The sequence below is a fragment of the Streptomyces sp. NPDC047061 genome (genome assembly GCF_040643955.1).
In the GTDB taxonomy this organism is placed as follows: domain Bacteria; phylum Actinomycetota; class Actinomycetes; order Streptomycetales; family Streptomycetaceae; genus Streptomyces.
Genome location: NZ_JBEYVI010000043.1, coordinates 57,672 through 98,316, shown reverse-complemented (window position 1 = coordinate 98,316; position 40,645 = coordinate 57,672). Strand labels below are relative to the sequence as shown.

Sequence of the window (40,645 nt, the reverse complement as noted above, 5' to 3'; positions counted from 1 at the left end):
CGCCGTACCCGCTGGTCGGGGCGCTCGGCGCGATGATCGGCGAGGTGGCGGCCGACATGCAGCGCGCCCACGGGGTCGACCTGCGGTGCGGGGTCGAGGTCACCTCGCTGGAGGGCGACGCGCGGGGACGGCTGCGCCGGGCCCACTTCGATGACGGCTCCACGGTCGACGCCGACGTGGCGGTGGTGGCACTCGGAAGCATCCGCAACACCGAGTGGCTGCAGGGCTCCGGACTGGCGGCGGGCGTGTGGGGAGTCACCTGTGACACGGGCTGCCGCGCCCTCGACGTCGACGGCCGCGTCACCGACGACGTCTTCGCCGCGGGAGACGTGGCACTCTGCCCGAACCCCCACTACGGATCCCGGCTCATCTCGCTGGAGCACTGGGCCGACGCCGTGGAGCAGGCGGAGGTCGCCGCCCACAACATGGTCAGCGCCCCGGCGGACCGCCGCTCCCACGTCTGCGTCCCGCGGTTCTGGTCGATCCAGTTCGGCGTCAACATCAAGTCCGTCGGCGTGCCGACCCTCGCCGACGAGACGGCCGTCGTCCAGGGATCGCTGGGCGACCTCCGTTTCGTCACCGCGTATGGCTACCGGGGCCGCGTCACGGCCGCCGTGAGCTTCGACTACGGCAAGCGGCTGGACCACTACCGGCGGTTGATCGAGACGGCCGCGCCCTTCCCGCCGCCCTGCCCCACGCCAGACCGGCCGCCCGACGGGAAACCGGTCCCCGTCGACCTCCCCGACCCCGCCCTGCTCGCACGGGGCGCCACGGCGGTCGTCACGGGCGATGCCCCCGGTGAGCCCCGCGTCACCGCCGTACACCGGCATCGCAGGGAGCGGGAGGCGCGCCGGACGGCCACGCCCGGGACGGCCGACACGCTGCAACGGATCTTCGACCAGTCCGCCCGGGCCGACCCCTACCCGCTGTATGCCGAGTTGCGCAGGACGCCGGTGGCCCGACAGGAGGACGGCAGCTACGTCATCAGCACGTACCGCGAGATCACGGACGTGCTGAACGACCCGCACCTGAGTTCTGACGTGCGCAACCTGTCGCGCCCGATGCCCTCGGACGACGGAGAACCCCCGTCGTCGTTCATCCACATGGACTCGCCCGAGCACGACCGGCTGCGGCGGATGGCGACACGTCAGTTCGGCCCCCCGCACACCCCGGGGCTGGTGACCGGGCTCGAAGGCTTCCTGACCGCCACCGTCGGCGACCTGATCGACGACCTGGCGGGCAAGGAGCGGATCGACGTCGTCGACGACTTCGCCGTCCCGCTCCCCGTGACCGTGACCTGCCACCTGCTCGGCGTGCCCCGGGAGGACGAGCCGAGGTTCCACCTCTGGGTGAACGACATCATGAGCTCGATCGACTACGACCCGGCGACCGACCCGAAGGAGAGACTGGACAAGGGAGTGCAGGCCCGCGAGGACCTGTACCAGTGCCTCGGCGGGCTGGTGGAGCGGAGTCACGGCCGACCGGGAGACGGCCTGCTCGCACGGCTGGCCAACGACGACGGACCGGACGGGCGGATGACCGACGCCGATGTCGTCGCGACTGCGAGGCTGCTCCTCATCGCCGGCCACGAGACCACGGCCAACCTCATCACCAACGGAATGCTGACGCTGCTGCGCCACCCGCAGATCCTGGAACGGCTGCGCGGCGAACCGGACCTGGTGGTGCCGCTGGTCGAGGAACTGCTGCGCTACGAGCCGCCGGTGCACATCATTCCCTGGCGGGCCGCGTACAGCGACGTCACCGTCGCCGACACCGTCATCCCCGGGGGCTCGCAGGTCATGCTGATGCTGGCCTCGGGCAGCCGCGACCCGGACCGCTTCCACGATCCGGACCGTTTCGACCCCGACCGGCGCGACAACCAGCACCTGGGCTTCGGCAGCGGCATCCACCTGTGCTTCGGCGGCCCGCTGGCCCGACGGGAGGCCCAGATCGCACTCGGCGAGCTGGTACGCCGCCTCGACCATCCCACCCTGGTCGCCGACCCGCCCCCGTACCGGCGCAGCCCCGTGCTCCGCGGGCCGATCCATCTGTGGGTCGGGCAGGGTGACGACGGGCGCGGCAGCCGAGGGCGGTAAGCAGTAAGGGCAGTGCCAGTGCGACGGTGCCACGGGGCGGCCGGCGTCGCCGGGTCAGCGCATCGCCAGTTCCAGGAACTCGATGCCCTCGACGGAAATCTCCGAAGACTCCATGGACGCGGCCTCCGCCGGCACCTCCAGCACCGGCGCCGGCACCGCCGTCCGTGCGTTGCGCGACAGCCACAGCACGTCCCGCCCGAACGACCACACCAGGGAGCCGAGCGCCAGCAGCACCACGCCCAGGTTGGCCGCGTAGGGCAGCAGGTCCGCGCCGGCCAGCAGCAGGCAGATGCCCTGCATCGCGGCGACCGTCTTGCGGGCCATGGAGTGCGGCAGCGGGGCGTTCAGCCAGGGTGCCGCCTTCGCGGCCGCGACGAACGCGTAGCGCATCCCGCCGATGAGGAGGACCCACGGCCCGAGCTGCGTCGAGACGTACACGCTCAGCACCAGGATCAGGAACGCGTCGACCTCCATGTCGAAGCGCGCGCCCAGCGCGGTCGACGTACCCGTCTTGCGGGCCACCTTGCCGTCCACCCCGTCGAGGATGAGGGCCACGGCCGTCAGGCCGACCAGGAGGGTGACCGGCGGGGAGCTCTCGAAGGAGTCGGCGACCAGGGCGGTCACGCCGCCGACCAGGATCGCGCGGCCGAGGGTCACCCGGTTGGCGGGGCCGAAGGAGCGGGGGCGGGTGCGGTGCAGGGCCCGGGAGAGGACCGCCCAGGTGGCTATCGCGAACGCGAGACCCGTCAGCCAGCCGGCCGGCCCCATGCCGATCGCCGTCCCGAGCAGGGCCAGCAACAGGATCTGCACGCCCGCTCCCACAGCGGTCTCCTGCTGGACCAGCCTGGCTTCGTAAGTGTTGTTCAGGGCCACCGCACGTCCTCCGGCCGAATGACAGAGTCGATCAACGCCGCGTACTGTGCGCGGCCTGTGCACTTCTCGCTGTGCACAACTCCGTACGTGAACCACTTCCCGATCGTTCAGGAGGATGCCGATGAACTCCTCGGCCCGCGCGTTCTGGCTCCGCTCCCCGGGCCACGGAGAGCTGCGCGACGTCACCCTCGCGGAGCCCGGCGAGGGTGAGGTCCTGGTGCGCGCGCTGTACTCGGGAGTCAGCCGTGGCACCGAGACACTGGTGTTCCGGGGCGGGGTGCCGGAGAGCCAACACGCCGTGATGCGGGCGCCGTTCCAGGAGGGCGAGTTCCCCGGCCCGGTCAAGTACGGCTACCTCAGCGTCGGCGTGGTCGAGCAGGGCCCCGATGGGCTGATCGGACGTACCGTCTTCTGTCTGTATCCGCATCAGACGCGTTACGTCGTTCCGGTGAGCGCGGTGACGGTGGTACCCGAGTCGGTACCACCGGCACGTGCGGTACTCGCGGGCACGGTCGAGACCGCCGTGAACGCCCTCTGGGACGCGGCGCCGCTGGTCGGCGACCGGATCGCGGTGATCGGCGGCGGCATGGTCGGCTGCTCGGTCACCGCCCTGCTCGCCCGCTTCCCCGGACTGCGGCTCCAGCTGGTCGACGCCGACCCGGCCCGGGCCAGGACGGCCGAGGCGCTCGGCGTGGACTTCGCGGCCCCCGAGGACGCCCTCGGCGACTGCGACCTCGTCGTGCACGCCAGCGCCACCGAACAGGGCCTCACCCGCGCGCTGGAACTCCTCGCACCGGAGGGCACGGTCCTCGACCTCAGCTGGTACGGCGACCGGCGGATCGCCCTCCCGCTCGGCGAGGCCTTCCACTCCCGCCGGCTCACCGTACGCAGCAGCCAGGTCGGCACCGTCTCCCCGGCCGCCCGCGCCGGCCGCACGTACGCCGACCGGCTCGCCCTGGCCCTGGACCTGCTGGCCGACCCGGCGCTGGACGCCCTCATCACCGGGGAGAGCGCGTTCGAGGAGCTGCCGGAGCTGCTCCCGAAACTCGCCTCCGGGGAGATTCCCGCCCTCTGCCACCGGGTCCGCTACGGCGACAACGGCTGACGGAACGTCCAATAACGGCCGGTGCGGGCCGCCAAGAGGTCCTGACCTGAGAAAAGAGTGAGAGTGGACTGAACGCGGGGAAGCCAAGAGCCGTATTAAGGGCATCCCCCGGCAGGGATCAGCCGGGGGACCAGACGCGCCGCACCTGGAGGGTCGTCCGTTGTTCAGCATCACCGTCCGCGATCACATCATGATCGCCCACAGCTTCCGCGGCGAGGTGTTCGGGCCCGCGCAGCGACTGCACGGCGCCACGTTCCTCGTGGACGCCACCTTCCGGCGTGAGCAGCTGGACGACGACAACATCGTCGTCGACATCGGTCTTGCCACCCAGGAACTCGGCGCCGTGGTCAGCGAGCTGAACTACAGAAACCTGGACAGCGAGCCCGACTTCGCCGGGATCAACACCTCCACGGAGTTCCTCGCGAAGGTCATCGCCGACCGGCTCGCCGAACGCATCGAGAAGGGTGCGCTGGGCGAGGGCGCCAGGGGTCTCGCCGGACTGACCGTCACCCTCCACGAGTCGCACGTCGCCTGGGCGAGTTACGAGCGTGCCCTGTGACCGACATGGCCATCGGCCGCCCGTCGGCCCTCACCTATGTGCCCGCGCAGCGCGCGGCCGCCTCCGAGAGCAGTGCCCCGGCGAGCATCGGGATCCTCCCCATGTCCCTGCGCAACGTGCACTTCGTCATGCCGGGCGGCGTCGACGACCCGGCCAACCCGAGCGGCGGCAACGCCTACGACCGGCGGATCTGCCTGGACCTGCCCGGCTTCGGATGGCAGGTCACCCGGCACACGGTGGACGGCTCCTGGCCGCGCCCCGGCACCGACGCCCGCGACGCCCTCGCCCGCACCCTGCGGGAGCTGCCCGACGGGGCGGTCGTCCTCCTCGACGGCCTGGTGGCCTGCGGGGTCCCGGAGATCGTCGTACCGGAGACGGAACGGCTGCGGCTCGTCGTCCTCGTGCACCTGCCGCTCGGCGACGAGACCGGCCTCGACGCGGCGGTGGCCGCCGACCTGGACGCCCGCGAGCGCGCCGTGCTGCGCGCCGTACCGGCCGTGATCGCGACCAGCGACTGGGCGGTACGACGGCTGGTCTCGCACCACGGCCTGGCCCCCGACCGGGTCCATGTCGCCGCCCCCGGCGCCGACATCGCCCCGCTGGCCGGCGGCACCGACGGCGTCTCGCACCTGCTGTGCGTCGCAGCCGTCACCCCGCGCAAGGGCCAGCACCGGCTGGTCGAGGCGCTCGCGGCGGTCCGGGACCTGCCCTGGACCTGCACCTGCGTCGGCGGCCTCGGCCAGGACCCCGAGTACGTCGCCCACCTGCGGGCGCTCATCGCCCGCCACGGGCTGACCGACCGGCTGCACCTCGCGGGCCCCCGCGCCGGCGCCGACCTCGACGCCAGCTACGCGGCCGCCGACCTGATGGTCCTCACCTCGTACGCCGAGACCTACGGCATGGCGGTCACCGAGGCCCTCGCCCGCGGCATCCCGGTGCTCGCCACCGACGTCGGCGGGCTGCCCGAGGCGGTCGGCCGCGCCCCCGACGGCGGGGTGCCCGGCATCCTCGTACCGCCGGAGAACCCCGCCGCCCTCGCCGTCGAACTGCGCGGCTGGTTCGGCGAGGCGGACGTACGCCGCCGTCTCAAGGCCGCCGCGCGCGGCCGGCGGGCGGCGCTCGACGGCTGGGCGACCACCGCCCGCAGCCTGGCCGGAGTCCTGCTCCGACTCCCTGACGAACCCCGGAGGGCGGCATGACCAGCGAGACCACCACCACTACTCCGGTCGGCGCGATCCCCGCGCAGCCCGGGCCGACGGATGTTACGGATGCGGGAGTGGGACGAGAACGCGAACAGGCGCCCTCCGAGGTGATCGCCGGAGCCGGTCCCGTCGTCCGCCCGGGCGAGCGGGCCACCGTACGGCTGCGGGAGACCGGACCCGAGGAGCCGCCGCGGTACGCCCCCGAGTGGCTGGAGCTGCGGGAGAGCGCGGACGCGGCCGCCCGGGCGCACGACCTGCTGGACCCGCTGCGGATCCGGCTGGCCAACCTGCCCGGCAAGGCGGGCGGCGTGGTCGTCCACGACCTGGGCTGCGGCACCGGCTCCATGGGCCGCTGGCTCGCCCCCCGCCTGGACGGCGCCCAGCACTGGATCCTGCACGACCGCGACCCCTACCTGCTGCACTTCGCCGCCGTCGCCTCGCCGCGCGCGGCCGCCGACGGCAGCCGGGTCACCGTGGAGACCCGGCGCGGTGACGTCGCCCGCCTCACCCCCGACGCGCTGATCGGCGCCTCCCTGGTCACCGCGTCCGCGCTGCTCGACGTGCTCACCAGGGAGGAGATAGACACCCTCGCCGCGGCCTGCGCCGGGGCCGGCTGCCCCGCGCTGCTCACCCTGTCGGTGGCCGGACGGGTCGAACTGACCCCCTCCCACCCGCTGGACGCGGAGCTCGCCGAGGCGTTCAACGCCCACCAGCGGCGCGGCGGACTGCTCGGCCCGGACGCGGTCACCGCCGCCTGTGAGGCCTTCGCCGACCGGGGCGCCACCGTGAAGGTGCACCCCAGCGCTTGGCGGCTCGGCCCGGACGAGAAGGCGCTCACCGAGCAGTGGCTGCGCGGCTGGGTCGGCGCGGCCGTCGAGCAGCGCCCCGAACTGGCCGAGCGCGCCGACGCCTACCTGGCCGAGCGGCTCGCCGCCAACGCGGCCGGCGAACTGCGGGCCGTCGTGCACCACAGTGACCTGCTCGCGCTCGCCCGGCCGACCGGAGGCACCTCATGAGCACCCCCACCCTGGTCCGGGAGACCGCGCCCGTCGCCCCGCTCGCCGTGCCCCGGCGCCTCAACCTCCGGGCCCTCCGCACCCACCTGGGCACCCTCGGCGGAGCCGCCATCATCGCCGTGCTGCTGTGGCGGCTCGGCACCGGAGTCTTCCTCGACGGACTGCGCAGGATCGACACCCCGACGCTGGTCGCCGGCCTGGCGGTCGGCGCGGTCACGACCGTACTGAGCGCCTGGCGCTGGCAGTTGGTCGCCCGCAGCCTCGGACTGCGGCTCCCGCTCGGGCCCGCCGTCGGCGACTACTACCGGGCGCTGTTCCTGAACGCGGCCCTGCCCGGCGGGGTGCTCGGCGACGTGCACCGGGCGGTCAGGCACGGACAGAGCGAGGGCGACATCGGGCGCGGTGTCCGCGCCGTCGTCCTCGAACGCACCGCCGGACAGATCGCGTTGACGGTGTTCGGCGCGGGCGCGCTGCTGATCCTGCCCTCGCCGGTCCGCGCCGACGTGCGCAGCTTCGCCCCGCTGGCGGCGGCCGGGGTGGCCGGCGCGTGCGCGATCGTGCTCGCCGTCCGCATGAACAAGTCGCCCGGCAAGCGCGGCGGTGCCCTGCGCGCCACCCTCGGCGAGGCCCGCCGCGCGCTGCTGTCGCGGCGCAACGGGCCGGGCGTCGCGCTGTCCTCGGCGGTCATCCTCGCCGGGCACGTCGGGATGTTCGTGGTGGCCGCCCGGGTCGCGGGCTCGGCCGCCTCCGTGGCGGTCCTCGTCCCGATCGCCGTCCTCGCCCTGGTCGCCATGGGCCTGCCGCTGAACGTCGGCGGCTGGGGCCCCCGGGAGGGCGTCACCGCCTGGGCGTTCGCCGCGGCCGGCCTCGGGGCGGACAGCGGCTTCGCCACCGCGGTCGTCTACGGCGTCCTCAGCTTCGTGGCGGCCCTGCCGGGCCTGGTGGTCCTGGTCGTCCGCTGGTACGCCGGACTGCGCTACTCCCGCCCGGCGGTGAGCAGTTCGAAAACCGCGCCGAAGGAATCCGCGAGGCTCGACAGGAGTTCCTTCCCCTTTTCCGCCGACCCGAGGGAAGGGCGGCCGATGACGCCCGACTCGGTATAGGCGGACATTCCCAGGGTGAGGAGATGACGACGGTCGTCAGCGGTGAAATCGGCGGACTCGTAACCAGGGCGGACCAATTCGGGATGAGCGTGCAGCAGAATGGAGGTCTCGATTTCTCCGGCATGCATGTCGGTGAGCGCCGAGGTCTCCACCCCGGCCTTCGCGAGCGCCGTCTCCCAGTCCTCCGCGGCCGGGTACAGCGCCAGCCGCTCGCCCCGCGCGGACGCCTCCTGCACGACGTTGCCCAGCACGTAGTTGCCGCCGTGGCCGTTGACCACGACCAGCGCCTCGACGCCCGAGCGGCGCAGCGAGGCGGCGATGTCGGTCACCACCGCGTGCAGCGTCACCGCGGAGATGCTGACGGTCCCCGGCCAGGCGGCGTGCTCGTGCGAGCAGGAGACCGTCACCGGCGGCAGCAGGTGCACCGGGTACGCGGCGGCGATCTCCCGGGCGACGGCACAGGCGACGAGGGTGTCCGTCGCCAGCGGAAGGTAGCGGCCGTGCTGTTCGAAGCTCCCCACGGGAAGGACGGCGACCTGTGTTGAAACGCCCGCCCCCCTGGTCCGTACCTCTTCCGTGGTGTCCGCCGGCAACAAGCCGTATGCCGACGTACGCGCGCCCGAACCACTCATCTTTTCACGGCCTTTCGTCTCTGCTTAGGAATCAGATCATGACAGAAAACATCGGCGTACTCGGCACCAAGTCCCCACGGCGTTCGGGCGTGGAACGCGTCGTGAATGCACCGCTGCCCACCGTCTACGGGAAATTCCAGGCGATCGGCTACCTGGACCACGACCGCGGAGACGAGCAGGTCGCCCTGGTCTACGGGGACATCGACAGCGACCGGGTGCTGACCCGGCTGCACTCGGAGTGCCTGACCGGGGACGCGTTCGGCTCCCAGCACTGCGAGTGCGGTGACCAGCTGGCCGCCGCACTGCGCGCGGTCGTCGCCGAAGGCAGCGGCATCGTCGTCTACCTGCGGGGCCACGAGGGCCGCGGCATCGGCCTGCTCGGCAAGCTCCGCGCGATGGCCCTGCAGGCCGAGGGCCTGGACACGGTCGAGGCCAACCTCGCGCTCGGACTGCCCGTCGACGCCCGCGACTACGGCGTCGCCGCCGGCATCCTGAGCGACCTCGGGGTGCGTTCGGTACGCCTGATGTCCAACAACCCGCGCAAGCGCGAGTCCCTGGTACGGCACGGCATCGAGGTTGCGGAAACGGTCCCGCTGCTGATCGAGCCGTGCGAGAACAACATCACCTACCTGCGGACGAAGCGCGAGCGCCTCGACCACGTGCTGCCCCACCTGGACGCGGTGGCGCACTGGTCCTGAGGTACCGGGCGGCCTCCGGGGGAAGGATCGGGGGAGACCGACAGGAGGTACACGCGTGAATCTTCGGGCCCAGGTCGTGATCATCGGCGGTGGGGTGATGGGTACCAGCATCGCCTGCCATCTCGCGAGCGCCGGCGTCCGTGACGTCGTCCTCGTCGAACGCGACGAACTCGCCGCCGGATCCACCTCGAAGGCCGCGGGCGGGGTGCGCGCCCAGTTCTCGGACGAGCTCAACATCCAGCTGGGCGCGCGCAGCTTAGAGGCCTTCGCCCGCTTCGGCGAGGAGATCGGGTACGACATCGGGCTGCACCGGGTCGGCTACCTCTTCCTCCTCTCCACCCCCGAGGAGGTCGCCTCCTTCGAGGCGAGTGTGGGGCGGCAGGACTCCCTCGGCGTGCCGAACTGCGTGTTCCGACCCCGCCGAGGGGCTGCTGGCCTGCGGTCTGTCACCGAACGACGGCCACTGCACCGATCCTTGGGACCGAACCAGGGCGAACCCGGTCAGCCGCACGCTCCGAACGGTGTTGAGCGCACTGGTCGTCCGCTTTCGCAGCCCGGGCGGCGACACGGATCCTGTCCGTGGTCCGAGCCGGGCGGGCGGAGTCCCTCACGACCTGGCCTGTGAGCGCGGCCAGAGGCGACGGGGAGGCCCTGAACCATCTCTCTGGTGGAGGAGGGGCCCCGCACGCTGGCACCGCACTCGGCGTCCCAGATCGCACAGCGACGCTACCGTGCCGGTACCAGGCCCGCGCAAGCCTGTACGCCGCCTATCACACCATCGAGTTAATTCGCGCCGTGGCCCCGGCCTGCTGCTCGGCATGTCCGACCCCGACGAACGGCCGGGCTTCGCCACCGACACCCATGACCGCTGGATCCCGCGCCTGTACGCGGCGATGGAGCGCCGGGCGCCGGCCCTGCTCGACCTGCGCCGCACCGGCGGCTGGGCGGGCCTGTACGAGAACACCCCGGACCACAACGCCCTGATCGGCGAGGCGGGTTCGGTCTCCCGGTTCCTGTACGCCACCGGGTTCTCCGGCCACGGCTTCCTGCAGGCACCGGCCGTCGGCGAGGTGATCCGCGACCTGTACCTGGGCCGGACGCCCTTCCTGGACGTCCGCCCGCTCGGCGCCGACCGGTTCGCGGCCGACGCCCCACGCCCGGAGGCCAACCTGGTCTGACCGGGCGCGCGTTCGAAGGACGCTCAGTCCAGGATCGACTCGTGGACCAGCCGGCGCAGCTCCGGGAAGATCTTCAGGGTCCTCGGCCGGACCTGGGTGTGGAACTGCACGGTCAGGTCGTTGGCCGGGTCCACCCAGAACGCGGTGGTGGCCGCGCCGGTCCAGCCGTAGGTGCCGGGGCTGCTGGGGGCGAGGGTGCGGTCCGGGTCGACCACCACGGAGACGCCCAGGCCGAAGCCGAGCCCGTCGTTGCCGGGTTCCCGGTGGACCGGGGCGCCGTAGGTCCGCAGATCGGCCCCGCCGGGCAGGTGGTTGCTGGAGAGCAGCCCCACCGAGGCGGGCGACAGCAGCCGGACGCCGTCCAGTTCGCCGCCGCGGCGCAGCATCTCCATGAACCGGTGGTAGTCGTACGCCGTCGCGGCGAGGCCGCCGCTGCCGGACAGGAAGCGGGGGCGGCCCCGCAACGGCAGGCCGGGGATCGCCTCGATGGCGCCGCCCTCCGTCTCGCCGTACAACTCGGAGAGCCGGTCGGCCTGTTCGGGCACGATGTGCAGGCCGGCGTCCGGCATGCCGAGCGGGCGGAAGATCCGGTCGGCGAAGAACTCGTCGAGCCGCTGCCCGGAGACCACCTCGATGACGCGGCTGAGCACGTTGAAGCCGACGGAGTAGTTCCACTGGGTGCCCGGCTCGAACTGGAGCGGCATGCGGGCGTACACCGCCATCGTCTCCGCGAGGTCCGCGCCGGCCGGCACCGAGAACTCCAGGCCCGCCTCGCGGTACCGGGCGTCCACCGGGTGCGTGTGGTAGAACGCGAAGGTCAACCCGGCGGTGTGGGTGAGCAGATGACGGATCCGGATCGGGCCGTCGGCCGGCCGGGTCACCATGTCGTCGCCCGCACCGGACACATGGACCCGCGGGGCGGCGAACTCCGGCAGGAAACGGTCGACGGGGTCGTCCAGGGACAGCAGCCCGTCCTCCACCAGCAGCAGCACGGCGACCGCGGTGACCGGCTTGGTCATGGAGTAGATCCGCCAGATGGTGTCCGGCTCGACCGGCAGTCCGGCCGCGCGGTCGCGGTGGCCCTGCGTGGTGAGGTGGGCGACCCGGCCGCCGCGCGCCACGGCCACCAGGTAACCGGGCAGGCGCCCTTCGTCGACGAAGTGGGCGAAGTGCTGGTCGAGGCGGTCCAGCGCCTTCACGTCCAGCCCGACCTCACTGGGGTCGACTTCCTGTCGCAGCTGTGCCATCGCTCTCCTCCGGTCGTGTCGTCCGCGGTGCGGTGCGACCTCGGACCTCATCGTCGCGCAGGAAGTGGGGAACGGTCCCGCTCATCCGCGTGTGGTGTGACGGACGCTATAGAAGAGACACCGGAAAGCGGACGCTCGGCGCCGTCGCGGCCGAGGACCGGAGTGGTGCGGCGGGTCACGACGGTTCCCCAGCTGGTATGTGCCCGCGATGTCCCGCGCGGACTCCGGGCACACCCCGGTCGGCGCGGCGACTTGTGCGCCCGGCGCGATCGTACCGCCGCCCGGCGGCTCCGCTCCGCGCACGGCCGGGCCGGTGCGGCCCCGGCGTGCGAGGGCCGGGAGGAGGTGGAGGAGGGCGGGGAAGCGGAGGAGGGAATGCGCGACGGACGCGGCGGGGTTGCACCGGACATGACCCAGGACGCTCTTCTGAAGCTGCTCGCCGAAGGCCACGACGGGGTGCTGGTCACCCTCAAGGGCGACGGACGCCCCCAGCTGTCCAATGTCAACCACGCGTACTACCCCGATGAGCGGACCGTGCGCGTCTCGGTCACCGACGGCCGCGCCAAGACCGGCAACCTGCGCCGCGACCCCCGTGCCTCCTACCACGTCACCAGCCCAGACCGCTGGGCCTACACGGTCGCCGAGGGCACCGCCGAACTCTCGCCGGTCGCCGAGGACCCCTACGACGCGACCGTCGAGGAGCTGGTCCGCCTCTACCGCGACGTCCGCGGTGAGCACCCCGACTGGGACGACTACCGTGCCGCGATGGTCCGCGACCGCCGGCTGGTGCTGCGGCTGCGGGTGGAGCGGGCGTACGGCGTGCCGCGCGCCTGACGGCCACCCGGGCGACGGGCCCTAGGACCCATGGCCGAGGGCGATCGGCCGATGGCCGCGCGTGGTCCGGAAACCTAGGCTGCCGATCAGGAAACGGCAGCTCGGGAATGAGGTCACGATGTCCGTCAACGGTCGCAGTCACATCCGGATCGCCCGGCCCTCCCGGGACCTGGCCGCGGCCGAGCGCTTCTGGGTGCGGGGGCTGGGGCTCGGCGTGGTGTGGCGGGCCGAGGCCGGGCCGGAACCCGGCGAGCACGACCTGCTGATGATGGGCTGGCCGGACGCCGGCTGGCATCTGGAGCTGGTGCACGAGCCCGCCGGGCCCGTCGAGCCCCGGCCCACCGAGGAGGACCTGCTGGTCGTCTATGTCGACGGACCGGTGCCGGAGGACCTGGTCGCCCGGCTGGAGGAGCACGGCGGCAAGCGGGTGCCCTCGCCGAACCCGTACTGGAACCGGTGGGGGGTCACCGTCGAGGACCCGGACGGGTACCGGCTGGTGCTCTGCGAGCGGGGCTGGTCCAACGCGTAGGCGCCTGGACGGTCCGACACGTGGGCACGCGGGCGGTGCTTGCCGCCCGGCCCGCCGGTCGCTAGCCTCCCGCGCGTGATCAATGGGGCACATGTGGTGATCTACACGCGCGACGCCGAGGCGGACCGCGCCTTCCTGCGGGACGTGCTGGGCTGGCCGCACGTCGACGCCGGGCACGGCTGGCTGGTCTTCCGGCTGCCGCCGGCCGAGGTCGCCTGCCATCCGGCCGACGGCGAGCCGTCGCACGAACTGATGCTGATGTGCGACGACCTGGACGAGACGGTCATCGAACTCACCGGAAAAGGCGTCGAGTTCAGCCGACCCGTCCAGATCGCGGCCTGGGGCCGGGTGACGGGCTTCCGGTTGCCGGGCGGAGGCGAGGTCGCCTTGTACGAACCGCGTCACCCGCGCGCCTAGTCCCGGTCCCGGTGTCCTCCCGCACCCACGTCTCCAGCCACTGGGTGAACTCCGCCGCCTTGTCGGGCCAGTTGAAGTGGGTGAGGGCCGCCTCGCGGCCGCGCTGGGCCGCGGTGTGGCGCAGGATCGCGTCGGTGCTCAGCCGGCGTATCGCCTCCGCCGCCGCCCGCGGATCCTCGTAGGGGACGACGAGCCCGCAGCCGTGCTGCTCGACCATGTCCGCGGCCAGCGGGGTGGGGGTGGTGATGACGGGGACGCCGTGGGCCATGTACTCGACGACCTTGGTGGGCCGGGAATGGCGGTAGTTGGGCTGGTCGTGGAGGAGCGAGAGGCCGGCCAGGGCGCCCGGGAACAGGGCGAGGGCACGGTCGTTGGGCAGGAAGCCGTGCCAGCGCAGGATCCCGTCCCGGTCGGCGGCCGTGAGCGCGTCCCGGACGTCGGGGTCGGCCGCGCCGGCCACCTCGACGCGCAGGCCGGGGCCCAGGTGCCGGGCCGTCTCTATCAGGTCCAGCGCGCCGCGCGCCCGGGACAGGTGGCCGACGTAGACCACCCGTTCGGTGCCGGGTGGTTCGGGTGCCCCGGTCGGGGCGGTGGTGAAGTTCGGCACCACGGGGTGGGGGCGGCGGAACCGCTCCTGGTAGGCGTCCTCGGCGAGCAGCAGCCGCAGATGGCGTTCCGCGAGCCGTTCGGCCGCGCGGACGGCGATCCGCAGCGGTGGGCGCAGCGGCCCCGGCACCCAGCGTTTCATGGCGAGCGCGGCCGCGGTGTCCTCGTGGACGTCCCAGACGACCACCGGACCGGTGCCGGACCGCCGCCAGCGGCGCAGGGTGCCCGGGAGGGTCAGCAGCAGTTCCGGGTCGTGGAGCAGGACGAGGTCCGCCTCGTGGCCGCGTTGGGCCAGCAGGGTCCGGGCCGCCCGCACCGCCGTGCGGCGGCTGCGGCCCACCGCGCGGGGCAGGTCGATGCCCTCCAGGTCCGGGCGCGGCCGTACCTCGCGGGCCGAGAACGGCGCCGCGTAGACCACGTGGTGCCCGCGGTCCCGCAGCGCGCCGATCTGCCGGTGCAGGATGCGCGCGTCCTCGGGGTGGTGGACGACGGTGACGACGAGTATCCGCATCTGAGCGCCTTTCGACTCCGCGGCCCGGAGCCCTTCGACTCCGGTCCGCGGAAGGGGAGTTGCCACAGAGGTCCGGCAGCGGCCGGTTACAGCACCTCGACGCCGGGCCGGAAGATCCGCCCCCGGGTGTCGAAGAGCAGGCGGGCCTCGTCGCCGAGGGCCGGGAGGTCGTACACGGAGTGGTCCTGGAGCAGGATCGTCAGGTCGTGCGAGCGCACGGCGGCCATGACGTCGGTGACCCGCGGCACGCCCTCCCCGTCCACGAACCAGGCCTGCACGAACGGGTCGTGGAAGGCGATCTCCGCCTCCCGCTCCCGCAGCAGCCGGGCCACCGGCACCGCCGGCGCCTCGCGCTGGTCGGCGACGTCCGGCTTGTAGGTGACGCCGAGGAGCAGCACCCGGGAGCCGTGCAGCGCACGGCCCTCGTGGTTGAGCAGGTCCTGGGCGCGCCGGACGACGTACTCCGGCATATGTGCGTTGATCTCCCGGGCGAGTTCCACGAACCGGAACTCGTAACCGATCGAACGCACCTTGTAGGAGAGGTAGTTGGGGTCGATCGGGATGCAGTGACCGCCCACCCCGGCGCCCGGCCGGAAGGCCTGGAAACCGAACGGCTTCGTCCCGGCGCAGCGGATGGCGTCCCAGACGTCGACGCGCAACTCACGGCAGAGAATGGCCAGTTCGTTGACGAGGGCGATGTTGACGTGCCGGTAGGTGTTCTCCAGGAGCTTGGCCATCTCGGCCTCGCGGGTGCCCTTGGCCTGCACGACCGTGTCGACGAGCTTGCCGTAGAAGGCGGCTGCCTTCGCCGCGCACGCCGGGGTGCAGCCGCCGACCACCTTCGGTGTCTCGCGCAGCCCGTGGGTGGAGTTGCCGGGGTCGATGCGCTCCGGCGAGAAAGCCAGTGCGAAATCCTCGCCGGCCCGCAGCCCCGACTCCTCCAGGAGCGGCTTGACGACCTCCTCGGTGGTGCCCGGATAGGTGGTCGACTCCAGGACGACGAGCCGTCCGGGGCGCAGCCGGCCCGCCACCGCCCGCGCGGCGGAGGTCACCGCGCCCAGATCGGGGCCGCCGTCCTCGCTGAGCGGGGTCGGCACGCAGATCACCACGGTCTGCGCGCGGGCCAGGCACTTGTCGTCGGTGTACGCGGTGAACCCGGCCGCCCGCATCCGGGCGACGTCCTCGTCGGAGACGTCGTCGACATGGGAGTGGCCGGCGTTGAGGCCCTCCACGACCCGTGGGTCGAGGTCGAGCCCGGCCACGCGCAGGCCGACCAGCGACGCCTCCCGCGCGAGCGGGAGTCCGACGTAGCCGAGCCCGATGACGGCCAGTTCGAAACTGTCGGGCTGTTCCTCATCCCCGAGCGATGCGCTCGATTCCCCGAGCGGTACGGCCTTTTCGACCTGCATAGGGATTCACTCCGCCCTCGACGGCAGCAACGGCAGATGCCGTATGGATCCGAAGAGCCCGGACGGTGAGCGGTTCCGGGCGCGGGGTCTCAGACACATCCAAGAGTGCGATAGGCCTCTCGGGTCGTGGCAGCGACCCGTTTCCAGGTGCGTTCACGCGCCACCAGCGCGTGGGCGGATGCTCCCCATTCATGCCGCCGTTTTCGACTGTAGAGCAATACTTCGAGAGCTTCTGCCCAAGCTTGCGGAGATTCAGGCGTGATTAGCCGCCCGTTCACTTCGTCTTTCACCAGTTCTCGTAGGGCTGTGACATCACTGGCCGCCACGGGGATACCGCTCGCCATCGCTTCGACCGGCTTGAGTGGGGTGACCAGATGGCAGACCCGTTCGTCCGTGCGCGGCACCGCGAAGACATCGAGAACCGCGTGGTAGGCGCGCACTTGGCGGTGCGGCACGCGGCCGGTGAACAGGACGACGCCGGCCCCGAGCCCGAGCCGTTCGGCCAGCGCCTGGAGCCTGCCGCGCTCCGGCCCGTCCCCGACGATCAGCAGCCGCAGCGGGACACCCCGGCGGCGCAGTTCGGCACCCGCATGGAGCAATGTGCCGATTCCCTCGTGTGGAGTAAGGCTGCTCACGGTGCCCACCACGTAGTCGTCCGCCGCGATGCCGAGCCGGGTGCGCAGTTCCGCCCCGTCCGGCGGCGGCGCGAGGAAGGCGTCGTCCACCGCGTTGGGCACGATCAGGACCCGCTCCTCGGGCACCCCGCGGGCCACGATCTCGGCCTTCATCGCCGTGCCCAGCGTCAGCACCAGATCGGCCCCGCGCATGCAGTACGTCTCCAGGGCGCGCCGGGCCCGGTACGTCGCGTCGTCCGCGGTGCGGCCGGGCGCCTGGGTCAGCCAGGTCTCCTCCAGGAACCCGCGCACCTCGTACACGACCGGCAGCCGGTAGGTCTCCCGCAGGGCCAGCGCCACCCGCCCGTTCCCGTGGTCGGTGGCCGCGTGCAGCACCGCCGGCCGCAGCCGCTCGACCAGCCGCCCGGCCAGCTCGGCGTTGCGGGCGAGAACCGCCGCCTGGCCGTACGGCAGCCCGTACGGCAGCAGCCGGTGCTGCGGCACCCCGTTCACGATCTGCAACGGACGGGCGTCCAGGACGCCCTGCGCCACCGGGAACCCGATACGGGTCACCACGTGCGGATCGAGCCCGGCGGCCCGCTGGGCCTCGGCGAGGGCCTGGGTGCGCACGGTGTAGCCGGCGTGCTTGAACGGCAGCCCGTTGGTGACCAGATGGAGCACCCGGCCGGGCGTGGGCCGTACCGCCCGCCCGGCGGGCGCCGGTACCCGGGCCGGGGACGGGCCGGCGGTCGGCCCGGCCGCGCGGGCCCGGGCGGCGAGCCGTTTCTCGACGGGTTGCAGCCCGCTCCGCACCCGCCCCGGCAGCAGCCGTACGCCGAGCAGCGCGGCCCGGGCGGGGTCGTGCCGCAACTCGCCCCAGGCGACGGATGCGGCCAAGCTGATTGCACGGGGGAAGCGATGAACACCACGCGGCAGGTGCCGGGACGGACGTCGGGCCATGTCGCCAAGGTAGGCCGACAGAGCGGAGAACGTACGACATGAACGGCCGCGTACTCCATGTCGTAGGGACCAGGCCGAACTTCGTGAAGGCCGCGCCCGTGGTCGCCGCCCTGCGCGCGACCGGGCACGACCAGGTCCTGGTGCACACGGGTCAGCACTACGACGAACGGATGTCGCACATCTTCTTCCGGGAGCTGGGCCTGCCCGCCCCGGACACCGACCTCGGCGTCGGCTCCGGCAGCCACGCCCGGCAGACCGCCGACCTGCTGGTGGCGCTGGAGGGCGAGCTGCTCGCCCGCGCCCCGGCCCTGGTCGTCGTCTACGGCGACGTGAACTCCACCCTGGCCGCGGCCCTGGTCGCCGCCAAGCTGGGCATCCCGGTCGCCCATGTCGAGGCGGGCCTGCGCAGCTTCGACATGGCGATGCCGGAGGAGGTCAACCGGCGCCTGGTCGACCAGTTGGCCGAGCTGCTCTTCGTGACCAGCCCGGAAGCCGTCGGGCACCTCGCCCGCGAGGGCGTGGACCCGGGCCGGGTGCACTTCGTCGGCAACCCCATGATCGACACCCTGCTCACCCATCTGGAGCATTTCGACCCGGCCGCCGCCCGCGCCGCCCACGCGCTGCCCGAGCGGTACGGCGTGGTCACCCTGCACCGGCCGGCCAACGTCGACGACCCCGAGGCCGCCGCGGCCGCCGCCCGCGCCCTCACCGAGGCCGCCGGCCACCTCGACCTCGCCGTCCCCCTGCACCCGCGCGGCCGCGAGGCGCTGCGCAGGGCCGGCCTCGCCGACGCGCCCGGCATCCACCTCCTCGACCCGCTCGGCTACGTCGAGTTCATGGGCCTGGTCCGCGGGGCCGCCGTCGTGATCACCGACTCGGGCGGCGTCCAGGAGGAGACCACCGTGCTCGGCGTGCCCTGTCTGACGCTGCGCACCACGACCGAACGCCCGGTCACCGTCACCCACGGCACCAACCGCCTGGTCCGGCACGGCGAACTGGTGCCCGCCCTGCGCAAGGTCCTCGACGGGCAGCCGGCGGCCGACCCCGAGGGACCACCGCTGTGGGACGGCAAGGCCGGCCCCCGGATCGCCCGCGTGCTCACCGAGTGGCTGGAGTGCCACGACCACCGAGTGGCTGGAGCGCCATGACTGACGCCACCCGTACCCACACCGCCGCCCCGCTCACCTACTGGGACACCCGGCACCGCGAACGCGACGACCTCGCCTCCGGCGGCCACATCGGCCTGGACCGCCCCGGCAACGAGATCTTCTACGCCATCCGGCTCGGCCAGCTCCTCACCCTGATCGGCGACCTGTCCAGCCCCGCGTCCCCGCTCTTCGTCCTCGACGCGGGCTGCGGCAAGGGGCACTTCGCCCGCTCCCTCGCCCGCTGCGGCCACCACGTGGACGCCTTCGACGCCAGCGAGGCGGCCGTCACCCACGCGCGGGCCGAGGGCGGCGGCCCCCGTTACGCCGTCTCCGCCCTCGACGAGTGGCGCAGCCCCTGGCTCTACGACGTGGTGCTCTGCGTGGACGTCCTCTTCCACGTCCTGGACGACGCGCGGTGGGCGGCGAGCCTGCGCAACCTCGCCTCACTCGTCCGGATCACCGGCCGCCTGATCGTCACCGACGAGCACATCGACGAGCCCGTCCCGCGCGGCGACTACATCCTGCACCGGCCGATCGCCGCCTACCGCGAGGAACTCGAACCGCTGGGACTGAGCCACACCCACTTCCGGCCCTACGGCTTCCGCGAGAACCGGGTCGGCTTCCATGTCTTCACGAGGACCCGCTGATGCGCCTGACCGATCTGCTCCACCCGCACCTGGACGACGTGACCTCGGTCGTGGACGCGACCGGCGGCGGCCTGCGTCTGGACCCCTATCTGCACCTCCCGCCGGGCGTCGGCCTGACCCGGCACGAAGAGCTTGTCGGGCAGGGCGAGCTGATGCTCCTCTGCTACGGCCCCGACCCCTCCCTGCACGGCGACGAGGCGGACTGCCTGGCCGCGCTGGAGCGGATGCGGCCCGGCGGCCGCGGCCTGATCGTCTTCGGCCACCCCGGCACCGACCTGCCCTACCACCGCCTCCTCGACGCCCTGGTGGCACACCGCTGCCAGGTACTGCACGCCGCCTCGCTCGGCTACACGCACCTGCACGCCGGCGCGGTGTTCGCGTGCACCGAGGAACTCCTGCCGCCGCACGACTGGTTCGGCCACCCGCTGCCGGCCGACGGCTTCGCCACCGCCCTCCGGATCGCCGACGAGTACGTCCTCGCCGACTTCGTCTCCCGCTCCCAGCGGGCCCGCCTGATCGACCTGGAGCGGGCGGCCGAGGAGAGCGCCCGCGCCCTGGAGACCGCCCGCGAGGACGGCCTCGCCGAACGGCTCGCCGCCGCCGTGCGGGACAAGGAACAGCTCACCTCCGCGCTGCGCCGGGCCCGGGAACGGACCGGTGTACTGGAGGCGCGGGTGACCATGCTGGAGGGCTCCACCTCGCTGCGGGTCGGCAAGGCGCTGGTCTCCGCGGCCCGGTCCCCGAAGCGCCGCGCGGCCCGGCTGCCGGGGGAGCTGTACGGGCTGTGGCGGCAGCGGAAGGCCAAGGGCGGCCCGACCGGCTCCCGTCCCCGCGTCGTCGCCCCCGCGCCGGAGTCGCAGGCCGACGACCGCTTCCACCTCTCCCACCGGGCCATGTCCGTGGCGCCCCGCGACCGGCTGGTCCTCACCGGCGTGCTCACCGACCGCACCGCCCGGGACTTCGCGGCGGACGCCGTGGTCGCCCGGGTGCTGCCGCACGACGGGCGGCTGCTGGTCGAGCGCACCGACCCGGACGTCTTCCTGGTCCAGCTGAGCGCATGCGCGGCCGAGGACGGCGCCTGGTCGCTCACCGGCACCGGACTCGCCCCCGACCTGGACCGCCGGCTGGCCGAACTGGTCGACCAGGCACGGGGACTGGGCCGCGCGGCCGTGCTGTGGCGGGACGGCCCCGCGTCGTCCGCCCCTGGCCTGTCCCTGCTGCCCTGGGACACCGTCCTCGACGGCGACACCGGGACGGCGCTCTGCCGCCTCGACCCGGTCACCGACGGCCGGGACCGGCTCCGGGACGTCTTCCTGCAGGACAGCACCCGGCTCCGGCTGGCCCGGCTCGCCGCCCTCACCGGCGGCCCCGACCCGCTCGCCGAACGCCGGATCGCCGTCCTCGCCGCGCCCCGGGACGCCACCGACGTGGCCCGCCTCGTCGCCCAGACGCTCGGCCAGCTGCACCGGCCGGCCGAGGTGATCGTCCCCGACCCGGCGGGCCTCGCCCTCGACGAACTCACCGCGGCCTCGGTCGCCGTGCACGCCGGACCGCCCACCGCACCCTGGGTCGCCGACTGGACGGACCTCACCGAGGACCGCCCGGACACCCTGCTGCTCGACCTGCTCTGCGCCCAGGAGTTCTCGGGCGCCGACGCGGTGGGCCACACCCCCGCCGCCGACGACTACGCCTTCGTACCGGCCCTGAAGCCGCTGCTCGTGCGCCGGTCGCTCCTCGACTCCGGCACCCCGCCGGACAGCTGGTCGCGGGCCGGGCACCGCCTGTTCGCCGTGCGTGGAAAGGAACCGTCATGACCCGCACCCTGAGGGCGCTCGTCTACGGCGACGTGGACCTCAACCTCATCGACGGCTCCGCCGTCTGGGCCCAGTCGACGGTCCAGGCGCTGTCCCGCGCGGGCTGCCGCACCCGCCTCGTCCTCAAGGCCCCGGTCGAGACCGGCCGGCTGACCGACCCGCTGGCCGGACTGCCCGGCGTCACCGTGGTCCGCCCGTACGAGGAACACCTCGTCCCCGGCCAGGGCGCGCACCCCCTCTCGCCCTTCCAGGCCTCGCAGCTGCTCGCCCGGCTCGACGCGGAGGAGCCCTGCGACCTGCTGGTGCTGCGCGGCCGGCGGCTGGTGAAGCAGATCGTCGGCGACGGCGCCTTCGAGGGCCGGATCTGGGCCTACCTCACCGACATCCCGCAGTCCCCGGCCGAGATGACCGAGGAGGCCCGCGCCGACCTCGCCCGCATCGCCACCGCCTCCCGGCAACTCCTCTGCCAGACCGAGGAGTTGCGCTGCTTCCTGGAGGCCTGGGTGCCGGAGGCCTGCGGCCGGTCCGTGCTCTGCCCGCCCGCGGTGCCCGAACCGGGCTTCCCGGTGCCCGGGCGCAACGGCCTGCACGATCCCGTACGCCTCGTCTACACCGGCAAGTTCGCGCCCCGCTGGAACACCCTGCCCATGACCCGGCTGCCCGCGATGCTCGCCGAACGCGGCATCCGGACCGAACTGCACGCCGTCGGCGACAAGATCCACAAGGATGCGGCCCACCCCGGCTTCGACAGCGCCATGGCCGAGGCGCTGCGCACCACCCCCGAGGTCGTCCACCACGGCGGCGTGCCGCGCGAGGAGGCCATGCGCCTCGCCGCCGACTGCGACCTCGGCCTCGGCTGGCGCGCCGCCTCCCTCGACGCCAGCCTCGAACTCTCCACCAAGGTCCTGGAGTTCGGCTCCCTCGGCCTGCCCGTCGTGCTCAACCGCACCCCCGCCCACGAGGCCCTGCTCGGCGCCGACTACCCCCTGTTCGTACCGGGCACCGCCACCCTCGTGGACGCGGTGGACGCCGTTTCCCTCGCCGTACGGGACACGGCCGCCCGGCACCTCGCCGCCGACCGGTGCGCGGCGGCCGCCCGGGAGTACACCATGGAGGCCGCGGCGGCCCGCTGGCGCGGTCACCTCGACCGCGCCTTCCCCGCCGCGCCCGCCGCCGTCGCCACCCGGGCCCGCCCGCTGCGGGTCGGCGTGGCCGGCCACGACCTGAAGTTCCTCACCCGCCTCCTCGACCACCTGCGCGCGCTGCCCGGCCTCGACGTCCGGATCGACGCCTGGCCCGCGCTCGCCCAGCACGACGCGGCCGCCAGCCGTGAACTCGCCGACTGGGCCGACGTGGTGGTCGTCGAGTGGTGCGGCCCGGCGGCGATCTGGTACAGCCGCCACAAGCGGCGCGGCAGCCGGCTGATCGTGCGCCTGCACCGCTTCGAACTCGACGCCGGATACCCGCGCCAGGTCGACATCGACAACGTCGACCGGGTGGTGTGCGTCAGCCCGTACTACGCCCGCGCCACCCGGGACCGCACCGGCTGGCCCGCCGCGAAGATCACCACGATCGGCAACTGGGTCGACGTCGACCAGCTCGACCGGCCCAAGGCGCCCGGCGCCCGCCACCGGCTCGGCATGATCGGCATCGCGCCCAGCCGCAAACGCCTGGACCTCGGCCTCGACGTCCTCGAAGCACTGCGCGCCCGCGACCGGCGCTGGCACCTCTCGGTCAAGTCCAAGCCGCCGTGGGAGTACTGGTGGATCTGGAACAAGCCCGAGGAACGCGAGCACTACGAGGCGATCCTGCGCCGGATGCAGACCTCGCCGCTGCTCGAAGGGGCCGTCGTCTTCGACCAGTTCGGCCCCGACGTGCCCAACTGGCTACGCCGCATCGGCCATGTGCTGTCCACCAGCGACGACGAGAGCTTCCACCTCGCCCCGGCCGAGGGCATGGCCTCCGGCGCCGTACCGGCGCTGCTGCCGTGGCCGGGCGCGGACGAGATCTACGACCGGCGCTGGATCCACGACACCCCCCAGGCGATGGCCGACGCGATCGCCGGACTCGCCGAGCAGGAGGACTGGCAGTCCGCGGGGGCGACCGCCCGTGCACAGGTACGGGAGGGGTTCTCGCTGGAGCGGGTGGCCAGGGACTGGACGGAGCTGCTGGTGTCGGCCTGAAAAACCCGGCACCGTGGCAGGCCCCGGGCGAAGGAGGTGCGGGGCCCGTCCGGATCGGAAAGAAAACCCGTTGGCGGATCGGAAAAAAACCCGTTGGCGGACCGCGGCGACCGCTGCTACCTTTCCGGAGGCCGTGCGAGAGAACGAGGAGGTGGTACCCGTGAACGCAGTTTCGACATGGGTGCTCCCCTCCGGGGTCACGGTCGGACGTTAGGTCGTCCGGGAGCGCCACTGAGAGCCCTCCCGAAAGGCACGACCGTGCACTTCACTTCCGAACAGCACCTCGACGACGGCGTCATCGAGCGCGAGTTCACCCTCGGCGAGATCCCCGGCACCCTGTGGACGCCCGGATCCGCCGCACCCGCCCCGCTGATCCTCATGGCCCACAACAACGGCCTGCCCAAGAGCCAGCCCCGGCTGGTGGCCCGGGGCCGGCACACCGCGGCGAACGGCTACGCGGTGGCCACCATCGACGCCGCCGGGTGCGGCGACCGGCCCCGTTCCGTCGCCGACGAGCAGGCCCGCGCCGGCCTCCGCCGGGCGATGCAGGCCGGCGAGCCGGTCGACGAGATCTTCGAGTCCCTCGTCGGCCCGCTGGTCGAACAGGCCGCCCCGGAATGGCGGACCACCCTGGACGCCCTCCTCGGGCTGCCCGAGGTCGGCGGCCCGGTCGGGTACTCGGGGTGGATGGCCCTCGGTATCCGGCTCGCGGTGGCCGAGCCGCGCATCGCCGCCGCCGGCTTCTTCGCCGGCGGGTTCGTGCCCCGCGCCCAGCGCGAGGAGGCCCGGCAGGTCACCCTGCCGCTGCTGATGCTGCTGCAGTGGGACGACGAGGGGAACCCCCGGCAGCGGGCCCTGGACCTGTTCGAGGCCTTCGGGACCAAGGAGAAGACGCTGCACGCCAATCTGGGCGGGCACACCGGCACCCCGTGGTTCGAGGGTGAGGACGCGAACCGGTTCTTCGGCCGGCACCTGAAGTGAGGCCGGGCGTCAGGCTGCTGACTCCGGCCGGCCGGCCGGCTCGGGCAGCAGCCTGGCGCCGAGCCGGTCCGCGCTCGGCCAGCGCACGTCGTAGGCCCAGCCCAGCTTCTCGAACACCCGGATGAGACGCGCCGACGGGTCGATCTGGCCGGGCAGCACACCGTGCCGGGCGCCTGTCGGGTCGGCGTGGTGCGAGTTGTGCCAGCTCTCGCCGAAGGACAGCAGCGCGAGCGGCCAGAAGTTGGTGGCCTTGTCCCGGCTGGCGAACGGGCGCCTGCCCGCGACGTGGCAGACCGAGTTCACCGACCAGGTGACATGGTGCAGCAGTGCCATCCGCATCACGCCCGCCCAGAAGAACCCGGTCAGCGCACCGGTCCAGGTGCCCGTGACCAGTCCGCCGACCAGTGCGGGGGCCAGCAGCGAGACGACGGTCAGCGGCCCGAAGAGACGGCCGACGACGCGCAGGTCGCGATCGGCGGCGATGTCGGGCGCGAACCGGGCCCGGTTGCTCAGTTCACGCTTGAGCATCCAGCCGATGTGCGCGTGCAGCAGCCCCTTGAGCAGCGCGCGGGTGTCGGTGCCGAAGCGCCAGGGCGAGTGCGGGTCGCCCTCGCGGTCGGCGAAGGCGTGGTGGCGGCGGTGGTTCGCCACCCACTGCACCGGCGAGCCCTCCACCCCCAGCGAGCCCGCGACGGCCAGGGCGATGCGCAGACCCCGCCTGGCCTTGAACGAGCGGTGGGTGAAGAGGCGGTGATAGCCGACCGTGAGGCCGAAGCCGGAGACCAGGTAGGCCACCACGGCCATGGCGACGTCCAGCGCGGACAGGCCCCGCCCCCACACCAGCGGCACCGCGACCATCAGGCCTACCAGGGGGCCGATCACGAAGATCCACATCGCGATGCCCGCCGCGGCGGTCTGCGGGGCGTCGAGCAGCGGCTTGGCTCCGGCCGCGAGGTCGGTGTCGCCTTCGGTGACGGCCTGTTCAGGACGGTCAGCTGTGCTCGGGCTCATCGGTTCCCCGCCGTTGCTCGAGGGTGTCGGACCCGGTGCCGGACCGACCGGGAGAAGGCATGCGCCTGCGCTGGAGAGAGTGCTCGGCGGCCTACGTCCCACGATCGCACCGAACGGCATCCCCGCAGGTCATCGCTCATGTCCAGGGTGTGAACGGCGCGGGACCAAATCTCCCTCGGCCGGGCCCCGGGAACGCTTGATCTCAAGTGCGCTTGAGGTTCTAGAGTCGAGTCCGCTGACGCCGATTCAGGGGAGGGGAACGGTCATGAGGACACTGGTGCTCGGAAGGACGCCCGCCAGGGTGACGGCCGTGCTGGACACGCTGCGCACGGACGGCTTCGACGCGGAGGGGGTGAGCACCGACGAGGAGGCCCGGAAGCTGCTGGAGACCGGGGAGTTCGGGGTGCTGATCATCGGCGGGGGCGTGGGGCCCGAGTCCCGGGCCGCGTTCAAGGAGCTGGCCGCGGGACACCGGGTGCGGCGCGTGATCGACGGGGCGTTGCGGGAGCCGTTCGACGCCTACGTACGGCGGGAGTTCGAGCCGCTGATCCGGGAGGCGGCCGAAGGATGACGGCTGCCGTCCGCCCGGGCGCCGGCCCGGGCGGACGTATGTCTGTTCCTCCTCGCGCGAGCGGCTCAGGCCGTCACGGTCTCCGGCCGGGACGCCTCGCGGGGAGTGCGTGACCCGAGGTCCTCCGTGGCCACCGTGTGGGTCTCGCGGGCGGACAGCGCGGCGATCACCGGCGGCACGCACAGCGCCGCCGTGAACAGGGCCACCGACGACCAGTCGTCGCCGCCCGGACCCGCGATCTGCGCCGCGAAGGTCACCGCGAACCCGGCCACCGCGAACCCGATCTGGGTACCGATCGCCATGCCCGACAGCCGCACCCGGGTCGAGAACATCTCGCCGTAGAAGGACGGCCAGACACCGTTCGCCGCGCTGTAGACGACACCGAAGGCGACGACCCCGAGGAGCATGATCAGCGGGTAGGAGCCGGTGGAGATCGCCCACAGGTACCCGAACATCGCCACCGCGCTGCCCACCGCGCCGATCAGGTACACCGGCCGCCGGCCGATCCGGTCCGACAGCGTGGCCCACGCCGGGATCGCGCCCAGCGCCACCAGGTTCGCCAGCGCGCCGACCCACAGCATCGACGTCTTGGACATCCCGACCGAGTCGCTCGTCGCGTACGCCAGCGCCCACACCGTGAAGATCGTGCTCACCGAGGCGATCAGCGCGCCCCCGATCACCCGCAGCACATCCGCCCAGTGGTACCGCAGCAGCGTCACCAGCGGCAGCCGTACGACGCCCTCGCCCGCCGCCTGCTCGGCGAAGGCCGGGGTCTCCTGGAGCTTGCGCCGGATGAACCAGCCGGCCACGGCCACCGCGACACTCAGCCAGAACGGCACCCGCCAGCCCCAGGACATCAGCTGGTCCTCGGGCAGCTGGGAGACCGCGATGAAGACCAGGGTGGCGATCAGCTGGCCGCCCTGGGTGCCGCTGAGCGTGAAGCTGGTGAAGAAGCCGCGCCGGTTCGGCGGCGCGTGCTCCAGACTCATCGAGCTGGCGCTGGCCTGCTCACCGGCGGCCGAGATGCCCTGCAGCACCCGGCACAGCACCAGCAGCACCGGGGCGAGGCCGCCCACCTGGGCGCGGGTCGGCAGGCAGCCGATCAGGAACGTCGACAGGCCCATCAGCAGCAGCGTGAAGACCATGATCTTCTTGCGGCCGACCCGGTCCCCGAAGTGCCCGAGGAACAGCGCGCCGACCGGGCGGGCCGCGTACGCCACGCCGAACGTGGCCAGCGAGAGCAGGGTCGCGGTGGCCGGGTCCGAGTCGTCGAAGAAGACCTTCGGGAAGACCAGCGCGGCCGCGCTGCCGTAGATGAAGAAGTCGTAGTACTCCAGGGCGCTGCCGATCCAGGCGGCCATGGCGGCCTTCTTCGGCTGGCCACCGGGTGGTACGGCGGTGGCGGCGGGCGGGGCGGGGACGGACACGGCGGTGCTCCTTCGGGGAACTCCAACGTAAGCGGAGTGAGCGGCGGGGGAGAAGGCCGGATCCCAGGGATGACGGGGTCGGCGGACCAGGGGGCCGGGTGCTAATTAACCCACTGGGTAGTTAGTCGCGATGGGTACGGATGTTGCGCTCGCGTTTCCCCGGTGTCAAGAGGTCGTGCCGACCCCGTTCTGCCGCGTCGGGTGTTCGCCGCCCGGCGCGGTCAGTCCGCCACGCGCTCCGCGGTGAGGTAGGCGATCACCATGTCGCCGAGCATGGCCCGGTAGTGCGCGCGCTGCGCCGGGTCCACCAGGTCACGGCCGAAGAGGGCGCCGAAGGTGTGCCGGTTCGCCACCCGGAAGAAGCAGAACGAGCTGATCAGCGCGTGCAGGTCGACGGCGTCGACATCGGCCGTGAACAGGCCGGACTCCTGCCCGGCGGCCAGGATCCGGCGGATCACCTCGAGCGCCGGCGAGCCGATCCTGCCGAGCTTCGCGGAGGCCGCGATGTGCTCGGCGCCGTGGATGTTCTCGATGCTGACCAGGCGGATGAAGTCCGGGTGCTGCTCGTGGTGGTCGAAGGTCAGCTCGGCGAGCCGGCGGATTGCCGCGACCGGGTCCAGGTGCTCGACGTCCAGCTGCTGCTCGGCCTCGCGGATCACGCCGTACGCGCGCTCCAGGACCGCCGTGAACAGCTGCTCCTTGCCGCCGAAGTAGTAGTAGATCATCCGCTTCGTGGTGCGGGTGCGGGCCGCGATCTCGTCGACGCGGGCCCCGTCGTAGCCCGCCCGGGCGAACTCCTGCGTGGCCACGTCGAGGATCTCGGCCTGGGTGCGGGCGGCGTCACGGAGCCGTCCGTTGGTCTGTGCCGGTTCGTCGACGCTGGTCATCGGGTTCCTATCGGGTTCCTTCGAGGGGCAGGCCGGTGCGGAGATTGTAGAAGGCCGTGCCGCCGCCGTTGCCGACGAGGTCTTCCCTTGTCGTGGCCTCCGGTGTTATAGCTAACGTACTAGTTCGTACATTAGCGCTGCCGCTCAGGAGGGCCACGTGGCCAAGGACTCGTATCTCGTCGGACTGATCGGTTCCGGCATCGGCCCGTCGCTCAGCCCCGCCCTGCACGAGCGCGAGGCCGACCGGCAGGGGCTGCGGTACTTGTACCGGCTGATCGACATCGACGTGGTCGGCGTTCCGCCGGAGGCCGTGGGGGAGCTGGTGCGGGCGGCGCGTGACCTCGGCTTCGACGGGCTGAACATCACGCACCCCTGCAAGCAGCTGGTCATCGAGCACCTGGACGCCCTCTCCCCGCAGGCCGAGGCGCTCGGCGCGGTCAACACGGTGGTCTTCGAGGCCGACGGGAGGGCCGTCGGCCACAACACGGACGTGACCGGGTTCGCGGCGTCGTTCGCGCGGGGCCTGCGGGACGCTCCGCTGGAGAGGGTCGTACAGCTCGGTGCCGGGGGCGCCGGGGCCGCGGTCGCGCACGCGACGCTCACGCTGGGGGCCGAGCGGGTCACTGTCGTGGACGCGGTGGCCGACCGGGCGGCTGATCTTGCGGGCTCGCTGAACCGGCATTTCGGTGACGGGCGGGCGGTCGCTGCGACGCCGGACCGGCTGGCGGAGGTGCTGAGGGGCGCCGACGGGTTGGTGCACGCGACACCGACGGGGATGGCCGCGCATCCGGGGCTGCCGTTGCCCGCGGAGTTGCTGCGTCCGGAGCTGTGGGTGGCCGAGGTGGTGTACCGGCCGCTGGAGACGGAACTGGTGCGGACTGCGCGGGCGTTGGGGTGTGCCGTGCTCGACGGGGGCGGGATGGCCGTGTTCCAGGCCGTGGACGCCTTTCGGTTGTTCACGGGGCGGGAGCCGGACAGTGCGCGGATGCTTGCCGACATCGGGGAGTTGGCCGGGTTCGTGGAGCGGAATGTCGTGTGACCTGTGCGGGTCCGTTGTGGCTGGTCGCGCAGTTCCCCGCGCCCCTAGGTAAGTGCAGTGCACGTGAGGAAAAAGGTCATGCGTACTTCCATTGCTACCGTTTCGCTCAGTGGGTCACTCACCGAAAAGCTCACCGCGGCCTCCCGGGCCGGGTTCGACGGTGTGGAGATCTTCGAGAACGATCTGCTTGCCAGTCCGCTGTCTCCCCGTGAGATACGGGCTCGGTGTGCCGATCTGGGGCTCACCGTCGACCTCTTCCAACCCATGCGGGACATCGAAGCCGTCCCCGCCGACGAGTTCGCGCGCAACCTCCGCCGCGCCCGGCACAAGTTCGAGCTCATGCGGGAACTGGGCGCCGACACCGTTCTCGTCTGTTCGTCCGTCTCCCCGCTCGCGGTCGACGACGACGGTCTTGCGGCCGAGCAGCTCTCCCGACTGGCCACGCTCGCACAGGATTTCGGCATCCGCGTCGCCTACGAGGCACTCGCCTGGGGGCGGCATGTGAGTACCTATGACCATGCCTGGGGGATCGTCGAGGCGGCCGGGCATCCGGCCCTCGGGACCTGCCTCGACAGTTTCCACATCCTCTCCCGGGGATCCGATCCCAAGGGCATCGAGGACATTCCCGGTGAGAAGATCTTCTTCCTCCAGCTGGCCGACGCCCCGCTGCTCGCCATGGACGTGCTCCAGTGGAGCCGGCACTACCGGTGCTTCCCGGGGCAGGGCGGGTTCGACGTCGCCGGGCTCGTGGGGCACGTGCTGCGCACGGGGTACGACGGGCCGCTCTCCCTCGAGGTCTTCAACGACGTCTTCCGGCAGGCCGAGGCCGGGCCGACCGCCGTCGACGCGCAGCGTTCGCTGCTGGTGCTGCAAGAGGCCGTAGGGGTAGGGGAGTTGCCCGCGCCGGTGGTGCCGACGGGGGTCGCCTTCGCCGAACTCGTCACGCCGGACGCCGAACCCGTCTCCGCGCTGCTCGGCGCGCTCGGCTTCGCCCGGACCGCGCGTCACCGGAGCAAGCCCGTCGACCTGTGGGAGCAGGGCGAGGCCCGGATCCTGGTGAACACCGGCCCGGCCGCCCGCCGTGACGGCACCGGGCTCGCCGCCATCGGCCTGGAGTCACCGGACCCGCAGGGCGCCGCCCGCCGCGCCGAGGCCCTGCTCGCCCCTGTGCTGCCCCGCCGCCGCGCCCCCGAGGACGCCCCGCTCGACGCGGTCGCCGCCCCCGACGGCACGGAGCTGTTCTTCTGCGCCACCGGCCGCGGCCCCGAACTCCCGGACTGGCGGGCCGACTTCACGGAGGTACCGGACACGCCTCCGACCGCCCCGGCGCACATCGACCACCTCGCGCTCACTCAGCCCTGGCACCAGTACGACGAGGCAACCCTCTTCCACCGCAGCGTTCTCGGTCTGCACGCCCAGGAGTCCGTCGACGTCGCCGACCCCTACGGGCTGCTGCGGTCCCGGGCCGTCACCAACGCCGACGGCAGCGTCCGGATCGCCCTCGGGGTCGGCGCCGCCCCGGCCGACGACACCCTGCACGCCCAGCACATCGCCCTGGCCGTCGAAGACGTGGTCGCGGCTGCCCGGGCCTTCCGCGCGGCCGGCGGTGGTCTGCTGCCCATCCCCGCCAACTACTACGACGACCTGGCCGCCCGGTACGAGTTCGCCGACGGTGAGCTGGAGACGTACCGCGACCTGGGCATCCTCTACGACCGTGACGCGGGCGGTGTCTTCCGGCACTGCTACACACGGACGGTCGGACGGGTGTTCTTCGAACTGGTCGAGCGGGATCCCGGGTATCGCGGATACGGCGCCCAGAACGCCCCGGTGCGCCTCGCGGCCCAGCACGCCGGGCGGTGAGGCACAGGCGGAGTTCAGGATTCTTACAGCTTTCATGGGTGATACTCACGAACATCCTGAATGTTCCTTGACAACCCGGACGTGACGTTCGCCGGAATCCACTCGTCCTACAGGCCGTAGCACTCCAGGGCGTTCTGGAAGCCCTGGACACCGGGAGTCCTGGAGGCCGTCCGCGATGCCGAGCCCTGTCAGCGCCGAGCCGCTCGTCCGTGTCGAGGGGCCGCCACCCCCGCCGACCCGGGCGCGGAGCCGTACCCAGCGCTACGAGCGCCCGATCCTCGCCGGCATCGCCACCGTCGCCGCGCTGCTCTTCTTCTGGGGCATCTGGCACAGCGCGTACCACGCCTTCTACGCGAGCGCGGTCCGCAGCATGACCGACAACCCGGTCGCCTTCCTCTACGGCTCCTTCGACCCGGGCAACTCCATCACCCTGGACAAGCTCCCCGGCTTCCTGTGGCCGCAGGCCCTGTCGGCGCTGGTCCTCGGCTTCCACCCCTGGTCCCTGGTGGTCCCGCAGGCCCTTGAGGGCGTGGCCTCGGTGGTCCTGCTCCACGTGGTCGTACGGCGCTGGGCCGGCGTACCGGCAGGGCTGCTGGCCGCCGCCTTCCTCACGCTCACCCCGGTGACCGTGGGCCTCGGCCGTTCGGTCACCGAGGACGCGCCGTTCGTGCTGCTGTTGCTGCTGGCCGCCGAGGCCACCCAGCGGGCCACCGCCCGTGCCCGGCTGCGCACCCTCGTCCTGGCGGGCGTGTGGGTCGGGGTGGCCTTCCAGTGCAAGATGCTGGAGGCCTGGGCGGTGCTGCCCGCGCTGGCCGTGACCTACCTGGTGGCCGCGCCGACCACGGTGCGCCGCCGGATCCGGGACCTCGCCGTGTCCGGGGCGGTCATGCTGGCGGTCTCCCTGTCCTGGATGCTGGCCGCCGGCCTCACCCCGGCCGCCGCCCGTCCCTACCTCGACGGCACGACCGACAACTCGCCGGTCGCCCTGGTCGTCGGCTACAACTTCCTGACCCGCTTCCAGTCGCTGGGCGTCGACGCGGCCGGCACCGGGAGCATCGTCGCGGAACGGGCGCACGGCAGGGCCTCGGTCGGGATGGGGGACAGCGACTGGAAGATGTTCAGCCCCGGTCTTGCCAGTCAGACCGGCTGGCTGTACCCGCTCGCGGCGCTCGGCCTGGCCGCCGGGCTGTACGGCCTGTGGCGCCGCCGCCCGCGGCGCACCGATCCCTTCCTGGCCGGGTACCTGCTGTGGGGCGTCTGGCTGGTGACGTTCTTCCTGGTCTTCAGCTTCGGCAGCGTGACCGGACACACCTACTACATGGGTGTGGTGGCGGTCGGCCTGTCGGCCCTGGCCGCGACGGCCGTGACCCGGGTGCGGCGCCGGACCGTGCTGTGCGCCGTCCTCGCCGTCAACGTCGGCTGGTGCGCGGCCCTCACCCTGTACTACCCGCGCTTCTTCACCTGGTCGGTCGGTGTCGCCGCGGTCCTGGCCCTGCCGGCGCTGGTCCTCTTCGCCGTCGGCGGGTCACGTCCGCGCAGGGCCGCCCTGGCCGTCGCCCTCGCGGCCGTCCTGGTCATCCCCGCCGTCTGGTCCGTGTCGGCGACCTCCCTGCGCTACAACCAGCCCGGCGGCTTCGGCCGGATCGGCCCGGGCAGCATCGCCACCCGCAACGGCGCCGCCGCCCTGACCCCGGCCCAGCAGCGCGTCCTCGCCTACCTCACCGCCCACCGCGACGGCGCCCGCTACCTGGCCGCCGTGCCCCGCTGGCAGATGGCGGCGCCGTACATCCTCTCCGCCAACGCCGCCATCCTCCCGCTCGGCGGCTTCACCGCCCATGTGCCGTACCCCGCGCCCGGCACCTTCCACCACCTGATCGACACCGGCCGGCTCCGCTACGTCCTGCTCTCCGCGGCCGACCTCACCCACCGCGCCCGGGGCGCGAAGACCCCGGGCCGGGCCCTGGTCCGCTGGGCCATCGGCCATTGCGCACCGGTGCACGTCTCCCGCTACACGCTGTACCACTGCGGACCGGGCCACGGCGGGTGACCGTGCCGAGGGGTCAGTCGACGGCCGAGAACACGAAGGAGAACTCGGCCGGTCCGGCGTGGAGTTGGTACTGCGGCAGCACGCCCGGGCCGCAGGACTGCGAGCCGATGCCGTGCTGGCCGTGGTCCAGGTTGACCCACACAGTGTCCCCTGCGACCAGGTCGGTACGGTGGGCCGCCGCGTCCAGCTGCTCGGTGGTCCAGCGGCGGGCCGTGAACCAGAACTCCGGGTCGCCCTCGATCCGCAGCCCGCCGAGCTCCGCCCAACGGACGTCCGCCCGGGCGCCGTTCTCCTGCGGACGGAGGTACGGCGTCTGCATCCCGTCCACCGTCGACTGCCAACGGCGCACCATCGAGGCCGTGTCGGTGTCCGGGTACGCCTCGCCCGGCCCGCCGCCGAACCACTGCACACGGTCGGCCGCCGGCAGTCCGAGGCGGACGCCGAGCCGGGGCAGCGGCACCGTCCAGTCGCCGTCGGGGGTCACGGACACGGCGAGCCGCAGGCGGCCGCCGTCCGTGGTCCAGCGGTAGACCGTCACCAGACCGAACTCCCAGGCGGCGGGCGCCACCCGGGTGCGCACGGTCAGGGTGTCGCCGGCCGGCTCCACCGCGTCCAGACGGTGCCGCATGCGGTGCAGACCGAACTTCCGCCACAGCGCGCCGTAGCGGATGTCGCTCTGCCAGGCGGCACCGTCGTCGTTGTCGGTCGTGGCCCGCCACACGTCCAGCCGCAGCCCGGTCACCGGCACCGAGCCGATGCTCCGCAGCGCGCCGCTGCGCGCGTCGAAGACGGCCGGGCCGAGGGTGATCGTCCCGTCGTCGGACACCACCGGTCCCGCGGAGGCGGCGAAGGACGGCAACTGCCGTCCCGACACCGGGAACTGACCCCAGGCCACCACATGGCCCCGCGGCCCCCAGGCGGTGTCGGCCGCCAGCAGCGCCCGCAGCGTCCACTGCGTCTCGCCGGTGCCGGTGGCGACCGGCGGCTCCGGCAGCTTGACCTCCGCCGACTCACCGGCCGCCAGCGCCGGCACCGCCAGGCTGCCGGACTCGACGGTCTCGCCGGCGACCTGGTACGACCACTCGAAGTCCAGCGCGGACAGGTCGGCGAAGTCGTGCTTGTTGGTGACGCGTACGGTCCCGTCCGCGGCGTCGCCGTCGATGCGGACGGGCTCGATCACCTTCTTGTACTCCACAAGACCGGGGGAGGGCCGCCGGTCCGGGAAGACCAGTCCGTCGCAGACGAAGTTCCCGTCGTGCAGTTCCTCGCCGAAGTCGCCGCCGTACGCGTAGCCGTAGCGGTCGTCCTCGATGCCGTGGTCGATCCACTCCCAGATGAAGCCGCCCTGGAGCCGGTCGTAGGACTCGAAGATCCGCTGGTAGTCGGCGAGTCCACCGGGGCCGTTGCCCATCGCGTGCCCGTACTCGCAGAGGATGAAGGGGAGCCCGCGGCGCTTGTGGGTGCCGCCGTCCAGGCCCCGGCCGATCCGCTCGACCTCGGCGTGGTCCGCGTACATCCGCGAGTACATGTCCGTGTCACGGCAGTCGAGGTCACCCTCGTAGTGCACGAGCCGTGACGTGTCCCGGCCGTGGATCCACTCGGCCATCGCGGTCAGGCCGCGCCCGGTACCGGCCTCGTTGCCCAGGGACCAGATCACCACCGACGGGTGGTTCTTGTCGCGCTCGACCATCCGGGCGGCCCGGTCGAGCAGCGCCGGGGTCCAGCGGTCGTCGTCGACCGGGTTGTCCCGCCAGGCCTGCTCGGTGAAGCCGTGGGTCTCCAGGTCGCACTCGTCGATCACCCACAGGCCGTACTCGTCGCACAGGTCGAGGAAGGCCGGGTGCGGCGGGTAGTGGGAGGTGCGGACCGCGTTGATGTTGTGCCGCTTCATCAGCAGCACGTCCGCCAGCATGGTCTCCGCATCCAGCGCCCGGCCCCGTTGGGGGTGCCACTCGTGGCGGTTGACCCCCTTGAAGAGGACGGGCCGCCCGTTGACCTTGATCAGCCCGTCGGCGAGCTCCACCGTCCGGAAGCCGATGCGCAGCGGCACCCGCTCGCCCTCGGTGGCCAGCACCCCGTCGTACAGCCGCGGGGTCTCGGCCGTCCACGCCTCGACGGGGACGGTCGCCGACTCCCCGGTGGCGATGTCGATGTCCAGCTCGGGCACGCTGACCCTGCCGTCCACGTCGGAGTCGACGCGCAGCGTGCCCGCGCCGGTGACGTGGTCGTAGGAGGCGTGCACGAAGAAGTCGAGGACGCTGCCGGCCGGGCGGTGCAGCAGGGTCACGTCCCGGAAGATGCCGGGCAGCCACCACTGGTCCTGGTCCTCCAGGTAGGAGCCGGCCGACCACTGGTGGACGCGGACGGCGAGCACGTTGCCGGCCGGCTTCAGCAGGTGGCCGACGGCGAACTCGTGGGGCAGCCGGGAGCCCTTGAACTCGCCGATGTCCGTGCCGTTCAGCCACACCCGGGCGCAGGACTCGACGCCGTCGAAGCGGAGGACCGCCCCGCCGTCCGACAGGTCCCAGCCCTCCGGCAGGTCGAAGAACCGCAGATGGTCCCCGGTGGGGTTCTCGGTCGGGACCCTCGGAGGGTCGACCGGGAACGGGTAGAGGTGGTTGGTGTAGATCGGCGCGCCCTGGCCTTGGAGCACCCAGTGGCCCGGGACCGAGACCTCCGCCCAGCCCCCGGCGTCGTACCCCGGCTCGGCGAACGCGTCGTCCTGCGCGTCCGCCGTCGGCGACAGCCGGAAACGCCAACTGCCGTTCAGCGACAGTGACCCGGCGTCCGAGGCCGGATACCAGGCGCGGGGCGGCAGCGCGCCCGAGCCCGGGGAGACGTCCTCGACGTAGTCGGTGGCCGTGGAGTTGCGGAAAGACATCGGTCTCCAGGTCGTGAGAGTGCGGCTCAGCCCTTGATGCCGGTCTGCGCGATCCCCTGCACCAGCCAGCGCTGGAGGAAGAGGAACACGAACACCAGCGGCAGGATGGAGATGGCGGTGGCCATGAAGATCGTGTGGAAGACGACCGTCTGGTTGGTCATGTACGACGAGAGCACGACCTGGACGGTCCACGCCCCCGGGTCCTGGCCGATGACCAGCGGCCACAGGAAGGCGTTCCAGGCGCTGATGAAGGTGATGGTGGCGATCGCTGCGAAGAAGTTCAGCGAGTTCGGCACGACCACGCGCCAGTACGAGCCCCAGTAGCCGAGTCCGTCCACACGCGCCGCCTCCTCCAGCTCCTTGGGGAATCCCAGGAAGTACTGCCGGAACAGGAAGCAGGTGAAACCACTGAAGAGGCCCGGGATGATCAGACCACGGTAGGTGTCCACCCAGCCGAGGGACGAGACCAGCACGAAGCTGGGCACAAAGGTCACCGAGGTCGGGACCATCAGGGTGCCGAGGACCACGTAGAAAATCTTGTTGGCGTGCTTGTAGGGGATGCGGGCCAGGGCGTAGCCGGCGAGGGAGCAGACCAGCAGGATGCCGGCGGTCATGGAGACGGCGACGATGAGCGAGTTCCACATCGACTGGGCGAAGTCGACCTGCGGGTCGTCGAACAGCTCCTTGATGTTCCCCCACTGCAAGTGCGTGGGGAAGAACTGCCAGCTCGGCCCGGTGATGGCGGCGTCCGTGGTGAGGGAGTTGCGGACCAGGACGTAGAACGGGACCAGGAAGAGCAAGGTGGCGACACCGGTGGCGATCCACAGGCCGGTGCTGCCCATTACTCCGCTGCCGCGCCGGACCTTCGAGGACGCGGACTTGTGTGTGTCGGGCGTGGTGGTGGTCACTTGGACTCCTCCCCCCTTCCGAAGCCCATGATCTTGCCCTGGAACAGGGTGACGATGATGATCAGCAGGGTCAGGATGACGGCGCCCGCGCTGCCGGCGCCGTAGTCCTGTGACGTGCCCAGGGCGGTGGCGTACAGCTCGACCAGCGGCGGCCGGCCCCAGGTGGTCTTGTCCAGCAGGTTGTAGAACTCGTCGAAGGCCTGGTAAGCCGCGATGAGCAGGAGCAGGACCACGGCGGTCGAGGTCGCCCGCAACTGGGGGAGGGTGATGTACCGGAACGTCTGCCAGCCCCGCTTGGCACCGTCGATGGCGGCGGCCTCGTACAGCTCGCCCGGGATGTTCTGCAGGGCCGCCAGGAACAGGATCATGTAGAAACCGGACTGCAGCCATAGCCGCAGCGTCACGATGACGAGCCAATACCAGGGCGGACTGGGGGAGGCCAGCCAGGCGACGCTGTCGACGCCGAACCAGCCGATGACTGTGTTCAGCAGGCCGAAACGGACGCCGCTGAAGATGGACATCTTCCAGATCAGCGAGGCGGCGACATAGCTGCACGCGGTCGGCAGGAAGAACACCGACCGGAAGAACGCCCGCATGAACCGGATCCGGTCGACCAGCAGGGCGAGGCCCAGCGACACCGCCCAGGTGGTCGGCACGATGAACGCGGCGAACACGGTGAAGGTGACGAGCGACCCCGTGAACTTGGGGTCCGTCAGCATGTACGTGTAGTTGTCGAAGCCGATGAACTTGTCCGGCGTGACGGTGAAGCGTGCGTCGAAGAAGCTGAGGTAGATGCTCCAGCCGATCGGCACGTAGACGAAGACGATCAGCCCGATCAGGAAGGGGCTGATGAAGAGCCAGAAGTTGAAGGTGCGGCTGCCCCGCAGGCCCCGCCGCGGCTTGGCCGGACTGGCCTTCGCCGAGGCGGGGTGCGCGAGGTCGCGCGTGGTGGTCGTCGACATTGGTCCGGTCCGTCCGTGACTTATCCGAAGAGCTTCTTCAGCTCACGGTTGACGGTCGTGTCGCACTGGTCGAGCGCCTTCTCTGGGTCACCGGCCTTGCGGACGCAGTTGGACAGGACGTCCCACGACGCCTGGATCATCGCCTGGGTCCAGCCGATGTTGTCGAAGTGCCCGAACTCGTTGAAGAGCTTCACGCCCTCCGCGGGCAGACCCGTCTTGAGCTTGGTGGCGGACGCGGCGATCGAGGTGCGTGGCGGGATGTGGAAGCCGTACGAGGTCGCGAAGTCCTCCTGGTCCTTCTTCTGGTCGATCCACAGCCACTTGACGTACTCCTTGGCCGCGTCCACGTTGTCGCCCTTGGCGTTCACGAACATCGACCAGCCGCCGTTGTAGACGGACTGCTTGCCGGAGTCGATCGTCTTCGGGAACGGGAAGACTCCGAGGTCGTCGCCGAGCACCTTCTGGAACTGCGGCATCGCCCACATCCCGCAGAACTGCATGGCACACAGACCCTGGTTGAGCGAGGACGGGTCCCAGTAGTCGGTCGGGGCGCCGAGCAGCAGGTCGCCGCTGGTGAACAGCTTGCGCATCTTCTTGAGGCCCTCGACGACGCCGGGCGTGTGGTACGCGATCTGGTTCTTGTCGTCGAGGGTGTCGGCGCCCGCGGACCAGATCAGCGGGCTGATGATCGCGTGCAGGTCGTTGCCGAGGAAGACGCCCTTCATCTTGCTGGTGGTGAGCTTGGCGGCGGCCTCGATCAGCTCGTCCAGGGTCTCCGGGACCTTGACGCCGGCCTTCTCGAACAAGGAGGGCCGGTAGAAGAAGAACTGCGGGTCGTCGATCATCCGGACGCCGTAGATCTTGCCGTCGACCGTGTGGGACTTGATGTCGGCCGGGTTGAAGTCGTCCTTGACCGGGTCGATGATGTCGCTCAGGTCCGCGACCTGGCCGCTCTTGACCATCTGGATCTGCGGGTGGAACTCGAAGACGTCCGGCGCCGACTTGGTGAGCAGCGTGGCGAAGAGCTTGCTCTCGTAGTCGGAGCTGGTGATCCACTGCGTGGTCACGTTCGCGCTCTTGTAGGCGGCGGCATACCCCTTCAGCGCCTGCTCCACGCCCGCCTCGCCGTACGCGTGGAACATCTGGGTGAGCTGCTTGCCCGAACCGCTGCCGCCGCCCCGCCCGTTGTTGCCACCGCACGCGGCCAGCGTGCCGGCGGCGGCCATGCCCGCGGCCGCCCGGAAGATCGAGCGGCGGGACCAGTTGTTGTTGCTCTGTGCCGACATGCTGACGTCCTTGTCTGTCGAGTGCGGCTGCGGCTCCGCGGCCGTGGTGAGGCCCTGAAAACCTCGTGAGCCAGATGGCTGAAATTGCTTCGCGGAGCGGGACGTTAACCTTCGGCTAATACTTCGGCAAGAGGTTGGACGAAGTCTGCGCGAAACGTTGTACCCGGTTCGGAATGGCGAACAGGTGGGCAAGCAGGGTGAGTTGAGGGCCGCCGGGTCAGGGAGTGGCCGGCGGCCCTCGGCGCGTGGAATGCGGGGTTCGTTACTGCCTGGTCCAGGCCTCGTGTGGTGAGGGCCGATCGCTCGGTGCGGGTTGCGGACAGTTGATTCGGTTGTTGCTCATGGCTGGCCTGGAGGTCGCCCGATGGGGTGAACAGGCTCGCTTCTCGGGGTGTTGGGCGCCAGCGGAACGCATGATCGGTGGTGACGGGTTCGTTCGATGATGCTGAGGGGGCGGTGGCTGGTGGCGCGTAGGCGGGGGAGGGGGCGTGAGCTGCGTGTGCTGGCTGCTCCGTTCACGGTGGCGGCTCCGTCGGGGGCGAGGATCCGGGACCGGCTGAGGGATCTGACGTCCGCGGATGGGAAGGTCCTGACGTTGGTCGGCGAGCACCTGGGCCGCCATCAGCGGGCGGATCTCGCCGCACGAGTCCGGACTGGGAACGTCCCGGCGAAGCAGACCGGGCGTGCGGGGCGGAAGAAGCAGCTGACAGCGGTGTCCTCGTCGCGGTGGGCGGGCGCGATGACCCGGGCGTCGGAGGACCAGTACCAGCTGTCTATGCGGTGCTTGACGGAGGAGCGGGCCGGGTTGCGGCGCCGCATCCGCAAGATCGAGCAGCGGCTGGCGGTGGCGTGCGGGCAGAAGCACGGTCGGGTGCGCGGGTATGCCGACCAGGCCGAGCGCTGGCAGAAGCAGCGGCACCTGAGGAAGATCCGAGCTCGGCTGGCCGTGGTGGAGCACCAGATTGAACAAGGGCGACCTTCGATCACGGTGGGTGGGCGTCGGCTGGCCGGGACCCGTCACCGCCTCGCTGAGGCGGGCCTCACCGAAGCCGACTGGCGAAAACGGTGGACTGCTACCCGGCTGTTCCTCACCGCCGACGGCGAGTCCGGAGCCCCACACGGCAACTACACCTTCACCGTTGATCCCGAGGACGGCTCGGTCACGCTGGTGCTGCCGGAGCCGTTGCGGTATCTGGCCAACACCCCACGCGGCCGTTACCGGCTCGCGTGCACGGTCACCTTCCACCATCGTCGACCCGAGTGGTTGGACCGGGTGAGCGCCAACCAGGCTGTCCGCTACGACATAGTTCATGACCCCGCCCGTGATCGCTGGTACCTCGATGCGTCCTGGGCCACCAACACCACCGCTCCCGCGACGCCGGAGGAGATCTGGGCGTCCGGCGC

Annotated in this window: 32 protein-coding genes and 3 pseudogenes (1 of these 35 running past the window's edge); 22 read left to right on the top strand and 13 right to left on the bottom strand. The window is 72.0% G+C overall.

Annotation, left to right across the window (positions count from 1 at the left end; genetic code table 11):
• Positions 1 to 812 (top strand): annotated as a pseudogene (locus ABZ887_RS41450) (FAD/NAD(P)-binding oxidoreductase); the annotation flags it as partial.
• 249 nt (positions 813 to 1,061) lie between these two features.
• Entirely contained in the window at positions 1,062 to 2,096 is a 1,035-nt protein-coding gene (locus tag ABZ887_RS41445) for a cytochrome P450 (protein ID WP_361302190.1), read from the top strand.
• Between the two features lie 54 nt (positions 2,097 to 2,150).
• Here the strand turns inward: ABZ887_RS41445 and ABZ887_RS41440 are convergent, their stop codons facing one another.
• Positions 2,151 to 2,969: a CDP-alcohol phosphatidyltransferase family protein gene (locus tag ABZ887_RS41440; RefSeq protein ID WP_361302170.1), complete on the bottom strand. Its 819-nt coding sequence runs from the start codon at positions 2,967 to 2,969 to the stop codon at positions 2,151 to 2,153.
• Positions 2,970 to 3,090: 121 nt separating this feature from the next.
• Between ABZ887_RS41440 and ABZ887_RS41435 the strand changes: the two genes are divergently transcribed.
• From ABZ887_RS41435 to ABZ887_RS41415, 5 genes and pseudogenes are all read left to right on the top strand, one after another.
• A complete protein-coding gene (locus tag ABZ887_RS41435) occupies positions 3,091 to 4,074 on the top strand; it encodes a dehydrogenase (RefSeq protein WP_361302167.1) in 984 nt (327 codons plus the stop codon).
• Positions 4,075 to 4,234: 160 nt separating this feature from the next.
• Entirely contained in the window at positions 4,235 to 4,633 is a 399-nt protein-coding gene (locus ABZ887_RS41430; protein ID WP_361302165.1) for a 6-carboxytetrahydropterin synthase, read from the top strand.
• The gene (locus ABZ887_RS41425) at positions 4,630 to 5,832 is read left to right on the top strand and encodes a glycosyltransferase family 4 protein (protein ID WP_361302162.1); all 1,203 of its coding nucleotides are present in this window, start codon (positions 4,630 to 4,632) and stop codon (positions 5,830 to 5,832) included. The genes ABZ887_RS41430 and ABZ887_RS41425 overlap by 4 nt, the downstream gene beginning before the upstream one ends.
• Positions 5,829 to 6,851 (top strand): trans-aconitate methyltransferase, encoded by a 1,023-nt coding sequence (locus tag ABZ887_RS41420; protein WP_361302159.1) that lies wholly within the window; start codon positions 5,829 to 5,831, stop codon positions 6,849 to 6,851. The genes ABZ887_RS41425 and ABZ887_RS41420 overlap by 4 nt, the downstream gene beginning before the upstream one ends.
• Positions 6,848 to 7,729: pseudogene (locus tag ABZ887_RS41415) on the top strand (lysylphosphatidylglycerol synthase transmembrane domain-containing protein); the annotation flags it as partial. The gene ABZ887_RS41420 and the pseudogene ABZ887_RS41415, both read left to right, overlap by 4 nt.
• Positions 7,730 to 7,827: 98 nt before the next feature.
• On the opposite strand, the gene ABZ887_RS41410 reads toward ABZ887_RS41415, so the two are convergent.
• Positions 7,828 to 8,586 (bottom strand): creatininase family protein, encoded by a 759-nt coding sequence (locus ABZ887_RS41410; protein WP_361302156.1) that lies wholly within the window; start codon positions 8,584 to 8,586, stop codon positions 7,828 to 7,830.
• Positions 8,587 to 8,624: 38 nt separating this feature from the next.
• Here ABZ887_RS41410 and ribA point away from each other — a divergent pair, with 38 nt between their 5' ends.
• Both ribA and ABZ887_RS41400 read left to right on the top strand, forming a co-directional pair.
• The gene (gene ribA / locus ABZ887_RS41405) at positions 8,625 to 9,284 is read left to right on the top strand and encodes a GTP cyclohydrolase II (protein WP_361302153.1); all 660 of its coding nucleotides are present in this window, start codon (positions 8,625 to 8,627) and stop codon (positions 9,282 to 9,284) included.
• Positions 9,285 to 9,339: 55 nt separating this feature from the next.
• A pseudogene (locus tag ABZ887_RS41400) lies at positions 9,340 to 10,462 on the top strand (FAD-binding oxidoreductase).
• A 23-nt stretch (positions 10,463 to 10,485) separates the two neighbouring features.
• Here the strand turns inward: ABZ887_RS41400 and ABZ887_RS41395 are convergent.
• Positions 10,486 to 11,709, bottom strand: coding sequence for a serine hydrolase domain-containing protein (locus ABZ887_RS41395; protein WP_361302150.1), 1,224 nt, complete (start codon positions 11,707 to 11,709; stop codon positions 10,486 to 10,488).
• Positions 11,710 to 12,117: 408 nt separating this feature from the next.
• Here ABZ887_RS41395 and ABZ887_RS41390 point away from each other — a divergent pair, with 408 nt between their 5' ends.
• The 3 genes from ABZ887_RS41390 to ABZ887_RS41380 all read left to right on the top strand — a co-directional run bounded on the left by ABZ887_RS41390 (position 12,118) and on the right by ABZ887_RS41380 (position 13,489).
• Complete coding sequence (locus ABZ887_RS41390; protein ID WP_361302187.1) at positions 12,118 to 12,543, top strand: PPOX class F420-dependent oxidoreductase; 426 nt, start codon at positions 12,118 to 12,120, stop codon at positions 12,541 to 12,543.
• A 118-nt stretch (positions 12,544 to 12,661) separates the two neighbouring features.
• On the top strand, positions 12,662 to 13,072 hold the full coding sequence (locus ABZ887_RS41385) for a VOC family protein (protein ID WP_361302147.1): 411 nt from the start codon (positions 12,662 to 12,664) through the stop codon (positions 13,070 to 13,072).
• Positions 13,073 to 13,147: 75 nt separating this feature from the next.
• On the top strand, positions 13,148 to 13,489 hold the full coding sequence (locus tag ABZ887_RS41380; protein ID WP_361302144.1) for a VOC family protein: 342 nt from the start codon (positions 13,148 to 13,150) through the stop codon (positions 13,487 to 13,489).
• Here the strand turns inward: ABZ887_RS41380 and ABZ887_RS41375 are convergent.
• The 3 genes from ABZ887_RS41375 to ABZ887_RS41365 all read right to left on the bottom strand — a co-directional run bounded on the left by ABZ887_RS41375 (position 13,386) and on the right by ABZ887_RS41365 (position 17,526).
• The gene (locus ABZ887_RS41375) at positions 13,386 to 14,606 is read right to left on the bottom strand and encodes a glycosyltransferase (protein WP_361302141.1); all 1,221 of its coding nucleotides are present in this window, start codon (positions 14,604 to 14,606) and stop codon (positions 13,386 to 13,388) included. The genes ABZ887_RS41380 and ABZ887_RS41375 overlap by 104 nt on opposite strands.
• Before the next feature lie 86 nt (positions 14,607 to 14,692).
• Positions 14,693 to 16,015 carry a nucleotide sugar dehydrogenase gene (locus tag ABZ887_RS41370; RefSeq protein WP_361302138.1) on the bottom strand — a complete coding sequence of 441 codons (1,323 nt, stop codon included), beginning with the start codon at positions 16,013 to 16,015 and terminating at the stop codon, positions 14,693 to 14,695.
• Positions 16,016 to 16,104: 89 nt separating this feature from the next.
• Positions 16,105 to 17,526: a glycosyltransferase family 4 protein gene (locus tag ABZ887_RS41365; protein WP_361302136.1), complete on the bottom strand. Its 1,422-nt coding sequence runs from the start codon at positions 17,524 to 17,526 to the stop codon at positions 16,105 to 16,107.
• Positions 17,527 to 17,627: 101 nt separating this feature from the next.
• On the opposite strand from ABZ887_RS41365, the gene wecB reads away from it, so the two are divergent.
• The 5 genes from wecB to ABZ887_RS41340 all read left to right on the top strand — a co-directional run bounded on the left by wecB (position 17,628) and on the right by ABZ887_RS41340 (position 24,362).
• Positions 17,628 to 18,737, top strand: coding sequence for a UDP-N-acetylglucosamine 2-epimerase (non-hydrolyzing) (wecB, locus tag ABZ887_RS41360; protein ID WP_361302133.1), 1,110 nt, complete (start codon positions 17,628 to 17,630; stop codon positions 18,735 to 18,737).
• Positions 18,734 to 19,384 (top strand): methyltransferase domain-containing protein, encoded by a 651-nt coding sequence (locus tag ABZ887_RS41355; protein ID WP_361302130.1) that lies wholly within the window; start codon positions 18,734 to 18,736, stop codon positions 19,382 to 19,384. Before wecB ends, ABZ887_RS41355 begins: the two co-directional genes overlap by 4 nt.
• The gene (locus ABZ887_RS41350) at positions 19,384 to 21,198 is read left to right on the top strand and encodes a hypothetical protein (RefSeq protein WP_361302128.1); all 1,815 of its coding nucleotides are present in this window, start codon (positions 19,384 to 19,386) and stop codon (positions 21,196 to 21,198) included. The genes ABZ887_RS41355 and ABZ887_RS41350 overlap by 1 nt, the downstream gene beginning before the upstream one ends.
• Positions 21,195 to 23,381: a glycosyltransferase gene (locus ABZ887_RS41345; protein ID WP_361302125.1), complete on the top strand. Its 2,187-nt coding sequence runs from the start codon at positions 21,195 to 21,197 to the stop codon at positions 23,379 to 23,381. Before ABZ887_RS41350 ends, ABZ887_RS41345 begins: the two co-directional genes overlap by 4 nt.
• Before the next feature lie 258 nt (positions 23,382 to 23,639).
• Positions 23,640 to 24,362 carry an alpha/beta hydrolase gene (locus ABZ887_RS41340; protein WP_361302122.1) on the top strand — a complete coding sequence of 241 codons (723 nt, stop codon included), beginning with the start codon at positions 23,640 to 23,642 and terminating at the stop codon, positions 24,360 to 24,362.
• A gap of 9 nt (positions 24,363 to 24,371) precedes the next feature.
• On the opposite strand, the gene ABZ887_RS41335 is transcribed toward ABZ887_RS41340, so the two are convergent.
• Complete coding sequence (locus tag ABZ887_RS41335; RefSeq protein ID WP_361302184.1) at positions 24,372 to 25,256, bottom strand: fatty acid desaturase; 885 nt, start codon at positions 25,254 to 25,256, stop codon at positions 24,372 to 24,374.
• A 382-nt stretch (positions 25,257 to 25,638) separates the two neighbouring features.
• Between ABZ887_RS41335 and ABZ887_RS41330 the strand changes: the two genes are divergently transcribed.
• Positions 25,639 to 25,944: a hypothetical protein gene (locus ABZ887_RS41330; RefSeq protein WP_361302119.1), complete on the top strand. Its 306-nt coding sequence runs from the start codon at positions 25,639 to 25,641 to the stop codon at positions 25,942 to 25,944.
• A 65-nt stretch (positions 25,945 to 26,009) separates the two neighbouring features.
• On the opposite strand, the gene ABZ887_RS41325 is transcribed toward ABZ887_RS41330, so the two are convergent.
• Together ABZ887_RS41325 and ABZ887_RS41320 are read right to left on the bottom strand one after the other, a co-directional pair.
• Positions 26,010 to 27,305: an MFS transporter gene (locus tag ABZ887_RS41325; protein ID WP_361302181.1), complete on the bottom strand. Its 1,296-nt coding sequence runs from the start codon at positions 27,303 to 27,305 to the stop codon at positions 26,010 to 26,012.
• 287 nt (positions 27,306 to 27,592) lie between these two features.
• Entirely contained in the window at positions 27,593 to 28,258 is a 666-nt protein-coding gene (locus tag ABZ887_RS41320) for a TetR/AcrR family transcriptional regulator (protein ID WP_361302116.1), read from the bottom strand.
• 157 nt (positions 28,259 to 28,415) lie between these two features.
• On the opposite strand from ABZ887_RS41320, the gene ABZ887_RS41315 reads away from it, so the two are divergent.
• The 3 genes from ABZ887_RS41315 (at position 28,416) to ABZ887_RS41305 (ending at position 33,204) form a co-directional block, all read left to right on the top strand.
• On the top strand, positions 28,416 to 29,297 hold the full coding sequence (locus ABZ887_RS41315) for a shikimate dehydrogenase (RefSeq protein ID WP_361302113.1): 882 nt from the start codon (positions 28,416 to 28,418) through the stop codon (positions 29,295 to 29,297).
• Between the two features lie 78 nt (positions 29,298 to 29,375).
• On the top strand, positions 29,376 to 31,157 hold the full coding sequence (locus ABZ887_RS41310; protein WP_361302110.1) for a TIM barrel protein: 1,782 nt from the start codon (positions 29,376 to 29,378) through the stop codon (positions 31,155 to 31,157).
• Between the two features lie 175 nt (positions 31,158 to 31,332).
• Positions 31,333 to 33,204 (top strand): glycosyltransferase family 39 protein, encoded by a 1,872-nt coding sequence (locus ABZ887_RS41305; protein WP_361302107.1) that lies wholly within the window; start codon positions 31,333 to 31,335, stop codon positions 33,202 to 33,204.
• A gap of 13 nt (positions 33,205 to 33,217) precedes the next feature.
• Here the strand turns inward: ABZ887_RS41305 and ABZ887_RS41300 are convergent, their stop codons facing one another.
• Genes ABZ887_RS41300 through ABZ887_RS41285 form a run of 4 tightly spaced genes read right to left on the bottom strand, consistent with a single transcriptional unit; the run spans position 33,218 to position 39,241 of the window.
• Positions 33,218 to 36,085 carry a glycoside hydrolase family 2 TIM barrel-domain containing protein gene (locus ABZ887_RS41300; RefSeq protein ID WP_361302104.1) on the bottom strand — a complete coding sequence of 956 codons (2,868 nt, stop codon included), beginning with the start codon at positions 36,083 to 36,085 and terminating at the stop codon, positions 33,218 to 33,220.
• Between the two features lie 26 nt (positions 36,086 to 36,111).
• The gene (locus tag ABZ887_RS41295) at positions 36,112 to 36,993 is read right to left on the bottom strand and encodes a carbohydrate ABC transporter permease (protein WP_361302101.1); all 882 of its coding nucleotides are present in this window, start codon (positions 36,991 to 36,993) and stop codon (positions 36,112 to 36,114) included.
• Positions 36,990 to 37,955: a sugar ABC transporter permease gene (locus ABZ887_RS41290; protein ID WP_361302098.1), complete on the bottom strand. Its 966-nt coding sequence runs from the start codon at positions 37,953 to 37,955 to the stop codon at positions 36,990 to 36,992. Before ABZ887_RS41290 ends, ABZ887_RS41295 begins: the two co-directional genes overlap by 4 nt.
• Positions 37,956 to 37,975: 20 nt before the next feature.
• A complete protein-coding gene (locus ABZ887_RS41285; RefSeq protein ID WP_361302095.1) occupies positions 37,976 to 39,241 on the bottom strand; it encodes a sugar ABC transporter substrate-binding protein in 1,266 nt (421 codons plus the stop codon).
• Between the two features lie 805 nt (positions 39,242 to 40,046).
• On the opposite strand from ABZ887_RS41285, the gene ABZ887_RS41280 reads away from it, so the two are divergent.
• On the top strand, positions 40,047 to 40,645 hold the start of the coding sequence (locus tag ABZ887_RS41280; protein ID WP_361302092.1) for a hypothetical protein. 823 nt of this gene lie beyond the right edge of the window; 599 of the gene's 1,422 nt are visible here — the first part of the coding sequence; the start codon lies at positions 40,047 to 40,049; its stop codon lies beyond the right edge, outside the window.

Bases quoted from the DNA above. Each gene is read 5' to 3' on its own strand.
- ABZ887_RS41445 (WP_361302190.1), top strand. From the start codon at position 1,062: ATGCCCTCGGACGACGGAGAACCCCCGTCGTCGTTCATCCACATGGAC.
- ABZ887_RS41435 (WP_361302167.1), top strand. From the start codon at position 3,091: ATGAACTCCTCGGCCCGCGCGTTCTGGCTCCGCTCCCCGGGCCACGGA.
- ABZ887_RS41420 (WP_361302159.1), top strand. From the start codon at position 5,829: ATGACCAGCGAGACCACCACCACTACTCCGGTCGGCGCGATCCCCGCG.
- ABZ887_RS41410 (WP_361302156.1), bottom strand. From the start codon at position 8,586: ATGAGTGGTTCGGGCGCGCGTACGTCGGCATACGGCTTGTTGCCGGCG.
- ribA (WP_361302153.1), top strand. From the start codon at position 8,625: ATGACAGAAAACATCGGCGTACTCGGCACCAAGTCCCCACGGCGTTCG.
- ABZ887_RS41395 (WP_361302150.1), bottom strand. From the start codon at position 11,709: ATGGCACAGCTGCGACAGGAAGTCGACCCCAGTGAGGTCGGGCTGGAC.
- ABZ887_RS41390 (WP_361302187.1), top strand. From the start codon at position 12,118: ATGACCCAGGACGCTCTTCTGAAGCTGCTCGCCGAAGGCCACGACGGG.
- ABZ887_RS41385 (WP_361302147.1), top strand. From the start codon at position 12,662: ATGTCCGTCAACGGTCGCAGTCACATCCGGATCGCCCGGCCCTCCCGG.
- ABZ887_RS41375 (WP_361302141.1), bottom strand. From the start codon at position 14,606: ATGCGGATACTCGTCGTCACCGTCGTCCACCACCCCGAGGACGCGCGC.
- ABZ887_RS41370 (WP_361302138.1), bottom strand. From the start codon at position 16,015: ATGCAGGTCGAAAAGGCCGTACCGCTCGGGGAATCGAGCGCATCGCTC.
- wecB (WP_361302133.1), top strand. From the start codon at position 17,628: ATGAACGGCCGCGTACTCCATGTCGTAGGGACCAGGCCGAACTTCGTG.
- ABZ887_RS41355 (WP_361302130.1), top strand. From the start codon at position 18,734: ATGACTGACGCCACCCGTACCCACACCGCCGCCCCGCTCACCTACTGG.
- ABZ887_RS41350 (WP_361302128.1), top strand. From the start codon at position 19,384: ATGCGCCTGACCGATCTGCTCCACCCGCACCTGGACGACGTGACCTCG.
- ABZ887_RS41345 (WP_361302125.1), top strand. From the start codon at position 21,195: ATGACCCGCACCCTGAGGGCGCTCGTCTACGGCGACGTGGACCTCAAC.
- ABZ887_RS41335 (WP_361302184.1), bottom strand. From the start codon at position 25,256: ATGTGGATCTTCGTGATCGGCCCCCTGGTAGGCCTGATGGTCGCGGTG.
- ABZ887_RS41330 (WP_361302119.1), top strand. From the start codon at position 25,639: ATGAGGACACTGGTGCTCGGAAGGACGCCCGCCAGGGTGACGGCCGTG.
- ABZ887_RS41325 (WP_361302181.1), bottom strand. From the start codon at position 27,305: ATGGCCGCCTGGATCGGCAGCGCCCTGGAGTACTACGACTTCTTCATC.
- ABZ887_RS41320 (WP_361302116.1), bottom strand. From the start codon at position 28,258: ATGACCAGCGTCGACGAACCGGCACAGACCAACGGACGGCTCCGTGAC.
- ABZ887_RS41310 (WP_361302110.1), top strand. From the start codon at position 29,376: ATGCGTACTTCCATTGCTACCGTTTCGCTCAGTGGGTCACTCACCGAA.
- ABZ887_RS41305 (WP_361302107.1), top strand. From the start codon at position 31,333: ATGCCGAGCCCTGTCAGCGCCGAGCCGCTCGTCCGTGTCGAGGGGCCG.
- ABZ887_RS41300 (WP_361302104.1), bottom strand. From the start codon at position 36,085: ATGTCTTTCCGCAACTCCACGGCCACCGACTACGTCGAGGACGTCTCC.
- ABZ887_RS41290 (WP_361302098.1), bottom strand. From the start codon at position 37,955: ATGTCGACGACCACCACGCGCGACCTCGCGCACCCCGCCTCGGCGAAG.
- ABZ887_RS41285 (WP_361302095.1), bottom strand. From the start codon at position 39,241: ATGTCGGCACAGAGCAACAACAACTGGTCCCGCCGCTCGATCTTCCGG.